Here is a 57671-nt window from a genome sequence, read left to right as displayed (position 1 = left end):
CTGCGCCGTGGTAAGAGGCGCTTTCCGACTCGAGCAGTTCGTCGCGCCCGACTTTTCCTTCCGCATAAAGCTGGCGAATCCGGACCTTTTCCTTGTTGGCGAGGCCCGATGGCATCGGCCCGGCTGGGATCAGGATGGTCGGTAGATGACCGAAGCGCAAAGCGCCGATCAACAAGCCCGGCACGATCTTGTCGCAGATGCCAAGCAGCAGCGCGCCCTCGAACATTGCATGGGACAGGGCAACAGCGGTGCCGAGCGCGATCGTGTCACGGCTGAACAAGGAAAGGTCCATGCCTGCCTGGCCTTGGGTCACGCCATCGCACATGGCGGGCACGCCACCGGCCACCTGCGCCGTCGCTCCTACCTCGCGCGCGGCGATTTTGATCTGCTCGGGGTAGCGGCCATAGGGCTGATGCGCCGACAACATGTCATTATAGGCGGTGACGATGCCGATATTCATGGCGCTGCCGGTGCGGATCACGGGCTTGTCCTCGCCACTGGCGGCAAAACCATGGGCCAGATTGCCGCAGGACAGCTGGTCGCGATTGGTGCCGGCGTCGCGGCCCCGTTCGATGAGGTCAAGATATTTGCGACGGCTTTGTGCGCTGCGTTTGACGATGCGCTCCGTCACCTTGGCGATTGTGGGGTGAAGATCAGTCATGCCAGCTTGCTCCGTCGCGTTCGATCAGGGCAATGGCCGAGGACGGACCCCAGTTCCCCGAACTATAGGGGGCGACCTTCATATTCGCCTCTTTCCAGCCATCGATGATGCTGTCGATCCAGGTCCATTGCGCTTCCACCTCGTCGCGGCGGACGAACAGCGTCTGGTCGCCTGCCAGCAGGTCCAGGATCAGCCGTTCATAGGCGATGCGACGTCGCTGCCCGGCGAAGGCTGCGGTGAGGGATACGTCGAGCGTCACTTCCTCCAGATGGACCTGCCGCTCCAGCCCCGGCCTTTTGCTCATGATCAGCAGGCGGATATATTCCTCGGGCTGCAACCGGATGATAAGCGTGTTGGGCTCAAGACCCGTGCCGTGCCCGGCGCGCCAGAAGATGGAATGACGCACTGGCTTGAACTGGATCAAAATTTCCGACTGGCGCGCGGGCATCCGCTTTCCCGTGCGCAGGTAAAAGGGGACACCCTGCCAACGCCAATTGTCGATGTAGGCCTTGAGCGCGACGAAGGTTTCCGTGTCGGACGGCTGACCCAGTTCGTCGGCATAGCCAGTGACAATTTCTCCCTGCACTGCACCCGGCGTATATTGGCCGCGCACGCTATGGGTCTTGACCGTTTCCGCCGTCATCGGCCGCAGCGACCGCAGCGCCTTTACCTTTTCATCGCGCACTGCCGTCGGATCCATGCGCGCCGGCGGCTCCATCGTGATGATCGAAAGGATCTGGAGGATATGGTTCTGCACCATGTCGCGCAGTGCGCCGACCCCGTCATAATAGGAGACGCGACCCTCCAGGCCGACGGTTTCCCCAACGGTGATCTGAACATGATCTATCGCCCCGGTATTCCAGAGCGGCTCGAACATGACATTCCCAAAGCGCAGCGCCAGCAAGTTCTGGACCGTTTCCTTGCCCAGATAATGATCGACGCGAAAAATCTGCTCCTCGGCGAACAGGGCGCCAATGCCGTCATTCACCTGTTTGGAGGATGCCAGATCCTTGCCGATGGGCTTTTCCATGGCGATTCGCGTATTGGCGGCGATCAGGCCGGCGTCGGCCAGGCCTTGCGCCGTGGGCGCAAAAAGCGCTGGGGGCGTCGAAAGATAGATTGACAGGCCGCGCTCCAGCCTGCCGTCGATCCTCTGCGCCAGCGCCGCGAATTGCTCAGGCTTCGCCGCATCCACCGGCTGGTAGCAGATCATTTCACGTAAACGGGCGGCGACATCGTCGTCATAACGATCATTGGGCAGGAACTGCCGCAATGCCGCGCAGACATCCTTTTGAAATGCGTCATCCGACATTTCCGATCGGCCTGAGGCCACGATCATGAAATCATCGGGCAACAGCCCATCGGCCAGAAGATTGTAGAGCGATGGAAAAATCATGCGCCGGGCGAGGTCGCCGGTGGCACCGAATAGCAGGAACGTGGCAGACGGTTCGGTCAAAGGATGATCCTTCTCCGGTTGGTGTTTGTCATGTCTGCACGATGGCGCCTTTATACCGGGCGCGGATCGTTACGCAAGCAGGGTATCGCCCGAAGGCGTCCGTCGCAACATTACGCCTGGCGGCGGGCTTTGGTTGCCCCGGAACTTAGCCGGTCGCGCTGCGCTTGGAGCCAGAAGACAGGAGAATGAGATGCTTAAAGCCCAGCCCCTCAACTGCACGCTCAAGCGGGATGATTCGACGCCAAGCTCCACGGATGCGATGATTGCCGTCCTGGCGCGCGAATTCAGCGCTCTGGGCGTCGAGGTCGCGGATACGATCCGCCTGGCAGCGCACAATGTTCCGGCCGGCGTGACATCGGATGAAGGCGATGGCGATGAATGGCCGGCGATCCGGGAAAGAATATTGGCAGCCGACATCCTTATTTTCGGCACGCCCATCTGGATGGGCCAGGCGAGCAGTGTCGCCAAGCGGGCGATGGAAAGAATGGACGCGTTTCTGTCGGAAACCGATGATCAAGGGCGGATGCCCAGCTATTCCAAGGTCGCTGTCGCAGCGATTGTGGGGAATGAAGATGGTGCCCATTTCGCCTCGGCGCAGATTTTTCAGGCGCTCAATGACGTGGGCTGGACGATTCCAGCCGTGGGCGCCTGTTATTGGGTGGGAGAAGCCATGGGATCGAAAGATTTCCAGGATCTCGACAAGACCCCCGAGCCTGTCGCCAAAACCGCGCAGATGGTGGCCGGGAATGCAGCCCACCTCGCGCAGCTATTCGCTGCAAACCCTTTTCCCGGCCAAGGTGTGGCCTGAGCATCATGTCTCGTTGCCGGCCGTTGCAGACCCATGGGAAAAGGCACATCGACTTCTTTTGTTCACATCGCCCTTCGCCAAGTCCTTTTTCGGCTGGACGCAGAGAGCAGATTTTGCCATCTGGCGGACCGGCGTCGCTGGGAACCTTCTGAAGTACCCCACGGCGCTGAGCACATAGCAGCAGGTGTGACGACCGCTGTGCAGTGACGATGCGGGTGTGGTGAAACTGGTAGACGCGCCGGACTCAAAATCCGGTTCCGAAAGGAGTGTCGGTTCGATTCCGACCACCCGCACCATTGGCCCGATGTCGGCCGGCTCCCCTGTTGATGACAAAGGCTGTTCACGCTGGAAACCCGCATTGCGCGGCGCTCCAGTCTAGGGCATAATCGCCTTGGTCGCACTCATGCGGGATGCGTTGTCGCTAACGGATCCTGTGCGGGCGGAAATGTGTGCGGCTTTGGGGTGCCAGACATTTTGTTTAGAGAGTTTCGGCCTTGGGGAAGGCCGGCCTTCCATGCCGGTTGGGCGCAGCGGGTTGCCGCGACGCTCGCCCTTCTGATCGCGCCTGCCGTCAGTGCGACCGAGATTGCCGACAAAAGCCTGCTTCTGCCGCCCAATCCTGAGCCTTTTTCGCAGCCTGTGCAATCCGACCCCTTGCTGCGAATGTCGCAACAGGTCGGCCCAATAGCGTTGTTCCGCAGCGAGGTCGAAGCTGCCGTTCAGACCAATATGCTGACCCAGGAAGCCCGTGCCGGAGAGCGGGAGGCTGAAGCCGCGCGCATGCAATCGCGCGCCGCGCTATTCCCTTCGCTGGACCTGACGGTCGATGCCAATCGCTCGTTTGCACGGAACTTCTCGAACGATCCCGGTAACATCATCGAGCGATCAAGGCCCGAGGGGCGTACCGACGCGACCGCGTCTGTGCGTCAGCGATTACTGGATTTCGGCGCGACGTCGAGCCGGATCAATGCCGGTAATGCGCGGGTCAGCGCAGCGCGCGCCGCTACCTTCGCATCAGGGGCTGATGTGGCGCTGCGGCTCGTCACGGCTTGGTACAGCATTCTCGCTCAGCGCCTCATGGAGCAAGCTGCCATCGACTATGGCATGCGTCAGGCAGACCTTCGGTCCGCGGTTGAACGCCGAATCACGCAAGGGTTTTCAGCAACCGGTGACCTTCCGCGCATTGACAGCGCCATCGCCAATGTCCGCACGAGGCTGGCGATGTTTCGCCGCGACCGGGCCAGCGCCGAGGCGCAATATCGCGCTCTTTCCGGCCACGATGCGCCAGCGAATGTCTATCGCGTGCCATTGTCTTTGGCCGACCGGCTCGGTCAGGATGTCGTGGAGGCCATGGCTCTGCGCGCGCCGGTCGTGCAGAAGGCTGAAGCTGAAGCGCGGGCGGCGCGGCAGGATGCGCGCGCCGCGCGGTCGGAACGGCTGCCCACCATTGCCGCCGGGGTCGATGCAGGCCGCTACGGCGTTTTCGAAAATTCCGGAGACTATGATGTGCGAGGCCGCGTGATCATGCGGGCTCAGATCGGTGCGGGCTTCAATGCGCGCGCTGATCAGGCCACAGCTCGGGCGGACGCGGCCGATGCCTACGCGCTGCGTGTCCGGCAAGAGGCGCTGCGTGACGCGCAAATGGCATGGAGCGATGTGAAGGGGCTGGAGGCTCAGCTTGCGGCAGCCGAGGCCGCTTATCTGGCCAGTCGGAATAACCGCGACGTCTATGCGGCGCGTTTCGAAACGTCCGGCGGCACCCTATTCGACCTCGTCACGTCCGAAGATAATTATTTCTATTCGATCGCCACCTATGTCCAGACGCTGGCGGAACGGGATCTGTCCCGGTTCGTGCTCCTCGCCAAGGCGGGTGCCTTGCTGGACGAACTGCATATTCAGGTGGACCCGGCCACCGAGCGCACCGACGGAAGGCAAATGCCATGAGGGAAGATCGCTTGCTCGTGGACCACAAGCCGCGTTTCGCTCCCTGGCTGGTGGAGCCGATGCTGCGCAATCGCGCAACCTATATGAAGGTCGCGGTCGCAGCCGCGCTTATCAATATTTTCGCGCTTGTCTCCTCGCTTTTCACGATGACGGTGTATGACCGCATCGTGCCGAACGAAGGGTCGTCTTCGCTGATCGGGCTGAGCATCGGGCTCATCTTCGTCATCATTTTTGACTTCGTCTTGCGGTTGCTGCGCGTCTATTTCGTCGATATCGCCGGCGCCAATATCGACCATGATGTGGGCGAAACGCTGTTCGCGCATCTGCTGGCGCTGCGTCTGGACCAGAAGCGTGGGTCCACCGGCACGCTGACAGGACTGATGCGCGAGCTGGAAACGCTCCGCGACTTCTTCGCGTCGGTGACGTTGACGGCGATCATCGACGTGCCGTTCATCATTGTGACACTGGCGGTGATCGCGATGCTGGGGGGCATCCTGGTTGTGCTGCCGCTGGCGATGATCCCCGTGGTCATCGGCGCCGGACTGCTGGCCACGCCGTCGCTTGATCGCTTGTCCTCGCGCAGCCTGGGGGATGGCCTTGTCAAGCAGTCCGTGCTGGTGGAAGCGATCGGCAGCCTTGAAACCGTCAAGGCGATCGGCGCTGGCCCCATGCTCAGCCGTCGCTGGCAGGCTGCCCTCGTCAGCCACTCCGAAAGTTCGCTGGGCCAGCGCCTTGCCGCCGCTGTTCCCATGACAGTCGCGAACAGCGCCTCGACCATCGCCTATTGCGGCATCATCATCGTAGGCGTGGGCCTGTTGCGCAGCAACACGATCACGACAGGTGCGCTGCTGGCTTGTTCCATCCTGTGCGGGCGGGCCCTGGCGCCTTTAGCGCAGATCGCCACCCTGCTCTCGCGCCTATCCGCGACGCGTGTGGCCTACCGGCAAATCAGCGCGCTGATGGATACGCCGACGGAAGGGCCAACGGGCGATGCGCTGCACCCAGCCCGGCTGGAGGGGGCCATTGAGCTGCGCAATGTCGGGTTTCGCTATCCAGGCGCGCCTGAACGCGCGCTCGATGGCGTCAACCTGGCCATCAAACCCGGCGAGCGCGTCGGCTTTCTGGGCCGCGTCGGTTCCGGCAAGTCAACGCTCGCGCGGTTGATGCTCGGGCTGTATGAGCCGGAAGAGGGCGTGGTGATGATCGACGGGATCGACGTGCGCCAATATGCGCCGGCGCAGCTTCGCGCATTGATAGGATCGGCGATGCAGGACAATGTCCTGATTGCCGGATCCGTCCGGCAGAATATCTGCCTCGATAGGGCCGTCGTCGATCAGGACGAAATGATTCGCGCCGCAGAAATCAGCGGGACGCACCGCTTCATGGGGCAGATCGCCAATGGCTATGACCTGCGCCTGGCGGACAGAGGTGATGGCCTTTCAGGTGGGCAGCGTCAGTCGATCGCCATAGCGCGCGCGCTTGCGGGCAGCCCGCCGGTGCTGATTTTCGATGAACCCAGCAGCGCGATGGATGCACAGACAGAATCGGATTTGATCGCCCGGCTGAAACCGGAAATCGCTGGCAAGACCATGATCCTGATTACCCATCGCACCTCGCTCCTTGCTCTGGTGGACCGCATAGTCATATTGGATGGTGGCAAGGTGGTGGCGGACGGCCCCCGCGATGCAGTGCTGCAGCGCCTGGCGCGGGGGAAAGCAGCATGACCGCGCAGATTGGCTTCCGCCATCCCATGACCATAAAGCCAAAGGTTCCGGCGAACATCATTCTGTGGATCATCCTGGCGTTCGTGCTCGTCGCCATAGGCTGGGCCGCCTTGACCGAAATCGATCGCACGGTTCGCGCCAACGGCCGTGTCATTCCCAGCTCGCAATTGCAGGTTGTGTCCAACCTGGAAGGCGGCGTTGTCGAGCAGATCATGGTCAAGGTGGGGCAGGATGTGAGACAAGGAACGCCGCTCGTCCGTCTCAGCCCGGTCCAGCCTGGCGCAGAATTGGAAGGCAATCTTGCCAGCAGCGATGCTCTCAATTTCAAGATCGTCCGGCTGACAGCGGAGATAACAGGGCAGACACCGAAATTTCCCCAGTCTCGCAACGCGATGATGGCAGCCCAGATCGCGGTCGAGCAGGGGCTTTATCGGTCCCGAATGGCCGAACTGGCCAGCATATCGAATGTCGCGTCGGCCAGGGTAGATCAGGCCCGTCGCGCGATCGCGGAGGCGAGCGCGGCCGAGCAAGCGCGGATTGCGGCGCGCGATGCGGCCCAAGCCGACCTCAATCTCGTTCGACCTCTGGTCCGGGAGGGCATTGAACCACGCCGATCATTGTTGCAGGCCGAAAGCAGCTATGCCGTATCGACCAGCGAGGCGGCGGGGGCAGCGGCGGCCCTTGCCCGGGCACGATCGGTATTGGCGGAGGCGCAGGCAAGCGCGCAGCAGCAAAGGCGCGACTGGCTGACGCGCGCGGCAGACGAGTTGACGGCGGCGCGCGCTGACCTGTCCGTACGCCAGGCGACAATGCCAGCTTATGAATATAAGCTGCGGCGGACGGTGGTTCGCGCGCCGCTGGATGGCCGGATCAATCGGGTGTTCGTCACGACAGTGGGCGGCAGCGTCCGCCCCGGAGATTCGCTGCTCGAAATGGTGGCGATTAACGACACTTTGCTGATCGAAGCCGCTGTGGCGGCAAAGGATATCGCATCGGTCAAGTTGGGTCAGCAGGCCAAGGTCCAGATTTCTGCTTATGACAGCGCCGTCTACGGATCGATGAAGGGCAAGGTGGTCGCTGTGTCGCCCGACGCAGTGCTCAACGAACGAACCGGGGAAAGCCATTATCTGGTCAGGGTTCGCACCACAGCCAACGCCATCACGGATGACGCCGGGCGCCGGCTGCCGATCGGCCCCGGCATGGGTGCCGAAGTCAATCTTCTGGGCGACAAGCGAACCGTGCTGGCCTATATTTTGACACCGCTGACGCGCTTGAGCGAAACGGCATTCCGCGAATAAAGACTGCGGTCTGCTTGGGCCGATATGCGCGCATCTGCGCTGATATGATCAAGTGGAGAGGGACGCGCCATGTTTGTCCATAGTGCCAATCCGGTCTTGATGATCCTTGTCGCGGTGAGCGGTTGTGCGGGCAATGCCGCCAGTTCCGCCTCAACCGATGATGCCGTCTCTGCCACCATGCCGCATGCACCCCCGGGAACAGGCGGCGTGATGCCGCCGCCGGGCGATGCCGAAAAGGCGATCCGCGATCAATATGTAGAAGCAGTGAAGCAAAACACAGTTGCCGCCTACCAGCTGTTCATCTCCCGCTATCCTGATCATCCGCTGGCTAGCGACGCGGAAAAGAGGCTCGACTCAGTGCTTGGTTCACCGCGCCGATAGACGGAAAAGCCCTAGGAAAAATCTTGCTCATGGCAACTATGGCCATCGCCCTGACAATCAAAGGCTAACCAATTGAAATATTGTGAAACTTTAACTGACAATAAAGTAGAAAATAAGTCAAAACATTTCAATATCTTGGTTTTTACTACATGCTATCACAATGAAAAATCATCAAAAACTAATGTTTGGCAATAAACTCAAATAAAGACTATATCGACTTGGTAAGGGGTCGCCAACGGGCACAGTGAACGTGTCATCCAACTCATCTTGCAGGAGGATGTATGCTCAAGCTCTCGGGGGCCGGGCCGGCCAAGGTCATATTTAACGAAGACGACAATAGCGCGTCTGTTTCGCCTACTTCCTATTCCATCAGCAGCACCGCCGACCTTTGGTCGATGATGGGCAACGAAGCCGTCCGCAGCGATATTCTGCTGCTGTATCCCCAGGATGTCATGGAAGACCCTGGCGATCCTGTCGGACAGCCAGGCAGTCTGGACGATCCGCAATTCAATGGGAATGGCAATACAACGCTGGCGCAGGCGGCGACCGGCAATCAGTTGATTGACGGTATTTTGAGCGGGATCAAATGGGACACCGCGCAAACCGTCTATTATAGCGACACGGATTCTGCGGCGGATTATCAGTCCGGCTATTTTTCGGATTCGGATGGCGACGGCGTCAGCGCGCAGAATGAGGGCTTCTCTCAGTTCACTGCGATGCAGATGGTAGCCTTTCACACGGCTCTCAATTCAGTCGCCTATACCCAAACAAGCGCGGCTACCGCTTTCGGCGTAGAATCCTTCACGGGATTGAGCCTGTCCTACGATGGAGCAGGCTCGTCGATCGCGACGATCCGCGGCGCAAATTCCAGCGATCCGGGCACGGCCTATGCCTATTATCCCAGCAGCAGCATCTATGGCGGGGATACATTCTTCGGCAATGGCTATGATGGGACGATCTATTCCTACAAGACGCCCGTCGCCGGCAACTATGCCTGGCACACCATGTTTCATGAACTGGGCCACTCGCTGGGCTTGGCGCATGGTCAGACGGGCGGCGCCTATGGCCCATTGCCAACCGCCTGGGATTCGATCGAATTCACGGTCATGACCTATCGCAGCTACGTCGGCGCGCCTTTGAGCGGCTACTCCTACGAGCAGTGGGGGGCGCCCCAAACCTATATGATGCTCGACATTGCGGCCTTGCAGGCGATGTATGGTGCTGACTTCACGGTGAACTCGGGCAACACCACCTATTCGTGGAATCCGACAACCGGTGAAACCTATATCAACGGGCAAGTCGCGATCGATCCGGGTGGCAATCGCATCTTCGCGACCATCTGGGACGGCGGCGGAGTCGATACCTATGACCTGTCCAATTACTCCAGCAACCTGACGCTGGACCTCAATCCCGGTGGTTATTCCGTCTTCAGCCAGGCGCAGCTTGCCTATCTCGGCAATAATGGCAGCAGCGTCTATGCGCGCGGCAATATCTTCAATGCGATGCTCTATCAGGGCAATACCGCATCGATGATCGAAAATGCCAATGGCGGGTCGGGCAATGACGTCATCAGCGGCAACAGCATCGACAACGTGCTGCGCGGCAATGGAGGGGATGACAGCCTCTATGGCAATGACGGCAATGACACGCTCTATGGCAATGCTGGAAACGACTATCTGGCCGGAGGCGAGGGCGACGATACGCTCTATGGTGGTGACGGTGACGATATCCTGGACGGCGCGGGCGGCACCGATGTCATCTATGGCGGCAATGGTAACGACATCATCTATGGCGGTTTCGTAACCGATAGCGTTTATGGCGAAGCGGGGAACGACTGGTTCATACAGCGCCAGATCGGCGGCGTTGCGGAATTTGGCGACAATGTGAATGGCGGTACCGGGGTCGATACGCTCGATCTCAGCCAGATCGATCTTTACGGGGCGATCGTCGATCTGGCCGGCGGAACCTGGCAGTATAACCCGCTCTATGGTGGCCCGTGGACGGTTACGGGGGTCGAAAATGTCTACGGCACCCAATTGGCCGATACAATCACGGGAAATGCGGCCGGCAATACTTTATACGGTCAATCTGGAGATGACAGTATTGATGGGATGAACGGAAACGACTCCATCTTCGGAGGTGCCGGTTCCGATATGCTCTATGGCGGCGCTGGCAATGACATCCTTGACGGCGGTGCTGGAGACGACCTTCTCATCGGCGGTGATGGTGATGATGTCTTCGACGGTGGCAGTGGCCGTGACCTGATGTATGGCGAAGCTGGCGATGATCTGTTCCGACTTTTTGACGGATGGAACGGCAGCTATGGAGAGATAATCGTAGGGGGCGCGGGGTCCGACACTTTTGATATCTCCGGTACCAGCGTAGCGACCTCCACGATCGATCTGGCCGACGGAACCTTCAATTATACGCCCGGTGGCGCAGGAGCGATAAGCCTGTCCAGTATTGAGAATGTTATTGGCAACACCGGTTCGGACGCGATTAGCGGGTCTGGAGAGGTCAATTCGCTATGGGGGCGCAGCGGCAACGATACACTCCTTGGCCAAGGAGGAAATGATTTTCTGTATGGCGAAGATGGTAACGATCTGCTCGATGGTGGAACTGGCGTCGATTATATGGCCGGTGGCACGGGCAATGATACCTATTATGTGGATAGCGCCAGCGATGCAGTCATCGAGTTCTCAAATTCCGGGACCGATATCGTTTATGCATCGGTGACCTATTCCATTGCCGGAACAAATGTTGAAAATATTACAGCTGTTGGATCAGCTTCCTTAATCACCGGAAATGGACTAAATAATATCATCACCGGAAGTGCTATTGGCAATAAACTCGTCGGCGGCGGGGGGGATGATACTCTGCTGGGCGAAGGTGGCGATGATATATTGGATGGCGGCGTGGGCAACGACATCCTGGATGGCGGTAATGGAATTGACGCTGCGGATTATCGTTCCTCAAGTGCCGCAGTTACGGTGAATTTGAGCGTGGGAGTGGCTCAGAATACTGGGGGTGCTGGTACAGATACCTTGAGCAATATCGAGAACATATTTGGATCATCCTATAATGATAATTTGACTGGTAATTCGCTCAGCAACTTCATTCTGGCCGGAAATGGGAATGACACGCTCAATGGTGGTGCCGGTGATGACGACCTGAATGGCGGCAACAATAACGATTACCTCAACGGCGGATCGGGCAGTGACAGTCTGACCGGCGGTGGCGGTAATGATGTGTTTGCTTTCCTCAACGGCTTTGGTCCGACCAATGTCGACACGATAACGGACTACAGCGTCGCGAATGATACGATCAACATCCTGTCGGCAGCGGTCGGTGGGTTGCCAACCGGCACGCTGGCGGCAAACGCGTTCCACATCGGTGCGGCGGCTGCGGATGCCAATGACCGGATCATCTACAACAGCGCGACCGGCGATCTATTTTACGACGCCGATGGCAGCGGCGCGGGGGCGGCGGTGCTGTTCGCGCATCTGTCCGCTGGGCTGGCGATGACCAACGCTGAATTTGTCATCGTCTGAGCCTAGACAATTTACAGCAACAAAACAGCGCCCGGGCGACCGGGCGCTGTTTTCATGCCTGGCGCAATGCGACTTCGTTCATGAAACGCGCGTCGTCGCCGGCGGCGAGCCAGGGCGCTTCCGCGCCAATCGCGCCCAACATGTCGGCCAGCGCGTCCATCTCGCTCTTGGCGTAATTGCCCAGCACATAGCCATGCACCTTGTCCTTGTGTCCGGGATGGCCGATGCCGATCCGCACGCGGCGGAAATCATTGCCGATATGTGCGTCGGTTGAGCGCAGGCCATTATGCCCGGCATTGCCACCGCCGCGCTTCACCTTCACCTTCATCGGCACCAGATCCAGTTCATCGTGAAAGACGGTCACATCCTGGGGCGTCAACTTGTAGAAGCGCATCGCTTCGCCAATCGACCGCCCGCTTTCGTTCATGAAAGTCGCGGGCTTCAGCAGCAGGATCTTGTCATTGCCGATCCGGCCTTCCTGCGACCAGCCTTGAAACTGCTTTTTCGGCGCGGAAAAGCGATGCATGTCGGCGATCAGGTCGATGGCCATGAAGCCGACATTATGCCGGTGCATCGCATATTGCGTGCCCGGATTGCCGAGGCCCGCCCATATCTGCATATCCCGCGCTCCCATGAAAAATCCCGCCCGCCGGGTAGGCGGACGGGATGATCTTTTCCAGCCGAAAGGCCGGCAAAAGCCTTATTCGGCCTCTGCTTCGCCTTCGTCTTCCTTGGTCGTGTCGCCTTCCGAGCTCTTGAGCGCGGACGGCGCGACGATGGTGGCGATGGTGAAATCGCGATCGTCGATCGCGGTCTTCGCGCCCTTGGGCAGCGTCACTGCGCTGATATGGATCGAATCGCCCACTTCAAAGCCCTTGAGGTCGACGACGACGTCTTCTGGGATGTTGGCGGCATCGACGATCAGTTCGACGTCATGACGAACGACATTGAGCACGCCGCCCTTCTTGAGGCCCGGCGCCGCGTCTTCATTTTCGAAGCGCACCGGCACATTGACGTTGACGGTGGCATGTTCCGAAACGCGCAGGAAGTCGGCGTGCAGCGGACGGTCGGTCACGGGATGGAAAGCGACATCCTTGGGCAGGGTGCGCACGGCCTTGCCGTTCACCTCGACCATGACGACCGAATTGAAGAAGTGCCCGGTGCCGAGCAGCTTGCTCAGCAGCTTTTCCTCGACATGGATGGACTGGGGTTCTTCATTGTTACCATAGATGACGGCGGGTACGCGGCCCTCACGGCGGAGAGCGCGGGAGGCTCCCTTGCCTGCCCGATCGCGTGCCTCGGCCGACAGCGTAAGCTGCTCGCTCATTGCGTGTCTCCAAAAGCTTGATTGCACAAATTCCCGCCACGCCTCCAGGGATGACCATCGCGGGAAGGCGCGCCATTAGCAGAAAATGGGCAAAAGGCAAGCATAGGACGTCGCCGGGATGGCAAAGCAGGCCGACAGCGAAAGTGACAGCAGCGGGCAGTTGTGATTCCGCTTCTACTGAACCCGTGTCACCGTGAACCCCCGGTCCTTCAGCAGCTCGATCAGATTGTCCTTGCCGGTCAGGTGGCCCGCGCCCACCGCGATAAAGGGGCGACCGGTCATCGGCTCTATGGTTTCGGCCCAGTCCCGGTTGCGTGCGGTCAATATCGCTTCCTCGACAACCGGGTCGGGCTGTTCGCCGATCTGGTCCTCTTTCGCGATCGCTTCCATATCGCCCTTCAGCCAGGCGGTCAGGATGCGATCGTAGAGCGCCTTCATGCCCTTGGCCTCGTGCACGGTCTGCACCAGCAATTTCGATTGTGCCTCCGGGGGCAGCGTGTCGAACGCGCGGAACTGGCGTTCGACGGTTTCCAGTCCGCTGATTGGCTTCCCGGCCGTTTTGAAGGCGGCGATCAGCGCGGGTTCGACGCCATTATCCTGACTGACGTGGAGCGCCTGCTGGCTGGCGGCGGACAGCAGCATGGCAGCGGCCCAGCTTTCATATCCCGACAGAAGTTGGGAGGATGTGCCGCCATCGCTGATCGCCTTGAGCAGCGCAGGCCTTTCCTTCGCAGGAACGCGCTGCTCCAGCCGCGGCAGGTTCGGGCTGCGGCCCATATCTTCGAAAATGCCGAGCGTCTTTTGCTGATCCTGCAAGTCCGCGGCCTCCAGCACCAGCCGGTCGGCCTTCGCCATCGCGTCGCGGATCGGCGGCGTGTCCCACGCCACGCCGGTTGGCAGCACGTGGATGGTGCCAAACAGCCAGCCTTTGAGCGCGCCGCGTTCCACCTGCCACAACGCCGGTCCGCCCTGCTCTTGCGTGGGGGAAGGCGGCGCCTTGTCACAAGCGACGGCCAGCGTCAGCGAACAGAGCGCGAGGAACCGGAGAATAAGGCTGGTCATGCTGTCAATCCTTCACCCGGCTGACCTTGATGTCGAGCGCGCCCAGTTGCTCCTGTACGCTGCCCTTGCCGGCCAGGTGGCCCGCGCCTACCGCGACGAAGACGGTGCCGGGGCGGTCCAGACGGGTCTTGATCCATTGCGCCCAGGTCGCGTTGCGATTGGTAAGCAGCACGCGGGCCAATTCCGGCGTGGCCTCCAGCGACTCATTCATCTCCCGCGCCAGTTGTTCAGGCTTTCCAGCCTTCCAGTGCCGCAGCAGGGAGTCGAAACTCTTGTCTAGATCGGGCAGGCCATCGACCGTGGCGTTGAGAAAGCTGATCTGCTGATCCATGGGCAGCCCGGCAAAGAAGCCGATCTGCTGCTCGATGGTTTCGAGGGCGTCGACGCTCTTCCCTGCGTCGGTGGCGGCCGCGCGCAGGATCTTTTCCGCGCCAAGATCGGTGCGAAACCCTGCGCGGGCGAGGGGAGCGACCGACAGCGCCATGCCGGGCATCCAGGGGTTGAACAATTCAAAGCTCTGCCAGGGCAGGCCATTGGCCTCCATCGCGGCCTGATAGGCGGTGCGGGCGGGCGGCGACAGGCGATCGGACAGCTTCACCCCGTCCTTGGCCAGCGCCATGCCGGCCATGGTCGTGCCCAGAGCACGGGGATCGTCCGGTTCGATAATCTCCAGCACCAGCTCTTCCGATGCGTCGAAGGCGCGCCTCACCTTGCCATCGAACCAGACGACGTCTGGCTTCATGACATGGACGGTGCCGAACAAATAAATGGTGGTGTCCGCATCGCTGACGCGCCAGAGGGCAGGGGTGGCGACAGTGTCGGAACGGGCCTGCGCGTTTCCGCCGACCAGCAGCATCGCGGCGGCTGCGACGCGCAGCAAGGTGGAAAAAATCGTCATGTTCCATCCATGCGCAGCGCAGGCGCGCAGGGCAAGGCCCTTAACCCTGTTTGCGGCCGCTTCCCCTTGACCCTTTTCCTGCCATGCGCCAAGGCGCGAGGCCAAGTTTCGAGCGAAAAGGACCATCGGTGGCGACGAGTAAGGCGCTTTCCTTCCAGGACCTGATCCTGACCCTCCACGCCTATTGGGGGAAGCAGGGCTGCGTCATCCTGCAACCCTATGACATGGAAGTGGGCGCGGGCACATTCCACCCGGCCACCACGCTGCGCAGCCTGGGACCGGACGCTTGGAACGCAGCCTATGTGCAGCCCAGCCGCCGACCGACCGATGGTCGCTACGGCGAAAATCCCAACCGGCTCCAGCATTATTACCAATATCAGGTGATCATGAAGCCCAGCCCCGCAAATTTGCAGGAGCTGTATCTGGGGTCGCTGGTGGAAATCGGCATTGACCCGCTGGTTCACGACATCCGCTTTGTCGAGGATGACTGGGAAAGTCCGACGCTGGGCGCCTGGGGCCTGGGCTGGGAAGTGTGGTGCGACGGCATGGAGGTGACGCAGTTCACCTATTTCCAGCAAATGGGCGGCTTCGACTGCAAGCCGGTCGCGGGCGAACTGACCTACGGGCTTGAGCGGCTTGCCATGTATATTCAGGGTGTCGACAGCGTTTACGACCTGAAATTCAACGATGCCGGCGTCACCTATGGCGACGTGTTCCTCGAAAATGAGCGGCAGATGTCGAAATGGAATTTCGAGGTCGCCGACACGGACAAGCTGCTGCGCTGGTTCAAGGATGCCGAGGCCGAGTGCAAGGCCTCGCTGGAAGCGGGCGTTCCGCTCGCCGCCTATGATCAAGCGATCAAGGCGAGCCATGTATTCAACTTGCTCCAGGCGCGCGGCGTCATCTCGGTGCAGGAGCGCGCCAGCTATATCGGCCGCGTCCGCGACCTAGCCAAGGGCAGCTGCGAGAAGTGGATGGAAGTTAATGGGTGGAAAGAACCGACCTTGAGCGCCGACGAAGTTCCTGGACTGGGTGACTTTTGATGACTGACTTCCTCCTCGAACTGCGCTGCGAGGAAATTCCCGCGCGCATGCAAGTGAAGGCATCGGACGATCTGGCGCGGTTGTTTGCGGACGAACTGGCCAAGGCCGGGCTGAAGCCGTCCGCGATCGACAGTTTCGTGACTCCTCGCCGCCTCGCCCTCATCGCCCGCGACCTGCCGCTCGAAACCGCCGCCGTCAGCGAAGAATTTAAAGGCCCGCGCACCAGCGCGCCGGCGCAGGCGCTCGACGGTTTCCTGCGCAAGACCGGCCTGACCCAGGACCAGCTGGAAGAGCGTGACGGCGTGTGGTTCGCTGTCGTGAACAAGCCCGGCCGCGCCGCCGCCGACGTGCTGGCGCAAGCGGTCCCGGCGGTGATCCGCGCCTTCCCCTGGCCCAAGTCGATGCGCTGGGGCGCTGCGAGCCAAACGACCGAAAGCCTGCGCTGGGTGCGGCCATTGAAGGGCATTGTCACGATATTGGGCGAGCAGCTGGTCGATATCGAGATGGAAGGGCTGCGATCGGGCTATGCGACGCTCGGCCACCGTTTCCATCATCCCGGCGAAATCACCATCGGCGGCGCGCATGATTATTTGGAGAAGCTGCGCGCCTGTCACGTGATCGCCAGCCACCAGGAACGACAGGCGATCATCGCGGCGAAAGCCGACGAGGCCGCCGCCGCGCACGGCTATAGCGTGATAGAGGACAAGGGGCTGGTCGCGGAGAATGCGGGCCTCACCGAATGGCCGGTGCCGTTGCTCGGCGATTTCGACCCGGCCTTCCTGGAGGTGCCGCCCGAAGTCATCCAGCTGACCCTGCGCATCAATCAGAAATATTTTGTCCTGCGGGATACGGACGGGAATCTGGCCCCGGCCTTCATCTGCACCGCCAATATCGATGCGAAGGACGGCGGCGCGGCGATCATCGCGGGCAACCGCAAGGTGCTGGCCGCGCGACTCTCCGACGCCCGCTTCTTCTGGGAGCAAGACCGCAAGACCAGCCTCGCGGATCATGCGAAGAAGCTGGAGCGCATCACCTTCCACGAGAAACTCGGCACCGTCGCCGACAAGGTCGAGCGCGTCGCGAAACTCGCCCGTTGGTTGGTGGAGGAGGGGATCGTCGGTGCTAGTGCTCCGGCGAAAGCCGGAGCCCAGGGTGACGAAGCGCAACCTAACTCTGGGCTCCTGCCTTTGCAGGAGCACTGCGGGGCGGAACTCGCCACCCTAGCCGAACAGGCGGCGCGCCTGTGCAAGGCCGACCTTGTCACCGAAATGGTCGGCGAGTTTCCCGAACTGCAGGGCGTCATGGGCGGCTACTATGCCCGCGCCGAGGACTTGCCGGACGCCGTCGCCGACGCCATCCGCGACCATTACAAGCCGGTCGGGCAGGGCGACGATGTGCCGACTGCGCCGGTTACGGTGGCAGTGAGTTTGGCGGATAAGCTGGATACGATTACATCGTTTTTCGGAATTGATGAGAAACCGACCGGTTCAAAAGATCCCTTTGCTCTCCGACGGGCGGCATTGGGTATTATTCAGTTGGTCATAAAAAATGATCTGCGTCTTCGTCTGCTTGATCTCATCATTTATGTAAGTCGCGGCAATGAGGGAGATTTCACTCAGCGTTTTGTGTTCGAGGATAATTTTCGTGACTGGTTGAAAGCAGGCGGCGAAGGTGACTTGGCTGCCGTGAATGGCATTCTCCTTCGAGGCAATGGCCTTGCGCTCTTGGACTTCTTCGCTGACCGCCTGAAGGTCCAGCAGAAGGAAGCCGGCGTTCGCCACGACCTGATCGACGCGGTGTTCGCGATCGGGGGCGAGGACGATCTCGTCCGCTTGCTCGCTCGCGTGAAGGCGCTCCAGTCCTTCGTTGCGACCGACGATGGCGCGAATTTGCTTGCGGGCTACAAGCGCGCGGCAAACATCCTCAAGAAGGATGCGCCCGACCTTTCCTCCGCCCGTCACCCCGGCCTTGAGCCGGGGTCCCGCTTCTTTGACGACGCGGAAGGTAGCGGGACCCCGGATCAGGTCCGGGGTGACGATGCGGCGGATGCGCTTTCCTACACCCCCGAGCCCGCCGAAGCCGATCTCATTACCGCGCTCGATGCCGCCGAACCCCGCGCCGCCCAGGCCGTAGCGGAGGAGCGGTTCGAGGATGCAATGGCGGCGCTCGCGACGCTGCGCGCGCCTATCGATGCTTTCTTCGACAGCGTGACCGTCAACGATCCCGATCCGGACAAGCGCGCGAGTCGCCTTGCCCTGCTGGCAAGGGTTCGTGACGCAGTGCACAATGTCGCCGACTTTTCGAAGATTGCGGGTTGAGGCAAGAAGCTTGCAAAGGTGACAAGAATTTTGATGAGGCGGGTGGGATATGCCTATCCTGCCACGCATTGAGCCGCTAATTGCGGTAATATTATTGCAACGCACAAAACTCGGCAATCAGTGCAGGGAGAGCCGGAACATGGTGAAGACACAAGAGGCCCAGATGAACAGCATGACCCGCTATGTCTATCGGTTCGGCGGTGGCGTGAATGACGGGGGCGAGGGCGACAAGAATCTTCTGGGCGGCAAGGGCGCCAATCTGGACGGCATGGCCGCGATCGGCTTGCCGGTGCCGCCGGGCTTCACCATCACGACCGAAATGTGCACGCGCTATTATCAGGATGGCGGCGTCTATCCAGACAGCCTGCGCGATGAAGTGGCGAACGGCATCGCCCATATCGAAAGCGTGACCGGCAAGACGTTCGGCGACAAGGCCGACCCACTGCTGGTATCGGTCCGTTCGGGCGCGCGCATTTCGATGCCCGGCATGATGGATACGGTGCTGAACCTTGGCCTGAACGATGAAACCGTGCTCGGCCTCGCCGCTGCGTCGGGCGATGAGCGTTTCGCCTGGGACAGCTATCGCCGCTTCATTCAGATGTATTCGGACGTGGTGCTGGAACTCGACCATGGCGCGTTCGAGGAAGCGCTGGAAATCGCCAAGGAAGATCAAGGCTATACGCTCGACACCGAAATGAGCGCCGACGACTGGAAGGCGCTCGTCACCGAATATAAGGCGCTTGTTGCAAAGCTGTGGAACAAGCCCTTCCCGCAGGATGTGCATGATCAGCTCTGGGGTGCGATCAGCGCTGTGTTCGGGTCCTGGCAGGCGGATCGCGCCAAGGTCTATCGCCGCCTGAACTCGATCCCGGGCGACTGGGGCACGGCGGTCAATGTGCAAGCGATGGTATTCGGCAATATGGGCGACACGTCGGCCACGGGCGTCGCCTTCACCCGCGATCCCGCGACGGGCGAGAACGCCTATTATGGCGAATATCTGATCAACGCGCAGGGCGAGGATGTGGTCGCGGGTATCCGTACGCCGCAATATCTCACCAAGGCCGCGCGCGAGCGGGCAGGGGCAAAGCCGCTGTCGATGGAAGAGGCGATGCCCGAAACCTACGCCGAACTGGCGCGGGTGTTCGAAATCCTCGAAACCCATTATCGCGACATGCAGGACATTGAGTTCACGGTGCAGCAGGGCAAGCTGTGGATGCTCCAGACCCGCTCGGGCAAGCGCACGGCCAAGGCCGCGCTGAAGATCGCGGTCGACATGGCGCATGAGGGGCTGATCTCCGAAGAGGAAGCCGTCGCGCGCGTCGATCCCGCCGCGCTCGATCAATTGCTGCACCCCACGCTGGATCCCGACGCCCCGCGCGACGTGCTGACCAAGGGATTGCCCGCCTCGCCGGGTGCGGCGAGCGGCCTCATCGTGTTTGATGCCGATACCGCCGAGCGGCGCAACGAATTGGGTGACGCGGTTATCCTGGTCCGCGTGGAAACCAGCCCCGAGGATATTCACGGCATGCACGCGGCCAAGGGCATCCTGACCGCGCGTGGCGGCATGACCAGCCATGCCGCTGTCGTGGCGCGTGGGATGGGGCGTCCGTGCGTGTCGGGCGCGGGCGGCTTGTCGATCGACAATGCCAGGAAGATCCTCCGCATCGGTTCGCGCGAGTTGAAGGAAGGCGATGTCCTGACGATCGACGGCGCGACCGGTGAGGTCATGGCGGGCGAAGTGCCGACCGTGCAACCTGAACTGGCCGGAGATTTCGGCACGCTGATGGAGTGGGCCGACAAGGTTCGTCGCCTCAAGGTGCGCGCCAACGCGGAAACTCCGCTCGATTGCCAGACTGCACGCGATTTCGGTGCGGAGGGCGTCGGCCTGTGCCGGACGGAACATATGTTCTTCGATGCGGCGCGCATCACCGCCGTGCGCGAGATGATCCTGGCCGACAGCGAGAAGGGGCGCCGTGCCGCGCTTGACAAGCTGCTGCCCGAACAACGCGACGATTTCGCCCAGATTTTCATGGTGATGGCCGGCCTGCCCGTCACTATCCGCCTGCTCGATCCGCCGCTGCACGAATTCCTGCCCCATGGAGAGGCGGAATTCGAGGAGGTGGCCAAGGCCGCCGGCGTCGGTGTCGAGGCGTTGAAGCGCCGCGCGAGCGAACTGCATGAATTCAACCCTATGCTCGGCCATCGTGGCTGCCGCCTGGGGGTGACCTATCCTGAAATTTACGAGATGCAGGCCCGCGCCATTTTCGAGGCCGCGTTGCTGGTGAAGCAGCGCAGCGGCGAAGCACCGATCCCCGAAATCATGATCCCGCTCGTCGCCACCCGCAAGGAACTGGAACTGATGAAGGCGATCGTCGATCAGGTCGCAAAGGATGTCTTCGCCGAACAGGACGCATCGGTCGAATATCTGGTCGGCACGATGATCGAGCTGCCGCGCGCTGCGCTCAAGGCCGGGGAAATCGCCGAAGTTGGCGAATTCTTCTCCTTCGGCACCAATGACCTTACGCAAACCACCATCGGCATCAGCCGCGACGACGCCGGCCGCTTCCTGACGCAATATGTGGACAAGGGCATTTTTGCCCGTGATCCTTTCGTCAGCATCGACGTAGAGGGCGTAGGCGAGTTGATCGAGCTGGCGGCCGAGCGCGGCCGCGCGACCCGCACCGGCATCAAGCTTGGCATTTGCGGCGAACATGGGGGCGATCCCGCGTCGATCGCTTTCTGTGAGAAAACCGGGCTCGATTATGTCTCGGCCTCGCCCTACCGCGTGCCGATCGCCCGACTAGCGGCCGCCCAGGCGGCATTGGCGAGCAAATGACAAAAAAGGGCGGGAGTAAATGCTCCCGCCCTTTCTCGTGATCACATGGGTTTGAGGCGGCTTACGCTGATCCGGTAAGGCGACCCAGCAGGCCCGGCTTGTCGCCGCGCTCAAGCGACCGTGCCTGACCCCGCCAGTCCTCATGCGCGATGGTGCCGGGCTTCAATCCTAGGCGTGCTTCCAGCGTGGCTTCCTGTTCCGCGCTCAATCCGGCGATCTGGCCGTAGCGGTGATAGCCGGCTTCGTTCAACGCAACTTCCTGCGCCTGCGTCAGACCCGTGATCCGGCTGAGGTCATCCCGACCATGGACCGCGCCGCCAACAGCAGTAGCCGTGCCCGGGCCGATCGGCCCGCTATGCCGTTCCAGCTCGGCGATGCGCGCATTGGCTGCCTCTAGGCGGGCATCGCGCTCCCGGATCGCGCCGTCCCGCTCCTTCAAAACGGTGCGATGCGCGATCTGCTCGTCGCGCCAGAGCCGCTTATATTTGCCGCGCCCGCTCATCATCAGCCCGAGTAACCAGCCAACGATCAGGGCGATCAACAACAGCGCCAGGTCATTTATGGTGAAGCTCATGATGGCCTCCTTTCCTGCGGCTTGAACGGCGGACGGACGCAAAGGTTGCCCCATGCTCGCGCAGGCGGATCGAGCGGAAGGAAAAGTGTAAAAAAGGCTTGCCCAATCGGCCGGGCGCTTCTATCTGCGCCTCTCCAACGCACCCGTAGCTCAGCTGGATAGAGCATCAGACTACGAATCTGAGGGTCGGACGTTCGAATCGTTCCGGGTGCGCCATTTGGAAACAGGCAGTGCGGCTTTCAGCCGGCTGCCGGAAATCGGCACCCGTAGCTCAGCTGGATAGAGCATCAGACTACGAATCTGAGGGTCGGACGTTCGAATCGTTCCGGGTGCGCCATTTCCCTCATGGGGCGGCGGTGGCTGCCTTTTTCCTATTTGTTTTCCCCCCTGGCCAGCGCGACCATGGCGTCAATGTCGCAATGCCGTTCCAGATGCGCGGCAAGCGCATCCAGAGCATCCTCGACTGATCTGCCATAATCGGCTTGGGCCGACGTCGCACCAATGCGTTGCAGCAAGGCGGCGCGCAATTGCGTGCTGGCGAGAAGGCCATGGACATAGCTCCCCATCACGCGCCCGTCCGGGCTGATCGCCCCGTCCGGCTTGTTTCCCAGCATCGCAAAGGGTCGCGCGCAGCCTGGCCCCTCGGTGCGACCCATATGCATTTCATAGCCGTGAAAATCTGCTGTCAGCGCGCGGCCGCGGACTTGTTCCAGCGTCTTGGCACCGGCAAGAATGGTGTCCACCTCAAGCAGGCCCAAACCGTTGATCTCGCGCACCGAGCCTTCGATGCCGTCGGGATCGCGGATCGTCCGGCCCAGCATCTGATAGCCGCCGCAAAGCCCCAGCACGGCGCCGCCTCTGTGATGATGCGCGCGTATGTCGATATCCCAGCCCTGTTCGACCATCGCGAGCATGTCCGCGATCGTCGCCTTCGACCCGGGCAGGATCACGAGCGCAGCATCACCCGGAATGGGTTGGCCAGGCCCGATCATGCGTAGGTCGACGGCCGGCTCCAGCTTCAACGGGTCGAGATCATCGAAATTGGAGATGCGCGGTAATACTGGGCAGGCGATGACGATCGGCGCTTCTATGGAGGCAACTGGGCGCTCGAGCACCACCGCATCTTCACTGGGTAGCCGCGCGACGGCATTCAGCCAGGGAACGACGCCGAAGCCCCGCCAGCCCGAACGCTCCTCAATCTGGCGATAGCCATCCTCGAACAGGGACAGGTCGCCACGGAATTTGTTGATCAGGAAGCCGCGGATCATGGCTGCATCGGCGGCATCGAGCACGGCGCGCGTGCCGACGACCGCCGCGATAACACCGCCCCTGTCTATGTCGCCGACCAATATGACGGGAACATCGGCGGCGCGCGCAAAGCCCATATTGGCGATATCGCCAGCGCGCAGATTGATTTCGGCAGGGGAGCCAGCGCCCTCCACCACGACGATGTCACATTGGCCGCGCAGCCGGTGATAGCTTTCAAGCACTTCGTCCAGCAGCGCGCCGCGAGCGGCTCGGAAATTGCCCGATCCCAATGTCCCGCGCACCTGCCCATGCACGATCAGTTGGGAACTGCGGTCGGCCTGCGGTTTCAGCAGCACCGGGTTCATGTCCGTATGCGCGGGAACGCCGCAGGCTATCGCCTGGAGTGCCTGGGCGCGGCCAATTTCTCCGCCATCGACTGTGACAGCCGCGTTGTTCGACATATTCTGGGGTTTGAAGGGGCGCACGTTATGGCCCCGAAGCCTCAATGCGCGGCACAGCCCCGCGACCAGAACCGATTTGCCGACGTCAGAGCCGGTCCCCTGCAACATGATCGCGCCCATCGCGCGCTCTTGCCCGACCGGGACCGGCAGTGCAACTCAAAGCCCGCGCTGATACTCCACAGCGTCAATGATCTTACCGCCGGCCATGAATACCGCGCCCGTACAGGCCAACGCCAGCAACTGGCCGCCGAAACCGGGATATTGCTGGACGTAAACGGCGCCACGTTCGGTCGCGCCAAGCGCGAGCGCATAGATGATCAGAAACGCCTCGAACTTGGTCTTGATCGTAAAAAGGCCCTTGATCCGTTCCATCATCGTCCCATTGGCTGGTCGCCCCGTCAGGGAAGAAGATCGCCCGAAAGCTGCAAATGGTCAACAAGCGTTAACCATGATTGCTCGATCCGGGCGATAAGGCGAGTGTCGCCCAAGTCATCCGGCGCGATTTCCTCTGGCCAGTAGGTCGCGACGATCCGGGCGATTTCGTCCAGCTTGCGCTCGTCGAGCAAAAAGCGCGGGTCGATTGTGGCCGGATCAGCCACCACGCGCAGCCGCAGGCAGGCCGGACCACCGCCATTGGCCATGGACTGGCGGACATCCACGGGAATGAGGCGGCGAATCGGGCCATTGCCCGCGATCATCTGCTGCAACCAGGTCCACACGGCTGGCGTATCTTTGGCCTCTGTCGGCAGCACCAACGCCATGACGCCGTCGGGCAGGGTAACGAGCTGCGCGTTGAAGAGGTAGCTGCGGATCGCATCGGCCAGGCTGACGGCGCTCGCCGGCACTTCGACGATCTCCACGCAGGGCAGCGCGTCCCGCAGGGCGGTATAGAAGGCGTCCTTGTCCGCGAAGGCCTGCTCATGGGTAAAGAGCACGCGCTCATTCGCAACCGCGACCACGTCGTTATGGAATGCGCCGGCGGCGATCGCTTCCTCCGATTGCTGGACGAACAGGCTGCGCGCTGGGTCCAGACCATGCAGCCGCGCGACCGCCTTGCTGGCCTCCACATGCTGGCGGGCGGGGAAGGGGCCGCCCGACTGGCCATAGACGAAGACCTCTACCCCCGGCACGTCATGGCGTTCGGCCAGGCGCATGTGATTGGCCGCGCCTTCATCGCCAAAGGGTGGGGGCACAGGATCATGCACGGCAAAGCTGCGTGTATCGGAAAAGGCCAGGCGCAGCTGCGCCAGTGTCTGGGGCCATTCATGGCTGCGATGCGGCATGGTGACGAGATTGGCGACGGTCATGTGCGTGCGCCCATCGCGCGTATCGGCAGCAGGAGACACCGTCGCCGCATTGGCCGCCCACATTGAGGAGGCTGACATGGCGGCGGCGCGAATATGCGGCTCGGCGCCGGACACATCGGTCCCCAACCGAGCCAGCCAGTCGCCATCGGGGCGCCATTGCGGCAGGAAGAGGCCCTGCTTCAGGCCGAGCGCCACATTGCCCCGCATCTTTTCCAGTCCCTGCAAGGCGGCGGCGCGGGGCTGCGACACTGCGCCAGCATTGCGCGCGGAAGCAAGGTTGCCGAGGCTGAGGCCCGCATAATTGTGACTGGGACCGATGAGACCGTCAAAATTGATTTCGGTGGTGGTCATGCCCGACCCGCCATGGTGAAGCGGTCCCCAATTCCAAGGCCGATCCGCTTGACGCTTTCGGCGTCGAGCGAAATGGCACCATCCGCGTCTTCTTCGATAAGCCCCCAGGTGCAGCGATAATCGGCAAGCTGCCCGCAGGCTATCAGCATTTTCTGCCCGCCGCTTTCATGCGTCGCGGCCAGCGTGACGTCGCGCGCGGCGGCGATGGTTTTTAACTGATCGACCTGACCAACCATGGTCGGCCCCCCGTCGAAAATATCGACATAGCCGGCATTTTCAAACCCTTCGGTTTCCAGCATCCGCATCGCAGCGCGCCCATTGGGGTGGGGCAGGCCAATGACAGCGCGGGCACTATCGGTCAGCATCGCGGTGTAGATGGGCGTCTTGGGCATCAGGTCGGCGATGAACTGGTTGCCGTTGACGGCGTTGAATTCATCGGCCTCCTGAAAGTTCATGCCGAAGAACCGGCCCGCCAAGCCATCCCAAAAGGGCGACCCGCCCGCCTCGTCAATGACGCCGCGCAGTTCGGCGATGACCCGGTCGCCAAAGCGCGCGCGGTGATTGCGGATATAGAGGTAGCGGCTGCGCGCGAGCAACAGCCCCAGGCCTTCCGCCCGTTCGCGCGGATGAAGAAACAGGCCGCCCACTTCGACGGACCCTTCCAGATCGGTGGTCAGCGAAAGCATCTGCGCGCGAAAGGTGCGGCCCAGTTCGCGACTATGCTGGGTCAGCATGCCAAGACGGTAGGAATAAAAGGGCCAGTTTTGCCCGACGGTCGAGAAAATCTGGCATGTGCCGCGCACTTGCCCGGTTTCGACATTCTCCAGCACCATGACGATCAATTCGTCCTCGATGCCGTCGCTCGTGCGCGCGAGCGCCTTTTCCGTCCGTTCAAGCTTCGCCGACAGGGACGCACGATCGGGCGGCAAATTCGTAAATCCGCCGCCAGTCAGCTTGGCCATTTCATAAAGCGTCTGCAAATCGTCCGCGCGCGCGATGCGCATGATGAAGCTCAAGCGGTCATCCTCTCTCTTGTCCCGGTTGAAACTGGCCCTGCGCGATACGCCACAGGGAAAGCGCCGACAGCCGCGCGCGTTCGGGCAGGCTGTCGGTCAATAGAAATTCCGCGTCGCTGTGAATGCTGCCACCGCGCACGCCCATGGTATCGACAACCGGTACGCCGCAGGCGGCAATATTATTACCATCGCACACCCCGCCCGTATCGCGCCATCCGATCGACAGGCCAAGGTCTGCGCCGCATTGCGTGACCAAGCCGAACAGCCGTTCGGCCTTGGCGTCCATGGGCTTGGGCGGGCGGCCAAACCCGCCGTGAAGGTGGAGCGAGACGTCATGATCACGCGCGATGTCGGCCATGACGCGATCGATCAAGGCGCGCGCTGCCTGTTCGTCATCGGGCGTGCGAGGGCGGAAATTGACGCGCAGGACGGCATGGTCTGGCACGACATTGTTTGGACCGCCACCATCAATCCTGGCCGGGTTGCAGGAAAAGCCGGATCCGCTGGCGGCCTTGAGGCGCAGGGCCAGGTCCGCCGCTGCGAGCAGGGCGTTGCGGCCATCGTCGGGGTTGCGACCGGCATGGGCGCTGCGGCCCGTGACGATCACGGAAAAATTACCGCTGCCCGCTCGCGCGCCCGCCAAAGTCCCGTCCGGCAGCGCCGGTTCATAGGTGAAGGCGGCCAATTTGCCTGCCGCCCTGTCGCGCAGCAACGCGGCTGACGATGCGCTGCCCACTTCTTCGTCGCTGTTGATGACCACGTCATAGCCGACATGATCGACAACGCCGGTCCATTCCATTGCTGACAGCGCAGCGAGCATGACCGCTATGCCGCCTTTCATGTCCGCGACGCCAGGTCCATTGAGGATGCCGGGTTCCAGCCAGCGCTGGTTCTGAAACGGATGATCGATCGCGAAGACCGTATCCATATGCCCGGTCAGCAACAGGCGTGTGGATGCCGCGGGCCGCACGGATAGGAGCAGATGCTGACCATGGGCGAGCGGCTGTACGCGGCCATCGGGCGCGACGCTTTCTACGGGGGCGGGATCAACAAGCGTCACGTCGCCGGGCAGGGCGCTGAATGCGTCGGCCAGCATCGTCGCCATGTGCGCAAGGCCGTCGATATTGCGCGATCCGCTGTTGATCATCGCCCATCGCTGCACCTGATCCAGCATCGGCGCGGCCGCCGCATGGTCCAGCAGTCGTTCTTCTTCCACAGACAATCGGGTCATGCCATTTGTCTATCAGAGGCCGGAACGGCGCTCCACCCCCGCACGAAAATTACGCATGTCAGAAATCATATGTCAGGGTCAGACGGCTCAGCGTATCGAAGTCGCGGGCGGCCAATACTGTTTCAGATTCATATTGGATGTTGTAGGAAAAGGCAGCCGACCAGCGGGTGCTCACTTTTGTTTCCAGCGAAGTCAGGGCGTTGAGTGTATAGACGTCGCTTTCGGCATAGCCAGATGCGGTCTGCTTGAAGGTCAGCGTCGGACTGGCGCGCCAGGCCAGCGCCATGGATCCGCGCGCGCCCAATTTGGTTTCGCGTTCTCCGATTAGATATTTCACATGACGTATCGATGGGCCGATGTCGGCCGACAGATCCACAGGCTTGCTGACGATCAGCTTGTACCCGATTCCTGCCGACGCGGTGTAGCGCTCGTCATAACCGATTGATGTGTCCCGTTCGAACTGCGCCAGGCCGTAGGCGAAGCCGCGCGGATCGAACTCGTAACGTGGTTCATAGCCGGCAAAATAGCGTTCGCGCGATGTGACGCCATTGGCGCGGCGGTAATCCGCGCTCGCTGTCAGTTTATGCGTCCACTGGATGCCGGTGCGTGTCGCAGTGGCCGATGCGCTGATGCCCAGTTCGCTGGTCGACCCGGTCGAACGGAAACCTCCGGCCTCGATCCGGCCGGTCCACAGATCGCCGATGCCGGCTTCGCGGATGACGGTTTCGTGCGTCGCCTTGGTTCGTTCTTTCCAGCTGTTGACCATCCTCTGAATCTGATCGGCGGATTGAGGATTTGTCTGCTTGGCGATCTTCGCGACGGTCGCGATGTCGGTTTCGTTGCCATTGGCGATCGCCGCTTCCAGCATTTCGCGAACGGATGCGGGCAGCAATGCGTCCTCGGCGGCGTCGGCGGTGACGGGCAGGACGACGAGGGACAGCGATAACGGTAACAGAAGAGCGCGCATGGCGCCTTCATATCGTCTCGACAGCGAAAATTAACCCCCTTAGCGGCGGATTGATCAGATAAGCGCCCGGAATTCCTGCACGATGTCGCGATAGAGCTTGCGCTTGAACGGGACGATGAGGTCCGGCAGCGTTTCCGGCGCAGCCCATTTCCAGGCTCGGAACTCGGGATGATCGGTTGCGATGTCGATATCGCTGTCCTGTCCCAGAAAGCGGGCGAGGAACCAATATTGTCGCTGGCCGCGATATTTGCCGCCCCAAAGCTTTCCGATCAGTTCGGGCGGCAGGTCGTAGAAATGCTCATCCTTCGCCTTGGCGATGATGTCGACATGCGTGCGATCAATGCCCGTTTCCTCGCGCAGTTCGCGCAACGCTGCTGTCCTGGCATCTTCCCCCTCGTCAATGCCACCCTGCGGCATTTGCCAGGCCTCGACGACATTATCGAGTCGTTGGCCGACAAAGACCTTTCCTTCCGTATTGACGAGCATGATGCCGACGCAGGGGCGATACCCCATTTCCTGTTCCTTGGACGCCAAAGTCGTAAGTCCCCAGTTGCCATAGTTCTGACGGCTCGTCCTCAAGGCCGCCTTCGGCGTCTCAAAGACGCTGCGCGACGATAAACCGGGCTTCTGGCGCCGTCCATGGGCCGAATCGGCCCCGCATCTCTCCCGCATGGCGAATTGCGACAAGCTGCCCTAATGGACGCTTGGAACCGGGATATGTTGCCCGGCATTGGATACGAATGACCGCTCCCGTGCTGCTCTGGTTCCGCCAGGATCTTCGCCTTTCCGATCAGGCCGCTCTCATCGCCGCAGCGTCTGAGGGGCCGGTTGTCCCGGTCTATGTGCTGGATGACGATACACCGCGGCAATGGGTGATGGGCGGGGCTTCCCGCTGGTGGTTGCACCATAGTCTGGCCAGCCTGGACAGGGCGTTGCGGGAAAAGGGGTCACGTCTGACCCTGCGCCGTGGCAAAAGCGCCGATGTGCTTCAGGCATTGGCAAAAGAATGCGGAGCGGGACGCGTCCATGCGCTGCACCATTATGAACCCTGGTGGCGCAATGCGGAAAAGGCCGTCGCCAAGGCGCTGGACCTTTGCCTGCATGATGGCATCTTGCTGCTGCCGCCAGGTGCGGTGCGAACAGGATCGGGAGGCATCTATAAAATCTATACGCCGTTCGCCCGTGCCGTCATGGAACAGATGCCGCCGGCAGCCCCGAACCGGACCCCCGCCACCATCGACGCGCCGGAATCCTGGCCGGAAACCGACCGGTTGAGCGATTGGGGCCTGTTGCCGACCAAGCCTGACTGGGCCGGCGGTTTCAAAAAGGACTGGACGCCCGGCGAGGACGGCGCGCGGGCCAATGTCGCCGCGTTCATCGACGAGGTTGGGGATTATCCTACCGGGCGCAACCTGCCCTCAGTCGAGGGGACGTCCCGCCTGTCGCCCCACCTTCACTATGGCGAAGTCTCTCCTGCCTATGTCTGGCACCGGGTGACGGCTTCCAACGCAGACGCGGAGATATTCCTCAAGGAACTGATCTGGCGGGATTATACCCATACGCAAATTTGCGAGATGCCCGCCTATGGGTCGAAAAATGCGCGCGATGACTTCGACCGGATGGATTGGCGAGACTTGCGGGAGGCGCGGGGCGATTTCGTCGCCTGGAAGAAGGGGCGCACCGGCTATCCCATTGTCGACGCTGGCATGCGGCAATTATGGACCACTGGATGGATGCATAACCGTGTGCGCATGATCGCGGCCAGCTTCCTAATCAAGCATCTGCTGATCGACTGGCGACATGGCGCGAAATGGTTCTGGGATACGCTGGTCGACGCGGATTATGCCAATAACAGCGTCAATTGGCAGTGGGTCGCCGGCAGCGGGATCGACGCCAATATGTTCAGCCGCATCATGGCGCCGCTGACCCAGTCCGAAAAGTTCGATGCAGGCGATTATATTCGCCAATGGGTGCCTGAATTAGCCGCCTTGTCGAATGAGGTCATTCATGATCCCGATGCCCATGACGCTCGGCCGGACGATTATCCAGCCAAGATCATAGGCCACAGGGCGGGGCGCGAACGCGCGCTGGCGGCCTATCGTCGCATCAAGGGATGATTGCAGCGCGCGATGGCTTGCGGCAGGATCGCAGCCATGAACGCGACCGATCCCCGCCGCGGCCGACAGGCCCCGTCCGTCTTCAGGCAATCCCGCATTACGGGGAGCGCTGGCATCTCTCGTTGGATTGCGCCCCTGTTTCATCAGATGCTGGACCGGATCGACCAGGGTCTTGAGGCGGGATCACTGGAAGCAGACCTGCCGGATGGTACGCGCCGACTGCTGGGCGGTCGGGCGGCAGGACCCGATTGCGTCGTTCATCTGCATAGCTGGCGCGCTCTGGTGCGATTGGCGACCGGCGGCTCGGCGGGCTGGTATCGCGCCTGGGCTGCGGGTGAATGGGCCAGTCCTGATCCGGTGCCGCTCTTTGCCCTTTTCATGCGCAATGCCGTCAGCCTGGGCCAGCTTGCCAGGCCGCGTGGGCCAACCCGATGGATTGGCCGCATATGGCACTGGCTGCGCCGCAACAGCAGGGCGGGGTCACGGCACAATATCGCCTTTCATTATGATCTGGGCAATGATTTCTACCAGCCTTGGCTGGATGAAGACATGCATTATTCCAGTGGCTTGTTCGCCGATACGGACAATTGGTTGGAGCCGTTGGAAGCCGCGCAGAGACGCAAGGTTGATGCCATACTCGATCGCCTGACCCTCAAGGATGGCGATGCATTGCTGGAAATTGGATGCGGTTGGGGCGGGCTGGCGGAGCGGGCAATGGAACGGCGAGCGCTGCGCTACACTGGCCTGACGCTGTCGAGCGAGCAGGCCGACTATGCCCGCGACCGGCTGGGGTCAGGGGCCAGCGTGGAGTTGATGGATTATCGCGACGCGAGGGGCATCTATGACGGCATTGCCAGCGTCGAGATGGTGGAGGCGGTGGGGCAGCGTTACTGGCCCGATTATCTTGCAGCCATTTATCGGCTTCTGAAACCTGGCGGCCGCGCTGCGATCCAGTATATCCTGATCGACGACGCGATTTTCGAGCGCTATGCGCGCGGCGTCGATTTCATCCAGACCTATATCTTTCCCGGCGGCATGCTGATTTCGGAAAGCCGTTTCCGGCGCATTGCGCAGGAGATGGGGCTTGAATGGCGCGACGAACGCAGGTTCGGCCTACATTATGCCGAAACGCTGCGCCGTTGGCGGCAGTGCTTTGATCGCGCCATTGAAGAAGGACGGCTGCCAGCCGGTTTTGACCAGCATTTCGTTGCGTTGTGGCGCTATTATCTGATGTATTGCGAGGGCGGGTTTCGCGGCGGCGGCATCGATGTCGCGCAGGTGACATTGGTGAAGCCTGCGTAACGCTCAGCCGTCGACGCGCATGCGGTGGCCCGTCGGCGTATCGCGCACCACCAGATCGACGATGGCGTCGGCCACTGTTTCGGGACCTTTGAGCGTGGCGGGATCTTCGCCGGGATAGGCGCGGGCGCGCATGGCCGTGCGGGTCGCGCCGGGATCGACGATATGGGTGCGGATAGCGGAAATGTTCCGCACTTCCTCTCCATAGGCGCCAATCAGCGTCTCCAGCGCCGCCTTGGACGCGCCATAGGCGCCCCAATAGGCGCGCGGTGCCGTTCCGACCGAGGATGTCAATGCGACGACGCGCGCGTCGCTGCTTGCGCGTAGCATGGAATCGAACGCTGCGATCAATGCCTGAGGTGCGGCGATATTGAGCGTCAGCAGGCGCGCAAATTCCTTAGCGTCGATCGCCTGCACAGCAGCCAGCGACCCCAGCGTCGCAGCATTTAGGACCATGATATCCAGCGCGGACCAGCGGCCCCCGATCGCCTGCGCCAGGCGGCCGACGCTGTCGCCGTCGATCAGGTCCAGCGGCGCAATAGTCGCGCTGCCGCCGGTGGCATGGATACGCTCTTCCACTTCCTCCAGCGCGCCGGGCGTTCGCGCGGTCAAAATGACGTGCGCGCCTGCCGTGGCAAGCGCTTCGGCCGTAGCGGCGCCAATGCCCCGACTGGCGCCGGTGACGAGTGCCAGCTTGCCGGTAAGAGGAAGGTTGGACATGGCACTCCCGTCATTGCCGGCCGGGGGCCGGACTTGTCATTTGTTTGGAAAGAAGGGGCGGCCATGGCGGGCTGCCCCTTTACGCGTGTCAGACGACCCGTTCGGCCAGCAGTTCGAACTGGTTCTGAACCACAGCTTCGTCCTGATCGGTCAGCGTGGTCGGATAATCGCCGGTGAAGCAGGCGTCGCAATATTGTGGCCGTATGTCGGCCCGCTTCGCTTCGCCCAATGCCTTGTACAGGCCGTCGATCGAGATGAAGGACAGGCTGTCGGCGTGAATGAAGTCCTGCATGCCGCCAATGTCGAGCCGGTGGGCGAGCAGCTTGGTGCGCTCAGGCGTGTCTACGCCATAGAAGCAGCTATGCTTGGTCGGCGGCGATGCGATGCGCATATGAACTTCGGCAGCGCCGGCCTCACGCATCATCTGCACGATCTTGAGCGAGGTGGTGCCGCGTACGATCGAATCGTCGATCAGCACGATGCGCTTGCCCGCGATCAGCGCGCGATTGGCATTGTGCTTGAGCTTCACGCCCAAGTGACGGACCTTATCGCCCGGCTGGATGAAGGTGCGGCCGATATAGTGCGACCGGATGATGCCCAGCTCGAAGGGAATGCCCGATTCCTGAGCATAGCCAATGGCGGCAGGCACGCCGCTATCAGGCACGGGGATGACGTAATCGGCCTCGACGGGGTTTTCGATCGCCAGCTGCGCGCCAATCGCCTTGCGCACCGAATAGACGCTGGAGCCGTCCACGATCGAATCGGGCCGGCTAAAATAGACATGCTCGAAGATGCAGGGGCGTGGATGGGTTTCGCCGAAGGGGCGGTGGGACCGGATTTCACCACTGTTGGTGACGATGACCAACTCGCCCGGTTCGACGGTGCGGACATAATCCGCGCCCACCACATCGAGCGCCACCGTTTCCGACGCGAAGATGGTTGCGTCGCCCAGCGTGCCCATGACCAGCGGGCGGATGCCCAGCGGATCACGGCAAGCGATCATGCCTTCGGGCGTCATGACGATCAGCGAATAGGCGCCTTCCACCTGCTTGAGGGCGTCGATGAATTTGTCCAGCAGCGTCCGGTAGCTGGACGTGGCCACGAGATGGATGATGACTTCGGTGTCGGACGTCGACTGGAAGATAGAGCCGCGACGAATCAATTCGCGGCGCAACTTCATCGCGTTGGAGATATTGCCGTTATGCGCCACGGAGAAGCCGCCGGAATTGAGTTCGGCATATAGCGGCTGCACGTTGCGCAGCGATGTTTCGCCGGTGGTGGAATAGCGAACATGGCCGCAGGCGCTCTCGCCCGGGAGGCTGCGAATCACATCGTCGCGGTCGAAATTCCCCGCGACATGCCCCATCGCCCGATGGGTATGGAATTCGTGGCCGTCCCAGCTGGTGATGCCGGCGGCCTCCTGGCCGCGATGCTGGAGCGCGTGGAGGCCGAGCGCGACGATAGCGGAGGCCGTTTCCGCGCGCGAGACGCCGAAAATGCCGCATTCCTCGCGCAACTTGTCGTCGTCGAAGGGATTTGTCGTGATCATGGGTGCGAACCGGTTCCGTTGCCGTTCTTGCCGCCCGTCCGGGCCGCCTTTGAGCGCGCATATAGTCGCTTGAGGGCGGTTTGTCGCCTCCTTGTCACAAAAAACCGGCTAAACGCCAACAACGCTGCGTTTCTCGCTCTGCGCTATCGGCAAAAAGCCCTACTGGCGCAGTCCGTTCGGCGCAGCTACACACGCAGCCCTGATGCATCGTTTCGCCAACCCCGCCCGCTTCTTGAAGATCGCGCGTCCATTAACGCTGTGGCTGTTCTGGCCCGGACTGATGCTGATCCTGATCGGCGCGGTTTGCGGACTGCTGGTGACGCCGGCCGATTATCTTCAAGGACAGACGGTACGCATTCTCTATATCCATGTCCCTGCCGCATGGCTGGGCATGGGCGGCTGGACGGGGATCGCCCTTGCCGCTCTGATGCAGCTGGTTTGGCGACATCCGCTTGCAGCCATAGCGGGGCGGGCGATCGCGGCGCCCGGCGCCCTGTTCACGGCCATCTGCCTGGCGACCGGCTCCATCTGGGGGCGGCCGACCTGGGGCACCTGGTGGGAATGGGACGGGCGCATGACATCCATGCTGGTGCTGCTGTTCCTCTATCTGGGCTATATCGCGCTGGCCAATGCCAGCGCCCGCGACGGGCAGGGCGGCGTCAGCAGCGTGACCGCGATCTTTGGACTGGTCGGCGCGGTCAACATTCCTATCATCAACCGATCCGTGGTGTGGTGGAACAGCCTGCACCAAGGGCCGAGCATCACGATGCGTGGCTCTACCATCGAAACGGCGCTGCTGTGGCCTTTGGGCCTGACTTTGCTGGGCTTCTCCCTCTGGTTCGGCGCGATCGTGCTGATGCGGATGCGCGCGATCCTGGCGCAGAACAAGGTTGAGGCGCGGATGCAGCGTCTGGCGAGAGGATAAAATGAACCAGTGGGCCTTCGTGATTGCCGCCTATGCCGTGACGGCGATCGCGACAATTGTCATGAGTTTCCTAAACTGGCGCGCGATGGCGTGCGCTGAACGCGCAGCGGAACGGCTGTCGGACAGACCATGAAGGCAAAGCATCAAAGGCTGATGCTGGCGCTTGTTGCGCTGGCTGCCATCGTCGGCGCGGGGTTGCTCGCCGCGTCGGCGCTCAAGGACGAAGCCGCCTATTTTTATGCGCCCGCCGACGTCGAGGCCAAGGGCGTGGAGCCGGGCCGCGCGATCCGGCTGGGCGGCATGGTGGTGAAGGGAAGCCTGACGCGGGCAGCCGATGGCGTCACCATCCGGTTCGATGTCACCGATGGGAAGGCAACGGTGCCGGCGACCTTTAGCGGCATCGCGCCCGACCTGTTCAAGGAGGGCAGCGGGGTCGTTGCGGAAGGCGCCTTCGACAACCAGGGAACCTTCGTCGCGACCAATCTGCTCGCCAAGCATGACGAACGCTATATGCCGCGGGAACTGGAGGGGATGCAGTATAATGAAACCACGCATCAGCTGAAGGTGAAGCCTTGATCGCCGAAGCCGGTCTTATCGCCCTCTGGCTCGCCGCGTCCCTCGCGCTGCTTCAGCTGTTCCTCGCTTTCGCGGGCCTGAAAGGCGGCAAGGTGGAATTGCTGGCTGCCATGCGTCCGGTCGCGGTCGCGCAGGGCGTGCTGACGGCGCTTGCCTTCGCGCTGCTCATCACCCTTTTCCTGCGGTCGGACATGTCGGTGCTGCTGGTCGCGATGAACAGCCATTCGGCCAAGCCCTGGCTGTACAAATTCGCAGGCACCTGGGGCAATCATGAAGGGTCGATGCTGCTGTGGGTCGCGGTGATGGGCGTGGCGGGCGGCGCCGTCGCCCTGTTCGAGCGGGCCTTGCGGCGCGACACGCATATGGCGACATTGGGCGCACAAGCGGCCATTTCCTTGGGTTTCTACGCCTTCCTGCTGTTTTCGTCCAATCCCTTCGCGCGAGTCGACCCGCCGCCGCCTGACGGCCAGGGCCTCAATCCGCTGTTGCAGGACCCCGGTCTCGCCTTCCATCCGCCTACGCTCTACCTCGGCTATGTCGGCCTGTCGGTCGCCTTTTCCTTCGCGGTCGGCGCGTTGCTGACACGCGCGGTCGATGCTGCCTTCGCGCGGGCGATGCGTCCGTGGGTATTGGGCGCATGGATATTGCTGACGCTCGGCATCACGGCGGGCAGCTATTGGGCTTATTATGAGCTGGGCTGGGGTGGCTGGTGGTTCTGGGACCCGGTGGAAAATGCCTCGCTGATGCCATGGCTGGCGGCCACGGCCTTGCTGCACAGTGTCACGGTATTGGCGACGCGCGATGGCCTGCGCGCGTGGACCATCATGCTGGCGGTGGTCGCCTTCTCCATGTCGATGGTCGGCACATTCCTGGTGCGGTCGGGCATCTTGACGAGCGTCCACGCGTTCGCCGTCGATCCCGAGCGGGGCAGCTTCATCCTCGCGCTGCTCGCTATCTATATCGGCGGTGCGTTGGCGCTGTTTGGCTGGCGCATCGGGTCGGTGCGGGAAGGGGTGCCGTTTGAACTGGTCAGCCGTGAAACGCTGCTGGTGGTGAACAATCTCCTGCTGTCGGTGATTTTGGGGATCGTGCTTATCGGGACACTCTACCCCCTGATGACCGAAGCCTTTGGCCATAAGGTTTCGGTGGGTGCGCCCTATTTCGACCGGATCGCCGGGCCGATCGCGCTGACGTTGATGATCGCAATGGCGGTAGGGCCGCTGACCCGGTGGCGGCGCGATCGGCTGCCGGCGGTGGGCAGGCGTCTGGTCATTCCGGCGACGGGTGGTGCGATGGCAGCCGTGTTCATAGCGGCAGTCGCGTGGGGGCGGATCGGCCCGCTGCCCTTTTTCGGGCTGACTGTCGCCATTGGTGTCGGCATTGCGAGCTTGGCGCCGCTCTGGAAGCGCAAGCTGCTGCGTACCCCTTTGTTCACCTGGGGTATGGTGATCGCTCATCTGGGCTGCGCTGTCAGCCTGGCGGGCATGGCATGCGATTCGGCCTTCACGGTTGAAAAACTGGTCGCGGCGCGACCGGGGGAAGCGATTCGCACGGCCGGTTGGACGCTGCGCTTCGTTAAAATCATGCCGCTGGCTGGCGACAATTGGACGGCGCTGCAAGCGGATATGGCGGTCGATCGCGGAGGGCGCGCGGTGATGATGCGCCCCCAGTCCCGTTTCTTCACGTCGCCACCGACCACCACGAGCGAAGCGGCGTTGCTGACGCGGTGGGATGGCCAGCTCTATGTCGTGCTGGGCGAAGAGGTTGAAGGCGGCCGCTGGCAGCTGCGCATCTGGTGGAAACCGTTTGTGACGTTGATCTGGTTTGGCGGCGTGCTGATCGCCTTGGGTGGCGCGTTGGCGCTGATCGGGCACGAACGGCGCGGATGGCTGGTGAAATGGCGTGGTCGGAGGGCGGTGGCATGAGGCGGATCCTGATCTGGTTGCCGCTGCTGCTGTTTGTGGCGTTCATCGGCCTGTTCGCCAGCGGCCTGTTCCAGCCGGATGATCGCATCATCCATTCAAGGCTGGTCGGTCAGCCCCTCCCGGCCTTTGATCTCCCCGCCGCCGCGAGCGATCGTCCTGGCCTTAGCAGCGAGGCCATGACCAGCGGCCAGCCCCGGCTCCTCAACATCTTTGCCAGCTGGTGCGTGCCCTGTGTGGTCGAAGCGCCCCAGTTGATGGCACTGAAGCAGGCCGGCGTTGCCATCGACGCCATCGCCATCCGCGATGCGCGGAGCGATGTCGACGCGTTTCTGGCACGCAACGGCAACCCCTATCAGCGGATCGGGTTGGACGCGCGCAGCGCCGTCCAGATCGCGCTTGGGTCTTCCGGCGTCCCGGAAACATTCGTGATCGATGGACGGGGGCGCATCGCCTATCAGCATATCGGAGAAATCCGCGCCGATGACGTGCCGACAATTTTGGCGCGGCTGGAGGATGCTCGATGAAGGCGCTGCTCGCCTTGCTTCTGGCGTTTGCCGCCCTGCCGGCGCTGGCGCAGACCGCGCTGCCGCCCGCACCATGGGCCGACCGGCAGATACCCGATGCGCGGCAGGAGCGCGCTGCAAAGGCACTGATGGAAACCATTCGCTGTCTCACCTGCCAGAGCCAGTCGATCGCCGATTCCAATGCCAGCATGGCGGCCGACATGCGATCGCAGATACGCGAGCGCATCATGGCGGGGGAAAGGCCCGAAGCGATCCGGGCCTGGCTGGTGGCGCGCTACGGCGATTGGGTCAGCTATGCGCCAAGCGCCGATCCGATTCTGTGGCCGCTGTGGGCGGCGCCGCTGGTCCTGCTGGCTTTGGGGCTTGTCCTCATGCGCGGTCGGATCAGGAGGAGCAGGTCGTGACCGGTTGGCTCATCGCTTCTGCATTGGCGGCACTGGTTTTGGTCGGGCTTCTGTTGCTTGGCCGTATCCCTCGATCAGCATGGGAAATCAGCGCCGCCGCCTTGCTGCTGGGGCTGGCTGGCTATGCGTGGCAAGGCAATCCCGGGCTTGCCGGGGCGCCCCGCCGGGTTGCCGAAGCCGATGGGCAGCCGTTTGACGAGGCGCTTGCGCAAAAACGGCGTGGCCTGGCCGAACGATTTGGCCCGGCGGCGCAATGGATGATGTTGTCCGACGGGCTCGCACGGCAGGGCAAGACCAAGGCGGCCGCCAATGTGCTGCTGTCGGCCCTGCGTGATCAGCCCGACGACCCGAATTTATGGCTGGGGCTGGGCAATGCCTTGGTTGCGCATGGCGATGGCATGCTCTCGCCCGGCGCGCAGTTTGCCTATCGCAGGGCCTTGTCTATCGACCCTGAAGCGCCGGCGCCGCGCTATTTCTACGGTTTGGCGCTGGCCCGCGCAGGACAGTTGCAGGCGGCGCGCGACCTGTGGGCGCCGCTGGTCGCGCGTGCGCCTGCTGACAGTGAAGTGCGTAAGGAACTTGAAAGCAATATCGCGCGTATCGACGCCATGCTGGCGGGTCGTGAGGCTGGTCAGCCATGATGCGGTGCAGCGTTCGCGTTGCACGGCGGCAGGAGCCGTGATAGGGCGCGGCGGTTTGCGGGGGTAGCGGACTTTTCCGCCCAGGCCCCCGGGTGGGTGTCCAGACGAGCATGACCATTCGGCATATCATTCATGGCTGATCTTCTTCCCAATACCGCTCCTTCGTCTTCGGAAGAAGGAGAGGGCGGTCACGGCCATGTGCGGCAGAAGGCCACGGCGAAGCTGGTGGTCGGCGCGATCGGCATCGTGTTCGGCGACATCGGCACCAGCCCGCTCTATGCGTTCCGGGAGACCTTTGCGGGCCATCACCACCTTGATCTCGATCCGGATCATATATTGGGCGTCATCAGCCTGATGTTCTGGTCGATGATGCTGGTGGTCACGCTCAAATATGTCAGCATCATCATGCGTGCGGACAATAAGGGCGAGGGCGGCAGCCTGGCGCTGCTCGCGCTGATCAACGGCCAGACGAAGACGCAGCGCTGGTCGCGGGGCATTGTATTGCTGGGCGTGTTCGCCACCGCGCTGTTCTATGGCGACTCGATGATCACGCCAGCGGTTTCGGTGCTGTCGGCGGTTGAGGGTATCGCGGTCTATAATCCCAACCTTGCGCCGATGATCCTGCCGGTGGCAATCCTCATCCTGCTCGGCTTATTCTGGATACAGGGGCTGGGCACAAATCGGGTGGCATCGCTGTTCGGCCCGATCATGCTCACCTATTTCGTGACGATCGCGACCCTTGGCGTGATTTCGATCCTTCAGACGCCCGGCATCCTGTTCGCGCTCAATCCCTATTGGGCGTTGATGTTCTTCGTCACCGATCCGCTGCCAGCGTTCCTGGCCCTGGGTTCGGTCGTGCTGGCCGTGACGGGCGCTGAGGCGCTCTATGCCGACATGGGGCATTTCGGCCGCAGCCCGATTCGAGTGTCATGGCTCGCCTTCGTCCTGCCGGCCTTGATGATGAACTATATGGGGCAGGGCGCCTTGCTGTTCCGCGACGGTGCGGCTGCCCTGGACAGCCCTTTCTACAATCTCGCCCCGCAATGGGGTCAGTTGCCGCTGGTCATCCTCGCCACCATGGCGGCGATCATTGCGTCGCAAGCCGTCATATCCGGTGCCTTTTCGGTGACGCAGCAGGCGATCCAGCTCGGCTTCATGCCGCGGCTGCGCATTTCGCATACCAGCGCATCGGCGGCGGGGCAGATATATATCCCCCTCATCAACTGGGGGCTGATGACGATGGTCATCCTGCTGGTGCTGGTGTTCCGGACTTCGTCCAACCTGACGGCGGCCTATGGCATCGCGGTCACCGGCGCGATGTTCATCGACAATTTGCTGCTGACCGTGCTGCTGTACCGGCTGTGGCGCTGGAAATGGTATTATGCCGCGCCCCTGCTGGCGGTGTTCTTCCTGGTCGATGGCGCCTATCTGGCCGCCAACATGACGAAGGTGCCCGATGGCGGATGGTTCCCGCTGTTGATCGGCTTCATCGTGTTTACCTTGCTCACGACCTGGTCGCGCGGGCGCAGGCTGGTGCAGGACCGCTTGCGCGAGGCGGCAATGCCGATACCGGTCTTCGTTGCGTCCGCTGCCAACAGCGCCGTGCGCGTGCCGGGCACGGCCGTGTTCATGACGTCAACGCCGGACGGCGTGCCCCATGCGCTGCTGCACAATTTGAAGCACAACAAGGTGCTGCACGAGCGCGTGATCCTGCTGACGGTCAAGATCAAGGATGTGCCGGTCGTCGAGGATGAGGGGCGTGCGAAGCTGGAAGATCTGGGCCGGGGATTTTTCCGCCTGATTCTTCAATATGGTTTCATGCAGGAACCCGACGTGCCGGCCGCGCTCAAGAATGTCACGGGATGCGGTCAGGCGTTCAAAATGATGGACACCAGCTTCTTTCTGGCGCGGCAGACCCTGTTGCCGTCGGCCAAGCCCGGCATGCCGCTGTGGCGGGAAAAAATCTTTGCCTGGATGCTGCGGAATGCGGAAAGCGCGATGGAATTTTTCCGCCTGCCTACCAATCGTGTCGTCGAACTGGGCAGTCAGGTCGAAATCTGACGCTGCGACCTGCGAAGTTCACACCGTGCAGAGGTGAACGATGGCCATTCATCGTTTCTGAAATCGGCCGATAAAAAGGGCGCGACCAAGAAGGTCGCGCCCCACATTCTCTTATCATCCACCGATCAGGCGGCGTCGCGATCCGTCGCGTTGATGTCGACCAGCTGACCGCCATTGATGGCGATCTTTTTGGGCTTCATCGCTTCGGGCACTTCGCGCACCAGTTCGATCACCAGCAGACCGTCCGCAAGGTCGGCCTTTTCCACGCGCACGAAGTCCGCCAGTTCGAAGCGGCGTTCGAAGCTGCGGTTCGCGATGCCGACATGCAGGAATTTGGAACGATCCGCCGCCGTATCGTCCTTGCGGCCGATAACCTGCAGCAGATTCTGCTGCGCGGTAATGTCGATCTCCTCAGGGCGGAAACCCGCCACGGCGAGGGTAACGCGGTAGCGATCCTCGGACAGCCGCTCAATGTTGAAGGGCGGATAATTGTCGCTCTGCTGCAACCGGGCATTATTTTCGATCAGGTCGAACAGACGATCGAAGCCCACGGTCGAGCGGCGATAGGGGGTCAAGTCAAAAGCACGCATCGTCATAATCTCCTAAAGAGCAAAATGAACCATGCCGAACCCGTCACACCGGCGTCCGGCGATACCAAGCCCGGCCCCATGAGGCGGCCGGACGATTGGGATATGGTTTGACGAATGCCGCTTTCAAGAGGCCCGAATGTGCCCAGGCATTCGGCGCGATCCATTGCGCGGAACCGATCATGCGGCGGTCCGTCAAAGGCATTTCGCAATGGCAACATTGAAGTTTGTTGTGTCGCAGCAAGAAACGGCGAAGACGCCGAAAGGCCAGGATGGTCGTGCTAAAGAAAAAGCACCCGGATCATGCTTTCATGATCCGGGTGCTTAATGGACGATTGCTCGTCTCCCCCTTGGCCTGCCTCAACCACTTCTTAGCCCCCTAAGCTCGAAGCGGGATGCAGTATCCCTGAACCACGGCCTTTCACCTGTGCTTCGACTGTCTTGCTATGCTTGCTGCGACGGCGAGTCACGGGCAAAATCGGGACGTGGTGATTTTCGGTGCGACCCTGTGGCGACGATGCAACAATCCGGCAATGCTTGCCGTGGGTCCCGGCCGGTCCTAGAGCCTGCTGCAAACCACCATCGAAGGGCCGTTCGCGCCACATGATTCTTTCCCGTTACGAACGCATGATTGCCAAGCGCTATTTGCTGCCGGGCAAGGGCGAGGGCTTCATCTTCCTGGTCGCGGGCATCAGCCTGGTCGCGGTCATGCTGGGCGTTGCGGCGCTCATCATCGTCATGAGCGTGATGAATGGCTTTCGCGCCGAACTGTTCGACAAGATTGTCGGTTTGAACGGCCATGCCGTGGTGCAGGGCTATGGCGGGCGGCTGCCGGACTGGCAGTCCATCCTGAAGCAGGCAAAGGCGACACCGGGCGTCACCAGCGCGACGCCGATGATCGAGCAGCCTTTGCTGGCGACGTTTAACGGCAGGGTCGAAGCGGTTCTGGTCCGGGGCATGACCGTGCCCGACATTCGCGCGAACAAGACGCTGAAGGGCAAGGTGCTGGCCGGCAGTCTGGACAGCCTGACGCCGGGCGCGGGAAAAGTCGGCATCGGGTCGCGGCTTGCTGAAAATCTGGGCGTTCAGCTGGGCGACAGTCTGACCATCATCAATCCTGCGGGCCGATCGACTCCCTTTGGAACCGTGCCGCGGCAGATATCCTACCAAGTGTCGGCCATCTTCGAGGTCGGCATCTATGATTATGACAAGGCGATGGTCGTGATGCCGGTGGAGGATGCACAGACGCTTCTCCTGCTGGGCGATGTCGTCGGCATGATCGAGGTGGAGACGGTCAATCCGGACAGGGTCGGTCAGATATTGGAGCCACTGGCGGCAAAGGTCGCCGGCCGTGCGGTCATCACCGACTGGCGGCAGATGAATGCGTCCCTGTTCGAAGCGCTGGCGGTCGAGCGGGTGGCGATGTTCGTCGTCCTGTCCATCATCGTGCTGGTTGCGGTGTTCAACATCCTCTCCTCGCTCATCATGCTGGTGCGTGCGAAGACCCGCGACATCGCGATCCTGCGCACGATGGGAGCAAGCCGGGCAGGGCTGGTCAAGATTTTCATGACGGTTGGTGTGACGATCGGCACGTTGGGCATGGTGGCCGGCATGGCACTGGGCTTCACCTTCTTGTTCTTCCGGCAGAGCGTTGTAAACGCGATTCAGTTCGTGACGGGTCAGAATTTGTGGGATCCATCGATCCGCTTCCTGACAGAATTGCCGTCACAGCCCGATCCGGTCGAAATTGCGGTGATTTGCGTCATGGCATTGCTGTTCAGCTTTCTTGCCACCCTCTATCCGGCTTTCAAGGCCGCCAATACCGATCCGGTCCAGGTGCTGCGTTATGAATGATGTTCTCAAAGTCACCGACCTTGCGCGCAGCTTTACCCAGGGCGGCGTGACGATCGATGTGCTGCGCGGCGTCGACCTGCGCGTGGGCGAAGGCGAGATCGTGGCGCTGCTGGGGCCTTCGGGCTCGGGCAAATCGACGCTGTTGCAGGCGGTCGGTCTGTTGGAAGGCGGGTTCGAAGGATCGATCCGGATCGCGGGGGAGGAAGCGGCGAAGCTGGACAATGATGGACGCACCCGGTTGCGCCGCGATGCGTTGGGTTTCGTGTATCAGTTCCATCATCTGCTGCCCGATTTCAACGCCACCGAGAATGTGGTGCTGCCCCAGGTCATTCGCGATGCGGACATGGCGAGCGCGCAGGCGCGCGCGGAATCGCTGCTGACGTCACTGGGGCTAGGCCACAGGCTGGATCATCGTCCCAGCCAATTGTCGGGCGGCGAGCAGCAGCGCGTCGCCGTGGCCCGCGCGCTGGCGAACCGGCCGGCGCTGGTGCTGGCGGACGAGCCGACGGGCAATCTGGACGAGCGCACGGCCGACGTGGTCCTGGCCGAATTCCTGCGGCTGGTCAGAGGCGAAGGCTCCGCGGCGCTGGTCGCCACGCACAATGAGCGGCTGGCGCAGAAAATGGACCGGGTGGTGCGATTGCACGAAGGCCGTTTGCAAACGGCCTGACGCCAATGATCGCGTCTCAGGCCGCGTCCCGCATCGCCGCGACCAACACCCGATCGCGCCCCTGCGCCTTGGCACGCAGCAGCGCAGCGTCGGCGGTTTTGAGGAGGCGGTCGGCGCGGCCATGATCGGGAAAGGCTGACAGGCCGAAACTTGCGGTCACAGGTCCCAGCGCCGTGCCGCCATGATCGACGCGCAGATCCTGCAACTGTTTCTGTATCTGTTCCGCGCGGGCCAGGGCCTGATCCAGCGAGAAGCCCGGCATCAGGACGACGAATTCCTCACCACCTAGCCGAAAGGCGTGCCCTTCCTCGCGCAGAGAATCGTTCAGTAAAGCGCCCACCGCGCGCAGGATCGCATCACCGGCATCATGACCATGATTGTCGTTAAATTGCTTGAAATGGTCGATGTCGATCATCAGGCAGGAGAGCGGCGTGGCGTTGCGATCGGCCTCTTGCGCCAGCCTGCTGAACAGCAGGTCGAACTGCCGGCGATTGGGCAGGCCGGTCAGGGGATCGACCATCGCCATGTCGCGCAGCACGTCGCGCAGGCGCAGGTTGGATAGGGCAAGACCGATATTTTCTGCCAGCATCTCCAGATAGGTGCCACTGCGCTCCAGATGCGTTGCGCTCGCGCCCGCAGGTTCCTCGAAATAGAGAAGGCCGATGCTCTCACCCTGCGCTGTCAGGGGGATGCAGATCGTCTGGACACTGCCCTGCGCGCCCAGATGCTCGCATGGAATATCGACCATGTCGCCAACCGGTCGATGAGTCTGGCCCCGGCGCAGCGCCCAGCAGGCCGAAGGCGCAAATTCCGTCACCGAATGCGTGGGGTCCAGCCATTCGCAGGCCTGGGCCATCGCATTGCGCCGTGCATCGTAGATGTACAGCTTGCCTGGAAAGTCGGGCGTTATTTCGGGCACGAATCGGCGCACGACTCCGACCAGATCGGCGGTGTCGTCACAGCCCTGTAGCCGTTGCGTCAGGCGGGACAGAAGATCGCGCATCCGGTGGTCGATGGCGCGTTCGCGTTCCAGCCTTTGGCGTTCCAGACCATTTTCCCGGAAGATTCGGATCGCCTGCGCCATATCGCCTATTTCATCGACATGCGCCATTTCGGGCGGGATCGCGTCATAATCCTGCGCCGCCAGTCGAGTCACGACATCGCTCAGCCGCACTACGGGGCGAAGAATGCGTTGCTTGAGAACGAAATAGAGGACGCACAGGAACAGCAGCGCTGTGGCGCCCAGCATGATTTCCGACATGGTGCGCCACAGGCGCGCGCTTTCGGTGGCGCGGGCGACGGCCTGATCCGTGCGTTGGTCCAGCATATACTGGAAGCGGGCGATCTGGGCGGCGACCCGGTCCATTTCCCGCCCATATTCGTCGCCGAACAGAATGGCGCGCGCGGATTGCGCGTCGCCGCTCTGAACGGCCTTCAACGCCGTTTCCTGCTCCTCGATCAGCGCATCCGCCCAATGGATGCCCTGCCGCAATGCCTGAAGTTCGGTGTAGCTGGCGCCGGCATCCTTGAGATGACGAACGCGCTCCTCGACCGACCGCAAACCGTCACGTTCACGGCGATAGGCGATCAGGTGGCTGGGGTTGCCGGTGACGACGAAGCTGCGCGCCTGTTCGCTAAGGCGATAGACATCCTCTTCCAGCGTGGCGGTAAGCTGGTCGAAGGTCGCGCGCTGGGTAACGGCGGCACGCTCCTGCTCCTCGACGGACGAGGCGAGCAGCATGGTGGCGCCGGACACGAGGGTCAGCGCGACGGTGGCGCCATAGGCCCAGTTGGTAATCGTGGAAAGCCGCATGGCGGCAATCTACCGGCCAGAAGTTGGCGATTGATTAAGCATGACAGCGAAGTGGACGGATGTGCGATCCCATCGTCCTCCTTTCGTCCACAGCTTTCGCGCGTCGGGGGCTGGCGCCGACTCATGCTCGACGCCTAAGGTGCCGCCATGTCCCATGCCGCCTTCGTTCCGCTTCGCATCTTTTCCTCCTTCACCATGCTGGAAGGGGCGATCGATCCCAAGAAGATCGCCAAGCAGGCGCGGGCGCTGGGTTTTCCGGCAGCGGCGATCACCGACCGCAACGGACTTTACGGGTCCATGGCCTTTTCCGACGCTTGCAAAGGCGAGGGCGTGCAGCCGATTATCGGGGCGATGCTGGGCGTGTTGCGCCCGGGCCGTCCCGCCAATGCGGCACAAGTGCATGACTGGATCACGCTCTATGCGCAGGATGCGCGCGGCTATGACAATATCTGCGCCCTGGTGTCGATGGCGCATCTCGACCGGCCGGTGGAGGAGGTGCCGCATGTGACGCTCGACGCGCTGGAAGGGCGCACCGATGGCGTCATTGCCCTGACAGCGGGTGGCGAGGGCGCGCTGGCGCGATTGTTCGCGGAAGATCAGCCCGATGCTGCCCTGGCCTATGCCGAGCGGCTGGAGGCGCTGTTCCCCGACAGGCTGTATGTCGAAATTTGCCGCCGCCTCGACCCGGTGGAGGGCAAGGCGGAAGCGGCGCTGCTCGATCTTGCCTATGATCGCGGCCTGCCCCTGGTGGCGACCAATCCCACCTGCTTTACCGAACCGCACTTCCATGAAGCGCATGACGTGATGCTGTGCATCGCCGATAGCGCCTATGTGGACACCGCCGACCGTCGCAAAAGCTCGCCCGACGCCTGGATGAAGCCGGCGGCCGAAATGAAGCGGCTGTTCGAGGATCTGCCTGAAGCGCTGGCCAATACGCTGGTAGTGGCGCAGCGCTGCGCCGTGGCCGCCCCAAAGCGCAAGCCGATCCTCCCCAGCCTTGCCGGCGATATCGAGGGCGAGGCCGCGATGCTGCGGGATCAGGCGGCGGAGGGACTGGAGGCGCGGCTGGAAAAGGCCGGCATATTGGGCGAGGAGATGCGGCGGCCCTATTATGAACGGCTGAAGTTCGAGACCGACATCATCATCCAGATGGGCTTTCCCGGCTATTTCCTGATCGTTGCCGACTTCATCAAATGGGCCAAGGAGCAGGATATTCCGGTGGGGCCGGGGCGCGGATCGGGCGCGGGGTCGCTGGTTGCCTGGGCGCTCACCATCACCGACCTGGACCCATTGCAACTCGGGCTGCTGTTCGAGCGCTTCCTCAATCCCGAGCGTGTGTCGATGCCCGACTTCGACATCGACTTTTGCGAAACGCGGCGGGGCGAGGTGATCCGTTACGTACAGCAGAAATATGGCGCGGATCATGTGGCGCAGATCATCACCTTCGGTAAGCTGAAGGCGCGCGCGGTGCTGAAGGACACCGGCCGCGTGCTCCAGATGAGCTATGGGCAAGTGGACCGGCTCGCCAAGCTGGTGCCCAATCACCCGACCGATCCCTGGACGCTGGAACGGTCCCTGAATGGGGTCAGCGAGTTCAAGGCCGAATATGACAATGACAATCAGGTCAAGCGCCTGATCGACTATGCGATGAAGCTGGAGGGCTTCCCGCGCCACAGCTCCACCCACGCCGCCGGCGTTGTCATTGGCGACCGGCCGCTGAGCCAGCTGGTGCCGCTCTATCGCGATCCGCGCTCCGACATGCCGGTAACGCAGTTCGACATGAAATATGTTGAAGGCGCGGGACTGGTGAAGTTCGACTTCCTGGGCTTGAAGACGCTGTCGGTGTTGCAGAAGGCGGTGCAGTTGCTGAGCGCACGAGGTGTGACGGTCGATCTCGACACGCTCGCTTGGGACGACACGGCGGTCTATGACCTGCTCCAGCGGGGCGATACGGTCGGCGTGTTCCAGCTGGAATCGGAAGGGATGCGCAAGACGCTGGCGGCGGTGCGCCCCACCAATTTCGGCGACATCATCGCGCTGGTGTCGCTCTATCGCCCCGGCCCGATGGACAATATTCCGATGTTCGGCCGTCGCAAGAATGGCCAGGAAGATATTGAATATCCGCACATTCTCCTGAAACCGATACTCGAAGAAACCTATGGCATCTTCGTCTATCAGGAACAGGTAATGCAGGCCGCCCAGATATTGGCCGGCTACAGCCTGGGCGATGCAGACTTGCTCCGCCGCGCCATGGGCAAGAAGATCAAGGCGGAGATGGATGCGCAGCGCGCCCGCTTCGTTGAAGGCTGCGCCGCCAAAAGCGACATTCCGGCCGCCAAGGCGAACGAGCTGTTCGACTTGATCGACAAGTTCGCCGGCTATGGCTTCAACAAGTCTCACGCCGCCGCCTATGCGCTGCTCGCCTACCAAACGGCGTGGCTCAAGGCGCATTACCCGGCCGAATTCTATGCCGGGTCGATGGCGTTCGACATCCACCTTACCGAAAAGCTGACGGTGTTCGTCGATGATATGCGGCGCATGGGCCTGACCTGCCTTGCGCCCGACATCAACCGCAGCGAGGCGGATTTCACCGTCGAGCCGGTCGCTTATGAGGGCGAAGACGCGCGATTGGGCTTTGCCGTGCGCTATGCGCTGGGCGGCCTCAAGGGCGTGGGCGAAAAGGCGATGGAGCAGCTTGTCGAGGAGCGCAACAAGGGCGGCGCTTTCAAGAGCCTCGACGATTTCGCCGACCGGATCGAGCCGCGCTTGCTTAACCGGCGGCAGCTGGAAAGCCTGGCGGCGGCGGGCGCGTTCGATGGTATCCATGCCGACCGCGCGGGCGTTCATGCCGCGGCCGAGACGATCCTGTCCGTCGCCTCCAGCAATGCCGCCGCGCGCGAGAGCGGACAGGGGGGGCTGTTCGGCGACGTTGAAACACCCCATGCCGATGTGCGCATTCCGCCGCATCAGGCCTGGACCGTGGCGGACCGCATGGCGCAGGAAAAGGAGGCGTTCGGCTTTTATTTCTCGGCCCATCCGGTGGACCGCTACAAGCATCTGGCCGACGCGCGCGGCGCGCGCAGCTATGGCCTCATCTGTCAGTCCCCCATGCCCGCGCCCAATGCGGAAGGCCGGGCAATGACGATCATGGCGGCGATGGTCGAGGATGTGCGCTGGCGCGAGACCAAGCGCGGCGCGCGCTACGCCAGCGCGACCTTCTCAGACCAGAGCGGCCAGTTCCAGGCGAGTTGCTTCGATGAGGATGGCTGCAAGGCGATCGAGGAACTGGCGCGCGATGGCGATTGCGCGCTGCTGATCGTCGAGCTGGATCGCCTGCCGGGCGAGGAAACGCCGCGCGTGACCGTGCGCAGCGTCGAGCCCTTCCGCGCGATCGCGAGCGCATCGCGCATGGAGTTGACGGTCGATATCGAGACGACGGACGCCGTCGAGGCGCTAGCAGCGCTACTGGCCGGCGCGGGTGGCGGCCGCAGCGAGGTCTTCCTGCGCGCACCGTTAAGTGACGGACAGGCAGCGCGCGTCTTCGTGGGTGATGGATACAGCCTGGGCGCGGATCAGGTGGACGCGATCGCGACCATCAGGGGGCTGACGATCCACAAGTTCGAGCGGATGGACGTGAAAGCTGACGGCTACCGCACGCGAACGCGCCGGTCGGGCATGCGGCTGGTGGGGTGAGGGTTTTGTCCGGTGTGTCCACCGGCCGTGATCCGATCGTCACCCCAGCGTAGGCTGGGGTCTCAGGCGACGACACGCAAGATTTGGAATGTGCGCCTGAAACAACCGATGCGCGCTTCCGTCTGCGATGCCAGCTTTCGCTGGGATGACGGTTGCGCGGTCCGGTCGCAAATTTGTTGGTCTGTCTATCCTGCTCGTCAGCCCTTCTGAAACAAGGCGCTCATTCCAATGACAGGACGGAATCAGCGATCCAGTTGTTAACGAACCGTCGTATTTGACCGGGGGTCGCATTTCGCGTCGGACTTGAGTAGTTTCAGTTTCTTGATTTTCACGAAAATGAACTGACTTCCCTCCCATGGCTGCATGTAAGACTGCCGACGTGGCGCTACATATCCTTGCCCAATGACGCGGAAGCAGATCGTTTCATCAGAACCAGCTATCATCGCCTGATTCACAGGAGCAAAATAAATTCCCTGCCACTTTTCTTCTTTTATCTGGAAGTCCATGACTTCCATTCCTGAATCCTTGTCTGGAAAGAATTTCGGATACTCCCAATGTGCATTCAAATAACCATGAACAACAATTTTATTTTTGGTATCATCTCGATCTTGACCGATAGCAGCCGAAGCTATGGACACTAAAATCAGGCATAGGCCGAGTGTATGGAAGTTGATCATAAAGGGAGGCTGGCAGCAATTTCCATTGTCCGCAATTCGGCCCTCGTTGCGGAATGGTCCTCGTACGGCCTGGTGTCCATTATCATTGGTCATCTCTCCAAAATCCCACCATCCATAATCCAACCATAGCCAATCAAAACAACCGCATCTGCGCGCCTTCGGGCGGGCGAAACAGATCGGTGCGCAGCGCCAGCTTCTCGCCGCCCAGTCCTGCCTTGCGCCTGGCCTTGATAAACCGCGTGCGGATGAGGTCGGCCCAGACGCCTTGCCCCTTCATCCGGCTGCCGAAATTGGGATCATTGTCGCGGCCGCCGCGCAGGTCGCGGATGATGGCCATGACTTTGCCCGCGCGGTCCGGGTGATGTTCGTCCAGCCACGCGCGGAAGAGGGGGGCGACTTCGTGGGGCAGGCGCACGAGGATATAGCTGACGTCGCGCGCGCCGGCGGCGGCGACGCGGGCAACGACCTTTTCGATTTCATGGTCGTTGATCGCCGGAATGATGGGCGACATATTGGCCGATACGGGCACGCCCGCATCCGCCAGCCGGGCGATGGCGGCGAGGCGCTTTTCGGGATGAGCGGCGCGAGGCTCCAGCGTGCGAGCGACCCTGGGATCGAGCGTCGTCACCGAAATCATTACCGCGACCAGATTGTCGCGCGCCAGATCGGCGAGCAGGTCGATGTCCTGCAGGATGCGGTCGGACTTGGTGGTGATGAAGGTCGGGTGCCGGGTTTCGACAAACACTTCCAGCACCTGCCGCGTGATGCGCCAATCCTTCTCGATCGGCTGATAGGGATCGGTATTGGTGCCCATGGCGATGGGGCTGACGATATAGCCGCGCCTGCCCAGTTCCTTGCGCAGCAGGGCGGCGGCGTCGGGCTTGGCGAAGAGCCGGCTTTCGAAATCCAGCCCCGGCGAGAGATCGAGATAGGCATGGGTCGGCCGCGCGAAACAATAGATGCAGCCATGTTCGCAGCCGCGATAGGCGTTGATCGATTGCGAGAAAGCGATGTCGGGCGAGCTGTTGCGGGCGATGATCGTGCGGGGATGTTCGACCGTGACCTGGGTACGCAGGCGCGGTTGCGCCCCGTCGATCGCCTCCGCCATGTCGAGCCAATCGCCATTGGCTTGGCGTTCGGGCAGCGCGAAGCGGCGGCTTTCGCCGTTCAATGTCGCGCCCCTGCCCTTTTCCGCCACCATGACCACATACTAGAACAATAAGAGAACATTCGCAAGCGCTCGCAGGGTGATGGTGCGGCACTGGCGCGCGGGGGCGGGCGTCCCTATAGCGGAAAGATGGCTTCCAACCAGAAACAGAAGAAACCCGCCAAGGTCCGTCCTGCCGGCCTGCCCACCCGTCAGCAGGTGATGGATTTCATCGCCGAAGCCGATACGCCCGCGGGCAAGCGGGAGATCGCCAAGGCCTTTGGCCTCAAGGGGCAGGAGAAGATTGCGCTCAAGGCGCTGCTCAAGGACATGGCCGATGAAGGATTGATCGACATTGGTCCGGCCCGCGCCTTTCACAAGATGGGCGGCGTGCCCAAGGTGACGGTGCTGCGCATCGTCGATGTGGACGACACGACCCTGATCGCGACGCCGGAAAAATGGGAAGCGGAGGGTCAGCCTGCGCCCCGGTTGCGTATCGTCGAGCGGGGTAAACGCGGGGCGCTCACCATCGGCGACCGCATCTTGGCGCGCACGGAGGAGGCGGGGCGCGGCTGGATCGCGCACCCGATGAAGAAGCTGGCGAAAGCGAGCGAGGAATTGCTGGGCGTGGTAGAGGAGATGGCCGACGGCAAGCTGTGGCTGCGCCCCGTCGACAAGCGCATCCGCAAGGACACGCCGATCAGCGACGCAGGCGAAGCCCGGCCCGGCGACCTGGTGCTGGCCGAGCCGCATGGCCGGCCGCCCCGCATTTCGGCGCGGGTGACGGAAATTCTGGGCGATCCCTTTGCGCCGCGCAGCTTCAGCCTGATCGCCATTCACAAACATGGCATTCCCCACGTCTTTCCCGACCGGGTCGAGGACGATGCGCTGACCGTCGCGGCGCTGCCCCTGCATGAGGACAAGCGAGAGGATCTGCGGCACCTTCCGATCGTGGCGATCGACCCGGTCGATGCGCGCGACCATGACGATGCAGTCTGGGCCGCGCCCGACGAGGACGAGGGCAATCCGGGGGGATATAAGGCGATCGTGGCGATTGCGGACGTCAGCTATTATGTCCGCCCCGGCAGCGCGCTGGACAAGGAAGCACGCAAGCGCGGTAACAGCGTCTATTTCCCCGATTTGGTCGTGCCGATGCTGCCGCATCAATTGTCATCCGATATGTGCTCGCTGCGCGCGGGCGAGGACCGGGCGGCGATGGCGTGCCATCTGACGATCAATGCGCAGGGCAAGGTGATGGCATGGCGCTTTACGCGCGCGGTGATCCGGGTGGCGGCGGTGCTCGCCTATGAGGATGCGCAGGCGGCGATCGACGGGACCAGGGACAGTGCGCTGCTGGAGCCAGCCTTGAAACCGCTCTGGGCCTGCTGGGAATTGTTGCAAAAGGCGCGCAAGGCGCGCGATCCGCTGGCGCTGGACCTGCCCGAACGGCGAGTAGTGCTGGACGAGGCGGGCAAGATCGTGAGCGTTGCCGTGCGCGAGCGGCTGGACGCGCATATGCTGATCGAGGATTATATGATCGCCGCCAACGTCGCGGCGGCCAAGGCGCTGGAGCAGAAGAAAGCGCCGGTCATGTACCGCGTGCATGAGCCGCCGAGCCGCGACAAGCTGGTGGCGCTTAAGGACTATCTGGCGACGTTCGATATCTCCTTTGCTCTGGGGCAGGTGGTGAAGCCCTCAACCTTCAACCAGTTGATCGCCAAGATCGGCGAGGCGGAGGAGAAGCCGCAGATTATGGAGATGATCCTGCGCAGCCAGACCCAGGCCTATTATGCGCCGCAGAATATGGGGCATTTCGGCCTTGCGCTGGGCAGCTATGCGCATTTCACCTCGCCCATTCGGCGCTATGCGGATTTGCTGGTGCATCGCGCGCTGGTGGGCGCCTATGGGTTGGACCTGCCCGCGCCCAAGGGCAGGGACGTTCCGGATCGTTCGTCGCTCAGCCAGGACGATTATGAGAATATGGGGCGCGTGGGCGAGATGATTTCGGGCCATGAGCGGCGCGCGATGGAGGCGGAGCGAGAGACGATCGACCGCTATGTCGCCGCCTATCTGGCGGCGCATGTCGGTGAAGTGATGCCCGCGCGGATCACCGGCGTGCAGAATTTCGGCTTTTTTGCCACGGTGGAGGGGCTGGGCGGCGACGGGCTGGTGCCGGTGTCGACCATGGGGACCGAGCATTTCTTTTATGACGAGGCTGGTCGCGCCTTGCAGGGGGTAGAGAGCGGCGACCGCTATACGGTGGGGCAGAGGCTGGAGTTGCGGCTGGCGGACGCCGACCCGATCAATGGATCCTTGCGCTTCGAACTGCCCGACAGCCCCGCGCCGCGCGGCGCGCCGACGAAGCGGGATCGCACGCGACCGGGCATCAAGCGGGGACGCCCCGCCAATATCCGCCATATCGGCGGCAAGCGGGGCAGACACCGAAACTGACTCGCGCCCGCTTCGAGCGGAGGCGAGATGCCGATGGCGCGGCGCTTCCGTTTCTCGGCACGCTCGAAATGACCGGATTTTGGAATTAGCTCAGCCGGTCGATCGCCTCACCATCCAGGCCGCCTGGAATGACCATGATCGGGCAGGGCAGCTTGCCCGCGTCGGCGCCGGCGAAATGGCTGACGAGCTTGCCGGGGTTGCCCGTGGCCGCCGCGCCCAGGACCAGGGCGGCGACATCCTCCATTTCCTCCAGCGTCTTGCGTACGACGGCGACGGCGTCGCCCTGACGCACGGTGATGCTGGGACGGATGCCGGATTCGTCGCTGAGCGTGCCGGCCGCACTGGTCACCAGCGCTTCGGCGCGTTGCAGCGCTTCATCCTCCATCGTCGCCTGAACGCCGCCCCACTGCACGAATTCGGCCGGCGGGATCAGCGCCAGGATGCGTACCGCGCCGCCAGTCTTGGCCGCACGTCGGGCGGCGAAGCGCAAGGCGGTTTCCGCCTCCGGCGATTCGTCCACAACAACCAGATATGTCCGCATAATTTCAGCGCCCCGCTTTGAACTTCTGGCCGCAAAGGTCGGTAATCCGATCTCAACGAACCAGTCCGGTGAAATGTGGGTGATAAATGCCGGCTCTGCAACCCGCTGCTTGACCGATCCGGCGAATGGGTGGAAACACGGCCACAAATGGCGACCGCCGGATAATGAAGAAGAGGCCCCGCACATGAGCAAGAAAATCCAGATGCCCGCCCTTTCGCCGACGATGGAGGAAGGCACGCTGGCCAAGTGGCTGGTGAAGGAAGGCGACAGCGTGTCGTCGGGCGACCTGCTGGCGGAGATCGAAACCGACAAGGCGACGATGGAGTTCGAAGCCGTGGACGAGGGCGTCATCGCCAAGATCCTGGTGTCGGAAGGCAGCGAGGGCGTGAAGGTGGGCACCGTGATCGCGATCATCGCCGAAGAAGGCGAAGATGTCGCCGATGCCGCAAGCGGTTCATCCGACGCACCCGCCCCCAAGGCAGAGGCTTCGACGGATGAAGCGCCCAAAACGGCGGAGGATGCCCCGGCGCCTAAGGCCGAGGCGCCTTCCGAAAAGCCGGAACCTGCCGCAGCAACCGCTTCGGGCGATCGCATCAAGGCGAGCCCGCTGGCGCGCCGCCTGGCCGAAGCGAAGGGCATCGACCTGGCCAGCGTCAAGGGCAGCGGCACCAACGGCCGTATCATCAAGGCGGACATCGACGCGGCCAAGCCGGGCGATACGCCTGCGCCCGCCGCTTCGTCCGCCACGGCTGCGCCGGCTACCGCGGCCGCCGCGCCGGCCGCTGCGCCCGCTGCGCCCGCTGCGCAGGACTTCGGCATTCCGCATGAGGTCATCAAGCTTAGCGGCATGCGCAAGACGATCGCGCGCCGCCTGACCGAATCCAAGCAGCAGGTGCCGCACATCTACCTGACGGTGGACATCCAGCTCGACAAGCTGCTCAAGCTGCGCGCGGAGCTGAATGCGGGTCTGGAAAGCCGCAAGGTGAAACTGTCGGTCAACGACCTGCTGATCAAGGCCTTGGGCGTCGCGCTGATGCAGGTGCCCGAATGCAATGTGCAGTTTGCCGGCGACCAGATGCTGCAATTCAAGCGCGCCGACATTTCGGTCGCGGTGTCGATCCCCGGCGGCCTGATCACGCCCATCATCACGCAGGCGGACGGCAAGGGCGTCGCCGCCATTTCGACCGCGATGAAGGATCTGGCGGCACGCGCCAAGGACGGGAAGCTGAAGCCAGAGGAATATCAGGGCGGCACGGCTTCGCTGTCCAACATGGGCATGTTCGGCATCAAGCAGTTCGAAGCGGTCATCAACCCGCCGCAGGCCATGATCATGGCGATCGGCGCGGGTGAAAAGCGGCCCTATATCGTCGATGACGCCGTGCAGATCGCGACGGTGATGTCGGCCACAGGCAGCTTCGATCACCGCGCCATCGACGGCGCCGATGGCGCGCGCCTGATGCAGGTGTTCAAGGAACTGATCGAAAATCCGATGGGCCTGCTTGCCTGATGGGGCATCCCGACGAACAGCCGCCCGAGGCAAGTCCGGCTGTGCGGATCATTGCCATGCCCGCCGATACCAATCCCTATGGGGATATTTTCGGTGGTTGGCTGATGAGCCTGATGGACTCGGCCGCCGGGTCGGTCGCGGCGCGCCATAGTCATGGACGCGCCGTCACCATCGCGGTGGAAGGGATGACATTCCTGCGGCCGGTGGTCGTGGGTGATGAGGTTTCGGTCTTCGCAACCCTGAAATCCGTTGGGCGTACGTCCATGAAGATTGACGTGGAAGCATGGCGCCGAACCCGCCATGACGACCGCAGTTACCGCGTGACCCGCGCGACCTTCACCTTCGTGGCGATCGGCGAAGATCGCCAGCCCCGTTCCGTGCCGCCCCTTCCGGCAGAATAGAGAGAAGACATCATGGCTGAGAATTACGATCTCATCGTTCTGGGCTCCGGCCCCGGCGGCTATGTCGCCGCGATCCGCGCTGCACAGCTGGGCTTGAAAGTCGCGATCGTGGAGCGCGAAAATCTGGGCGGCATCTGCCTCAACTGGGGGTGCATCCCAACCAAGGCGTTGCTGCGGTCGGCGGAAATCTTCCACTATATGCAGCATGCCGGCGACTATGGTCTGGCGGCGGAAAAGATCAGCGCCGATATCGCGGCGGTCGTCAAGCGTTCGCGTGGGGTGGCCAAACAGCTTAATCAGGGCGTGACGCACCTGATGAAGAAGAACAAGATCGCCGTGCACATGGGCGATGGCAAGCTGACGGGTAAGGGCAAGCTGTCCGTAACCAAGGACGGCAAGACCGAGGAACTGACGGCCAAGAACATCATCCTGGCGACTGGCGCGCGCGCGCGCGACCTGCCGGGCACGCCGGCCGATGGCAAGCGGGTTTGGACCTATCGCCATGCGATGACACCGCCTGAAATGCCAAGCAAGCTGCTGGTCATCGGGTCGGGCGCGATCGGCATCGAGTTCGCCAGCTTCTACAATGACATGGGCGCGGACGTCACCGTGGTCGAGATGATGGACCGCATCGTCCCGGTCGAGGATGCCGACGTTTCGGCATTCCTGGAAAAGGCGCTCAAAAAGCAGGGCATGACCATCATGACCGGCGCAGGCGTCAGTGACATAAAGGTGACCGACAAGGGCGTGTCGGCCAAGCTGAAGGACAAGGCCGGGAAGGAAAGCGCCGCCGAGTTCAGCCACATGATTGTCGCCATCGGCATCGTTCCCAACACTGCCGACATCGGCCTTAAGGAACTGGGCGTCGATGTGGACGATCGCGGTTTCCTCAAGACCGACGAAATGTGCCGCACCAATGTCGAGGGGCTGTGGGCGATCGGCGATATCACCGCGCCGCCGTGGCTGGCGCACAAGGCGAGCCATGAGGGCGTGATTGCCGCCGAAGCTATTGCGGGCAAACACCCCCATGCCATGGACGCGCGTAATATTCCCGGCTGCACCTATTGCCATCCGCAAATCGCCAGCGTCGGCCTGACCGAAGCCAAGGCGAAGGAAGCGGGTTATGA

At 62.2% G+C, this 57671-nt stretch carries 47 protein-coding genes and 3 tRNA genes (1 of these 50 running past the window's edge); 29 read left to right on the top strand and 21 right to left on the bottom strand.

The window, feature by feature from the left end:
• On the bottom strand, positions 1 to 661 hold the 5' portion of the coding sequence (gene edd, locus SKA58_RS08205; RefSeq protein WP_009821930.1) for a phosphogluconate dehydratase. It extends 1166 nt beyond the left edge of the window; 661 of the gene's 1827 nt are visible here — the first part of the coding sequence; its start codon is at positions 659 to 661; its stop codon lies off the left edge, out of view.
• Positions 654 to 2117, bottom strand: coding sequence for a glucose-6-phosphate dehydrogenase (zwf, locus tag SKA58_RS08200; RefSeq protein ID WP_009821929.1), 1464 nt, complete (start codon positions 2115 to 2117; stop codon positions 654 to 656). The genes edd and zwf overlap by 8 nt, the downstream gene beginning before the upstream one ends.
• 190 nt (positions 2118 to 2307) lie before the next feature.
• Between zwf and SKA58_RS08195 the strand changes: the two genes are divergently transcribed.
• From SKA58_RS08195 to SKA58_RS08165, 7 genes are all read left to right on the top strand, one after another.
• Positions 2308 to 2925, top strand: coding sequence for a flavodoxin family protein (locus tag SKA58_RS08195; protein ID WP_009821928.1), 618 nt, complete (start codon positions 2308 to 2310; stop codon positions 2923 to 2925).
• A 211-nt stretch (positions 2926 to 3136) separates the two neighbouring features.
• Positions 3137 to 3221 (top strand) — tRNA-Leu (locus SKA58_RS08190).
• Between the two features lie 367 nt (positions 3222 to 3588).
• A complete protein-coding gene (locus tag SKA58_RS08185; RefSeq protein ID WP_156784178.1) occupies positions 3589 to 4869 on the top strand; it encodes a TolC family protein in 1281 nt (426 codons plus the stop codon).
• On the top strand, positions 4866 to 6593 hold the full coding sequence (locus tag SKA58_RS08180) for an ATP-binding cassette domain-containing protein (RefSeq protein WP_009821926.1): 1728 nt from the start codon (positions 4866 to 4868) through the stop codon (positions 6591 to 6593). The genes SKA58_RS08185 and SKA58_RS08180 overlap by 4 nt, the downstream gene beginning before the upstream one ends.
• Before the next feature lie 26 nt (positions 6594 to 6619).
• Positions 6620 to 7891 (top strand): HlyD family type I secretion periplasmic adaptor subunit, encoded by a 1272-nt coding sequence (locus SKA58_RS08175; protein ID WP_232209381.1) that lies wholly within the window; start codon positions 6620 to 6622, stop codon positions 7889 to 7891.
• A gap of 69 nt (positions 7892 to 7960) precedes the next feature.
• Positions 7961 to 8272 (top strand): hypothetical protein, encoded by a 312-nt coding sequence (locus SKA58_RS08170; protein WP_009821924.1) that lies wholly within the window; start codon positions 7961 to 7963, stop codon positions 8270 to 8272.
• Between the two features lie 281 nt (positions 8273 to 8553).
• Positions 8554 to 11823: a M10 family metallopeptidase gene (locus tag SKA58_RS08165; RefSeq protein WP_009821923.1), complete on the top strand. Its 3270-nt coding sequence runs from the start codon at positions 8554 to 8556 to the stop codon at positions 11821 to 11823.
• A 52-nt stretch (positions 11824 to 11875) separates the two neighbouring features.
• Here SKA58_RS08165 and pth read toward each other — a convergent pair whose 3' ends face one another.
• The 4 genes from pth to SKA58_RS08145 all read right to left on the bottom strand — a co-directional run bounded on the left by pth (position 11876) and on the right by SKA58_RS08145 (position 15110).
• Positions 11876 to 12442 carry an aminoacyl-tRNA hydrolase gene (gene pth, locus SKA58_RS08160; protein WP_009821922.1) on the bottom strand — a complete coding sequence of 189 codons (567 nt, stop codon included), beginning with the start codon at positions 12440 to 12442 and terminating at the stop codon, positions 11876 to 11878.
• 81 nt (positions 12443 to 12523) lie between these two features.
• Positions 12524 to 13150: a 50S ribosomal protein L25/general stress protein Ctc gene (locus tag SKA58_RS08155; RefSeq protein ID WP_009821921.1), complete on the bottom strand. Its 627-nt coding sequence runs from the start codon at positions 13148 to 13150 to the stop codon at positions 12524 to 12526.
• 174 nt (positions 13151 to 13324) lie between these two features.
• Positions 13325 to 14212, bottom strand: coding sequence for a TraB/GumN family protein (locus SKA58_RS08150; RefSeq protein ID WP_009821920.1), 888 nt, complete (start codon positions 14210 to 14212; stop codon positions 13325 to 13327).
• A 4-nt stretch (positions 14213 to 14216) separates the two neighbouring features.
• Positions 14217 to 15110, bottom strand: a complete 894-nt coding sequence (locus SKA58_RS08145; RefSeq protein WP_037542758.1) for a TraB/GumN family protein — start codon at positions 15108 to 15110, stop codon at positions 14217 to 14219.
• Between the two features lie 128 nt (positions 15111 to 15238).
• Between SKA58_RS08145 and SKA58_RS08140 the strand changes: the two genes are divergently transcribed.
• The 3 genes from SKA58_RS08140 to ppdK all read left to right on the top strand — a co-directional run bounded on the left by SKA58_RS08140 (position 15239) and on the right by ppdK (position 21307).
• Positions 15239 to 16153: a glycine--tRNA ligase subunit alpha gene (locus SKA58_RS08140; protein WP_050762994.1), complete on the top strand. Its 915-nt coding sequence runs from the start codon at positions 15239 to 15241 to the stop codon at positions 16151 to 16153.
• The gene (gene glyS / locus SKA58_RS08135; RefSeq protein WP_009821917.1) at positions 16153 to 18471 is read left to right on the top strand and encodes a glycine--tRNA ligase subunit beta; all 2319 of its coding nucleotides are present in this window, start codon (positions 16153 to 16155) and stop codon (positions 18469 to 18471) included. The genes SKA58_RS08140 and glyS overlap by 1 nt, the downstream gene beginning before the upstream one ends.
• 139 nt (positions 18472 to 18610) lie before the next feature.
• The gene (ppdK, locus tag SKA58_RS08130; protein WP_009821916.1) at positions 18611 to 21307 is read left to right on the top strand and encodes a pyruvate, phosphate dikinase; all 2697 of its coding nucleotides are present in this window, start codon (positions 18611 to 18613) and stop codon (positions 21305 to 21307) included.
• A gap of 61 nt (positions 21308 to 21368) precedes the next feature.
• On the opposite strand, the gene SKA58_RS08125 is transcribed toward ppdK, so the two are convergent.
• Positions 21369 to 21881: a hypothetical protein gene (locus tag SKA58_RS08125; protein WP_037542299.1), complete on the bottom strand. Its 513-nt coding sequence runs from the start codon at positions 21879 to 21881 to the stop codon at positions 21369 to 21371.
• A gap of 139 nt (positions 21882 to 22020) precedes the next feature.
• Between SKA58_RS08125 and SKA58_RS08120 the strand changes: the two genes are divergently transcribed.
• Positions 22021 to 22097: transfer RNA gene (locus SKA58_RS08120), tRNA-Arg, on the top strand.
• A gap of 44 nt (positions 22098 to 22141) precedes the next feature.
• A tRNA-Arg gene (locus SKA58_RS08115) sits at positions 22142 to 22218 on the top strand.
• Positions 22219 to 22252: 34 nt separating this feature from the next.
• Here the strand turns inward: SKA58_RS08115 and SKA58_RS08110 are convergent.
• The 7 genes from SKA58_RS08110 to SKA58_RS08080 are packed head-to-tail and all read right to left on the bottom strand — an operon-like array spanning position 22253 to position 28996.
• Positions 22253 to 23710 carry a cobyric acid synthase gene (locus SKA58_RS08110; protein WP_009821914.1) on the bottom strand — a complete coding sequence of 486 codons (1458 nt, stop codon included), beginning with the start codon at positions 23708 to 23710 and terminating at the stop codon, positions 22253 to 22255.
• 36 nt (positions 23711 to 23746) lie between these two features.
• Positions 23747 to 23962: a hypothetical protein gene (locus SKA58_RS08105; RefSeq protein ID WP_037542753.1), complete on the bottom strand. Its 216-nt coding sequence runs from the start codon at positions 23960 to 23962 to the stop codon at positions 23747 to 23749.
• Between the two features lie 26 nt (positions 23963 to 23988).
• On the bottom strand, positions 23989 to 25248 hold the full coding sequence (locus SKA58_RS08100; RefSeq protein WP_009821912.1) for an N-succinylarginine dihydrolase: 1260 nt from the start codon (positions 25246 to 25248) through the stop codon (positions 23989 to 23991).
• Positions 25245 to 26264, bottom strand: coding sequence for an arginine N-succinyltransferase (locus tag SKA58_RS08095; protein WP_009821911.1), 1020 nt, complete (start codon positions 26262 to 26264; stop codon positions 25245 to 25247). The genes SKA58_RS08100 and SKA58_RS08095 overlap by 4 nt, the downstream gene beginning before the upstream one ends.
• A 4-nt stretch (positions 26265 to 26268) precedes the next feature.
• On the bottom strand, positions 26269 to 27495 hold the full coding sequence (locus tag SKA58_RS08090) for a hydrolase (RefSeq protein ID WP_009821910.1): 1227 nt from the start codon (positions 27493 to 27495) through the stop codon (positions 26269 to 26271).
• 58 nt (positions 27496 to 27553) lie between these two features.
• Positions 27554 to 28462, bottom strand: a complete 909-nt coding sequence (locus tag SKA58_RS08085; protein WP_009821909.1) for a DUF481 domain-containing protein — start codon at positions 28460 to 28462, stop codon at positions 27554 to 27556.
• 54 nt (positions 28463 to 28516) lie between these two features.
• A complete protein-coding gene (locus SKA58_RS08080) occupies positions 28517 to 28996 on the bottom strand; it encodes an RNA pyrophosphohydrolase (protein ID WP_037542298.1) in 480 nt (159 codons plus the stop codon).
• A 206-nt stretch (positions 28997 to 29202) separates the two neighbouring features.
• On the opposite strand from SKA58_RS08080, the gene SKA58_RS08075 reads away from it, so the two are divergent.
• Positions 29203 to 30579 (top strand): cryptochrome/photolyase family protein, encoded by a 1377-nt coding sequence (locus tag SKA58_RS08075; protein WP_009821907.1) that lies wholly within the window; start codon positions 29203 to 29205, stop codon positions 30577 to 30579.
• Positions 30580 to 30615: 36 nt separating this feature from the next.
• Positions 30616 to 31881, top strand: a complete 1266-nt coding sequence (locus SKA58_RS08070) for an SAM-dependent methyltransferase (protein WP_037542296.1) — start codon at positions 30616 to 30618, stop codon at positions 31879 to 31881.
• A gap of 3 nt (positions 31882 to 31884) precedes the next feature.
• On the opposite strand, the gene SKA58_RS08065 is transcribed toward SKA58_RS08070, so the two are convergent.
• Together SKA58_RS08065 and purF are read right to left on the bottom strand one after the other, a co-directional pair.
• Positions 31885 to 32598: an SDR family NAD(P)-dependent oxidoreductase gene (locus SKA58_RS08065; protein ID WP_009821905.1), complete on the bottom strand. Its 714-nt coding sequence runs from the start codon at positions 32596 to 32598 to the stop codon at positions 31885 to 31887.
• A gap of 88 nt (positions 32599 to 32686) precedes the next feature.
• Positions 32687 to 34147, bottom strand: coding sequence for an amidophosphoribosyltransferase (gene purF / locus SKA58_RS08060; protein ID WP_009821904.1), 1461 nt, complete (start codon positions 34145 to 34147; stop codon positions 32687 to 32689).
• Positions 34148 to 34349: 202 nt separating this feature from the next.
• Here purF and ccmC point away from each other — a divergent pair, with 202 nt between their 5' ends.
• The 8 genes from ccmC to SKA58_RS08025 all read left to right on the top strand — a co-directional run bounded on the left by ccmC (position 34350) and on the right by SKA58_RS08025 (position 41203).
• Complete coding sequence (gene ccmC, locus SKA58_RS08055) at positions 34350 to 35072, top strand: heme ABC transporter permease CcmC (RefSeq protein WP_009821903.1); 723 nt, start codon at positions 34350 to 34352, stop codon at positions 35070 to 35072.
• Between the two features lies 1 nt (position 35073).
• The gene (locus tag SKA58_RS20495; RefSeq protein WP_266101005.1) at positions 35074 to 35205 is read left to right on the top strand and encodes a hypothetical protein; all 132 of its coding nucleotides are present in this window, start codon (positions 35074 to 35076) and stop codon (positions 35203 to 35205) included.
• Positions 35202 to 35648 carry a cytochrome c maturation protein CcmE gene (gene ccmE, locus SKA58_RS08050; protein WP_009821902.1) on the top strand — a complete coding sequence of 149 codons (447 nt, stop codon included), beginning with the start codon at positions 35202 to 35204 and terminating at the stop codon, positions 35646 to 35648. Before SKA58_RS20495 ends, ccmE begins: the two co-directional genes overlap by 4 nt.
• Positions 35645 to 37573, top strand: coding sequence for a heme lyase CcmF/NrfE family subunit (locus SKA58_RS08045; RefSeq protein ID WP_009821901.1), 1929 nt, complete (start codon positions 35645 to 35647; stop codon positions 37571 to 37573). The genes ccmE and SKA58_RS08045 overlap by 4 nt, the downstream gene beginning before the upstream one ends.
• Positions 37570 to 38097 carry a redoxin family protein gene (locus SKA58_RS08040; protein ID WP_198005931.1) on the top strand — a complete coding sequence of 176 codons (528 nt, stop codon included), beginning with the start codon at positions 37570 to 37572 and terminating at the stop codon, positions 38095 to 38097. Before SKA58_RS08045 ends, SKA58_RS08040 begins: the two co-directional genes overlap by 4 nt.
• Positions 38094 to 38501, top strand: a complete 408-nt coding sequence (locus SKA58_RS08035; RefSeq protein ID WP_009821899.1) for a cytochrome c-type biogenesis protein — start codon at positions 38094 to 38096, stop codon at positions 38499 to 38501. The genes SKA58_RS08040 and SKA58_RS08035 overlap by 4 nt, the downstream gene beginning before the upstream one ends.
• Complete coding sequence (locus SKA58_RS08030; RefSeq protein ID WP_009821898.1) at positions 38498 to 39142, top strand: tetratricopeptide repeat protein; 645 nt, start codon at positions 38498 to 38500, stop codon at positions 39140 to 39142. The genes SKA58_RS08035 and SKA58_RS08030 overlap by 4 nt, the downstream gene beginning before the upstream one ends.
• A 132-nt stretch (positions 39143 to 39274) precedes the next feature.
• Positions 39275 to 41203, top strand: coding sequence for a potassium transporter Kup (locus SKA58_RS08025; RefSeq protein ID WP_009821897.1), 1929 nt, complete (start codon positions 39275 to 39277; stop codon positions 41201 to 41203).
• Positions 41204 to 41328: 125 nt separating this feature from the next.
• Here the strand turns inward: SKA58_RS08025 and SKA58_RS08020 are convergent, their stop codons facing one another.
• Entirely contained in the window at positions 41329 to 41799 is a 471-nt protein-coding gene (locus SKA58_RS08020) for an Hsp20 family protein (protein WP_009821896.1), read from the bottom strand.
• Between the two features lie 594 nt (positions 41800 to 42393).
• Between SKA58_RS08020 and SKA58_RS08015 the strand changes: the two genes are divergently transcribed.
• Both SKA58_RS08015 and SKA58_RS08010 read left to right on the top strand, forming a co-directional pair.
• A complete protein-coding gene (locus SKA58_RS08015; RefSeq protein WP_037542295.1) occupies positions 42394 to 43644 on the top strand; it encodes a lipoprotein-releasing ABC transporter permease subunit in 1251 nt (416 codons plus the stop codon).
• Positions 43637 to 44314, top strand: coding sequence for an ABC transporter ATP-binding protein (locus SKA58_RS08010; RefSeq protein ID WP_009821893.1), 678 nt, complete (start codon positions 43637 to 43639; stop codon positions 44312 to 44314). Before SKA58_RS08015 ends, SKA58_RS08010 begins: the two co-directional genes overlap by 8 nt.
• A gap of 16 nt (positions 44315 to 44330) precedes the next feature.
• On the opposite strand, the gene SKA58_RS08005 is transcribed toward SKA58_RS08010, so the two are convergent.
• Positions 44331 to 46127, bottom strand: coding sequence for a sensor domain-containing diguanylate cyclase (locus SKA58_RS08005; RefSeq protein ID WP_009821892.1), 1797 nt, complete (start codon positions 46125 to 46127; stop codon positions 44331 to 44333).
• A gap of 147 nt (positions 46128 to 46274) precedes the next feature.
• On the opposite strand from SKA58_RS08005, the gene dnaE reads away from it, so the two are divergent.
• On the top strand, positions 46275 to 49820 hold the full coding sequence (gene dnaE / locus SKA58_RS08000) for a DNA polymerase III subunit alpha (protein WP_009821891.1): 3546 nt from the start codon (positions 46275 to 46277) through the stop codon (positions 49818 to 49820).
• A 257-nt stretch (positions 49821 to 50077) separates the two neighbouring features.
• Here dnaE and SKA58_RS19840 read toward each other — a convergent pair whose 3' ends face one another.
• Positions 50078 to 50590 carry a hypothetical protein gene (locus SKA58_RS19840; protein ID WP_156784153.1) on the bottom strand — a complete coding sequence of 171 codons (513 nt, stop codon included), beginning with the start codon at positions 50588 to 50590 and terminating at the stop codon, positions 50078 to 50080.
• Between the two features lie 40 nt (positions 50591 to 50630).
• Positions 50631 to 51698: a PA0069 family radical SAM protein gene (locus SKA58_RS07990; protein ID WP_009821888.1), complete on the bottom strand. Its 1068-nt coding sequence runs from the start codon at positions 51696 to 51698 to the stop codon at positions 50631 to 50633.
• A 96-nt stretch (positions 51699 to 51794) separates the two neighbouring features.
• Between SKA58_RS07990 and rnr the strand changes: the two genes are divergently transcribed.
• Positions 51795 to 54095, top strand: a complete 2301-nt coding sequence (gene rnr / locus SKA58_RS07985) for a ribonuclease R (RefSeq protein WP_009821887.1) — start codon at positions 51795 to 51797, stop codon at positions 54093 to 54095.
• 85 nt (positions 54096 to 54180) lie between these two features.
• On the opposite strand, the gene SKA58_RS07980 is transcribed toward rnr, so the two are convergent.
• Entirely contained in the window at positions 54181 to 54636 is a 456-nt protein-coding gene (locus SKA58_RS07980) for a universal stress protein (protein WP_009821886.1), read from the bottom strand.
• 184 nt (positions 54637 to 54820) lie between these two features.
• On the opposite strand from SKA58_RS07980, the gene SKA58_RS07975 reads away from it, so the two are divergent.
• The 3 genes from SKA58_RS07975 to lpdA all read left to right on the top strand — a co-directional run.
• The gene (locus SKA58_RS07975) at positions 54821 to 56143 is read left to right on the top strand and encodes a pyruvate dehydrogenase complex dihydrolipoamide acetyltransferase (protein ID WP_009821885.1); all 1323 of its coding nucleotides are present in this window, start codon (positions 54821 to 54823) and stop codon (positions 56141 to 56143) included.
• Entirely contained in the window at positions 56143 to 56544 is a 402-nt protein-coding gene (locus SKA58_RS07970; protein WP_009821884.1) for an acyl-CoA thioesterase, read from the top strand. The genes SKA58_RS07975 and SKA58_RS07970 overlap by 1 nt, the downstream gene beginning before the upstream one ends.
• A gap of 12 nt (positions 56545 to 56556) precedes the next feature.
• On the top strand, positions 56557 to 57671 hold a 1115-nt coding region (lpdA, locus tag SKA58_RS07965; RefSeq protein WP_009821883.1), incomplete at its 3' end, for a dihydrolipoyl dehydrogenase.

Origin of the sequence: Sphingomonas sp. SKA58 (assembly GCF_000153545.1) — a bacterium.
In the GTDB taxonomy this organism is placed as follows: domain Bacteria; phylum Pseudomonadota; class Alphaproteobacteria; order Sphingomonadales; family Sphingomonadaceae; genus Sphingobium; species Sphingobium soli.
Note: the sequence above shows the minus strand (reverse complement) of the source record. Positions and strands in the feature narration are given on the sequence as shown.

Bases quoted from the DNA above. Each gene is read 5' to 3' on its own strand.
- SKA58_RS08195 (WP_009821928.1), top strand. From the start codon at position 2,308: ATGCTTAAAGCCCAGCCCCTCAACTGCACGCTCAAGCGGGATGATTCG.
- SKA58_RS08185 (WP_156784178.1), top strand. From the start codon at position 3,589: ATGTCGCAACAGGTCGGCCCAATAGCGTTGTTCCGCAGCGAGGTCGAA.
- SKA58_RS08180 (WP_009821926.1), top strand. From the start codon at position 4,866: ATGAGGGAAGATCGCTTGCTCGTGGACCACAAGCCGCGTTTCGCTCCC.
- SKA58_RS08175 (WP_232209381.1), top strand. From the start codon at position 6,620: ATGACCATAAAGCCAAAGGTTCCGGCGAACATCATTCTGTGGATCATC.
- SKA58_RS08170 (WP_009821924.1), top strand. From the start codon at position 7,961: ATGTTTGTCCATAGTGCCAATCCGGTCTTGATGATCCTTGTCGCGGTG.
- SKA58_RS08165 (WP_009821923.1), top strand. From the start codon at position 8,554: ATGCTCAAGCTCTCGGGGGCCGGGCCGGCCAAGGTCATATTTAACGAA.
- pth (WP_009821922.1), bottom strand. From the start codon at position 12,442: ATGCAGATATGGGCGGGCCTCGGCAATCCGGGCACGCAATATGCGATG.
- SKA58_RS08155 (WP_009821921.1), bottom strand. From the start codon at position 13,150: ATGAGCGAGCAGCTTACGCTGTCGGCCGAGGCACGCGATCGGGCAGGC.
- SKA58_RS08150 (WP_009821920.1), bottom strand. From the start codon at position 14,212: ATGACCAGCCTTATTCTCCGGTTCCTCGCGCTCTGTTCGCTGACGCTG.
- SKA58_RS08145 (WP_037542758.1), bottom strand. From the start codon at position 15,110: ATGACGATTTTTTCCACCTTGCTGCGCGTCGCAGCCGCCGCGATGCTG.
- glyS (WP_009821917.1), top strand. From the start codon at position 16,153: ATGACTGACTTCCTCCTCGAACTGCGCTGCGAGGAAATTCCCGCGCGC.
- ppdK (WP_009821916.1), top strand. From the start codon at position 18,611: ATGGTGAAGACACAAGAGGCCCAGATGAACAGCATGACCCGCTATGTC.
- SKA58_RS08125 (WP_037542299.1), bottom strand. From the start codon at position 21,881: ATGAGCTTCACCATAAATGACCTGGCGCTGTTGTTGATCGCCCTGATC.
- SKA58_RS08110 (WP_009821914.1), bottom strand. From the start codon at position 23,710: ATGGGCGCGATCATGTTGCAGGGGACCGGCTCTGACGTCGGCAAATCG.
- SKA58_RS08105 (WP_037542753.1), bottom strand. From the start codon at position 23,962: ATGGAACGGATCAAGGGCCTTTTTACGATCAAGACCAAGTTCGAGGCG.
- SKA58_RS08100 (WP_009821912.1), bottom strand. From the start codon at position 25,248: ATGACCACCACCGAAATCAATTTTGACGGTCTCATCGGTCCCAGTCAC.
- SKA58_RS08090 (WP_009821910.1), bottom strand. From the start codon at position 27,495: ATGACCCGATTGTCTGTGGAAGAAGAACGACTGCTGGACCATGCGGCG.
- SKA58_RS08085 (WP_009821909.1), bottom strand. From the start codon at position 28,462: ATGCGCGCTCTTCTGTTACCGTTATCGCTGTCCCTCGTCGTCCTGCCC.
- SKA58_RS08075 (WP_009821907.1), top strand. From the start codon at position 29,203: ATGACCGCTCCCGTGCTGCTCTGGTTCCGCCAGGATCTTCGCCTTTCC.
- SKA58_RS08070 (WP_037542296.1), top strand. From the start codon at position 30,616: ATGAACGCGACCGATCCCCGCCGCGGCCGACAGGCCCCGTCCGTCTTC.
- SKA58_RS08065 (WP_009821905.1), bottom strand. From the start codon at position 32,598: ATGTCCAACCTTCCTCTTACCGGCAAGCTGGCACTCGTCACCGGCGCC.
- purF (WP_009821904.1), bottom strand. From the start codon at position 34,147: ATGATCACGACAAATCCCTTCGACGACGACAAGTTGCGCGAGGAATGC.
- ccmC (WP_009821903.1), top strand. From the start codon at position 34,350: ATGCATCGTTTCGCCAACCCCGCCCGCTTCTTGAAGATCGCGCGTCCA.
- SKA58_RS20495 (WP_266101005.1), top strand. From the start codon at position 35,074: ATGAACCAGTGGGCCTTCGTGATTGCCGCCTATGCCGTGACGGCGATC.
- ccmE (WP_009821902.1), top strand. From the start codon at position 35,202: ATGAAGGCAAAGCATCAAAGGCTGATGCTGGCGCTTGTTGCGCTGGCT.
- SKA58_RS08040 (WP_198005931.1), top strand. From the start codon at position 37,570: ATGAGGCGGATCCTGATCTGGTTGCCGCTGCTGCTGTTTGTGGCGTTC.
- SKA58_RS08035 (WP_009821899.1), top strand. From the start codon at position 38,094: ATGAAGGCGCTGCTCGCCTTGCTTCTGGCGTTTGCCGCCCTGCCGGCG.
- SKA58_RS08025 (WP_009821897.1), top strand. From the start codon at position 39,275: ATGGCTGATCTTCTTCCCAATACCGCTCCTTCGTCTTCGGAAGAAGGA.
- SKA58_RS08020 (WP_009821896.1), bottom strand. From the start codon at position 41,799: ATGACGATGCGTGCTTTTGACTTGACCCCCTATCGCCGCTCGACCGTG.
- SKA58_RS08015 (WP_037542295.1), top strand. From the start codon at position 42,394: ATGATTCTTTCCCGTTACGAACGCATGATTGCCAAGCGCTATTTGCTG.
- SKA58_RS08010 (WP_009821893.1), top strand. From the start codon at position 43,637: ATGAATGATGTTCTCAAAGTCACCGACCTTGCGCGCAGCTTTACCCAG.
- SKA58_RS08005 (WP_009821892.1), bottom strand. From the start codon at position 46,127: ATGCGGCTTTCCACGATTACCAACTGGGCCTATGGCGCCACCGTCGCG.
- dnaE (WP_009821891.1), top strand. From the start codon at position 46,275: ATGTCCCATGCCGCCTTCGTTCCGCTTCGCATCTTTTCCTCCTTCACC.
- SKA58_RS19840 (WP_156784153.1), bottom strand. From the start codon at position 50,590: ATGACCAATGATAATGGACACCAGGCCGTACGAGGACCATTCCGCAAC.
- SKA58_RS07990 (WP_009821888.1), bottom strand. From the start codon at position 51,698: ATGGTGGCGGAAAAGGGCAGGGGCGCGACATTGAACGGCGAAAGCCGC.
- rnr (WP_009821887.1), top strand. From the start codon at position 51,795: ATGGCTTCCAACCAGAAACAGAAGAAACCCGCCAAGGTCCGTCCTGCC.
- SKA58_RS07980 (WP_009821886.1), bottom strand. From the start codon at position 54,636: ATGCGGACATATCTGGTTGTTGTGGACGAATCGCCGGAGGCGGAAACC.
- SKA58_RS07975 (WP_009821885.1), top strand. From the start codon at position 54,821: ATGAGCAAGAAAATCCAGATGCCCGCCCTTTCGCCGACGATGGAGGAA.
- SKA58_RS07970 (WP_009821884.1), top strand. From the start codon at position 56,143: ATGGGGCATCCCGACGAACAGCCGCCCGAGGCAAGTCCGGCTGTGCGG.